This window comes from Halopiger thermotolerans, from assembly GCF_054654555.1.
On record NZ_BAAIEU010000003.1, the window covers coordinates 229713 to 284448 of the forward strand.

Genomic DNA, 54736 nt, shown 5'->3' on the forward strand with positions numbered 1-54736 from the left:
AGCTGCACTCGGTTCGACCGTCCTTCGAGCGGTTCGGCCGGGTCGGCGTCGACGGCGGCGAGCTCGCCGTGGTCGACGACGGGCTCGGCGGGACGGACCGGTGGAGCGACTGGCTGCTCGCCGACGCGGAGGACACCCTCTCGGGACTGGAGGGGAGTCGGTTCGACGACCTCGTGCCGGCGCTTCGCGAGTACGTCCGCGAGACGGTGCCGGAGATCGACGATCCGGACGCTCCCGCGCTCGTCCACTGGGACTACCGCCTCGGAAACCTCCTGCTCGAGCCCGAAACGGGGCGGACGACGGCGGTGCTCGACTGGGTCGACCTGGTCGCGGGCGACCCCGTCTACAACCTCGCGACGGTGGCGGACCACAACATCAACTGGCAGACCCAGGACGTCGTCCGCCGGCGGCGACTGCGAAACGCGTTCTTCACGGCCTATCGCGCGCACGGCGACGACCGTCCCGCGGACTTCCGCGAGCGGAAGCGCGTCTACCACCTCTGCCACCGGCTGAACGCGATGGCGTGTCTCCCGGACTGGTACGCCAACGCCGCCGAGGCGGTCCGCGACGAGCGGGCCGCCGTCCACCGGGCGTTCGTCCGGGAATATCTCGAGTGATCCGTCAGGACAGCGAGATGGGCCCGCGCCGTCGAAGACCGGCCCTCGCGGAGTAACGCTTTACACCGAGCCGCCCCTTCCGCGGATGTGTCCAACGCGCTCATCGTCTCGGACGTCCACGCGAACGCCCCCGCCCTCGAGGCCGTCCTCGACGCGGAACCGGACCGCGACGCGGTCGTCTTCCTCGGCGACGCCGTCGACAACGGGCCGCATCCGGAGGCCGTCTGCGAGCGCCTCTGCGGCCTCGATCTCGCCGCCGCCGTTCGCGGCAATCACGATCGGGACGTCCTCCGCGCGGCCGATCCGGCCGCGCTGCGCGACGATCCGCACGCAGACTGGAAGGAGTGGACCTACGCCCGGCTCTCCGAGGAGAGCCGCGAGTTTCTGACCGACCTCGATCGAACGACGTCGATGGCGTTCGGCGATCGGGCCGTCCGACTGCACCACGGAGATTTCCCGCGACCCGACGACTACGACGGTGTCTGGTCGACCCGGTCGACCCCCGCGGACGACCGCGTCCTGTTCGAGACGGTCGCCGCCACGTTCGACGAGGACGTGATCGTCCACGGTCACTCCCACTATCCGTACGAGGCGACCGTCGCGGGAACGACCTTCGTCAACCCCGGGAGCGTGGGCCTCCAGCGACCGGGCTGGCCGGTGGACCGAGCCCGCTACGCCGTCTTCGAGGACGGCGCGTTCGACCTGCGATCGGTCCCCTACGACCCGACGGCGGTGCGGACGGACCTGCAGCGCCTCGAGAGCCCGTTCTACGAGGTCTGGGACCGGCCCGACGAACTCGACGCGAGCGCGAACGCCGCCTGACCCGCGTCCGTCCGATTCGGCCGGCCTCGCGCGTCGCACTTCCGGGAGCGTCGACCTCCAGCGACCCGAGCGATCGTGCCGTCGGTCCACCGCGTTACTCCGCGGCCACGTCCTCCAACGACCCCCGATCAGCGGACCGACGGCGCTCGAAGACCGGCGCGCCGGCGCTCCCGGTGTCCTCGTAGCCGAGCGCTCGCAGCGCGTAGACGACGTCGGTCCGAGCGACCGACTCGCGGTCGGTGATCGGGTCGCCGTCCTCGGTATGGTCGGCCGTCCGGTCGATCAGGTCGGGGAGTTCGATCGCTTTCGCGGTACCTCCCGTCGCCTCCGAGAGCGCCGCCTCGATCGGGCCCGCGTACTCGGCCGGATCGAACGAGTCAATCCGCTCGTCGACGTGCTCGCGCAGGTCCTCGTAGGTTCGCCGGCCGCAGCGCTCGGGACTGCGCACCTCGCGGACGCGCTCGAGCATGCGGCGGTTCTCGGCGACCGCCTCGTCCCAGTGTTCGACCGCCCACGCCGCGAGGTCACCCAGGTCCTCGAGCGACCCCGCGAGCCGGTAATCCTCCGGGACGCAATCGAACAGCCACGGGCGGTCGCGAGCGATCAGGACCTGGCCGCTCGCGGCCTGCTCGAACCACGTGCGGGCCATCGTCTCGTGGTCGCTCGCACAGACCGTCAGATCGCCCGTCCGCAGCGCGCGCTCGTAGGTCTCCTCGCTGGCCTCGGGATAGGCGTCGACGAACTCCCGCTCTTTGAACCCCTCGACGATCGGATCCATGTTCGTCATCACCGTCCGAATCCCGTACTCGTCGTACAACCGCCGACCGACCTCGAGGACGTCGTCGACGTTCTTCTTCCCCCACCCCGATCCGGCCACGTGAAGCACCGTCGGCGTCTCGGCGTACGTCTCGTCGAACCGCGAGAAGTCGATCGGGCTCCCCGTCTCGACGGCGTCCTCGAGCAACTCGTCCAGAAGGTCCTCCTGAAAGTACTCCCGGCCGTACTCGCGCATCCGATGCGCGTCGACGCCGGCCTTGAACCACAGCCGGTCGGCGAACGACGCGGCACCGATCTCGACCTTCATCGGCGCGTCGTTCGGATACTCTCGGCCGTGTCGTTTGAACGGGAGCCGCAGGTCGTGGACGTTCGCGATCAGTCTCACCGGCCGGACGTCGGCCGCGTCGTACCCGCCGAGCTCCAGCAGCCACTTGTAGAGGTCGTACCGGCCGGTCACGCGCTGGTCGACGACGATGTCGACGTACGCCCCCGCCTCATAGATTCCCTCCTCGATCGCCCGGAACTGCGCCTCGGTGGCGCCCGTCTCGACGAACGAATCGGCGAGGCGGTGGTCGTCCATGAACGTCGGGGCCTCGAGCAGCGTGACCCGTTCGCGGTCCGCCAGCACGTCTGCCGCCTCGTAGTCCGCGTCCCCCCGCGGGGGGAGCAACCAGTAGACGTGCAGCGACGGGTCGGCGGCCAGCCACCGGTCGACGAGCGTTCGGAGGTCGTTGAGCGTTCCGTTCGCCAGCGCGTTGTCGGGCCGGTACAGTTCGGGGAGCAGGAGGACGCGCATCGTTGCCCGTCGTTCGGACCGGCGGAGCATAAGACGGCGGCGTCCATACGAAGGCCGCGACGGAGCCGCGTCGTCAGCGGTCGTCCCGACCGATCCCATTCAGATCGCAGGCGAGGTATCGGTGCGGAGATCGACCGCCTGTGCTGCTGCTGACCCGGACGATAGCGCCGGACGCTGCCGCTACCGGACGAGCACTCGCCCTGCGTGGAGGTGGCGTTCGAGCGCGAGAGCGCCCGCAGTCTCGTACCGCGCTATCGGTGGCGTTCGGCGACCTCGTCGATCGCCTCCACGAACTCTGCGGGGCGTTGCGATCCGACGAGCAGCGAGCGGTCGTCCGAGCGTTCGATCCAGACGCCCCGATCGCCGCTGACGTTGTACGCGATCTTCCCGGGCGCCCAGCGGATTCCCCAGCCGCCGAACTCCCGAATCGGTCCGTACCGTCTGGCTTCGTATCGATCGATCTCCGACCAACTGATTCGACGGAACGACCGGTGCAGCGGCCACATCCTGAGGTAGATCCCGTCGGTTCTGACCTCGGTCTCGAGACGCAGCCCGTAGAGGAGGGCGGCGACGGCTCCGACGACGACGAGGCCACCCCACGCGAGAGGCCCCAACACGAGCATGAGAACCGCGACGCCCCCGAGAACCGTCCAGAGCCAGGGCTGGCGAAACTGCTGTACTTCACGGAACGCTGTCTCGGTCTCCATGCGGGAATCGTCCGAACTTGTCGCTACGCAGTAATGGAAGTATCGGACGGCAGCACATTCCGTCTCTCCACGGAAACGGCAGTGCCCGTTTGCGCATTGGTACTCGCAGTCGACAACTCAGAGTGAAGGGCTGTCGATTCAGCCATCGAGCCCTACCGAACCGTATCATAGACCGGATCCGAGAACGGTCTTGCTCGCCGGTAATCTACCCCTGTCGAAAGGACCTTGCTTTTGCGGATGTTCGAACTATTGACGGCGAGGTAGTGGGATTTGCTGCCGGGGCACGATGGAAAATCACCGCCGCCATCTCTCGTGTCATCACAACCTGCCCCGGCTCTGTTTCCATGAACAGTCGTCTCATACCGCTGTCTGTAACCGCGACAAAGTAGCCGTGGCCCTGCCTTCCAAGGGTAGTTGACTCCAATACGCCGATTCCAGAAGTACGCTGCACCGAGACCACGACACGTACCGAGAACGGCCAGAAGTGTCGCTGTTAGCCGGTCTGATTGCCGGTTTCGTTGCCAGTTTCGTTGCCGGAGGTCTCGTTGGTGGCAGTCTCGTTAGTGGCAGTCTCGTTGCCGGTTTCGTTGCCGGCGGTCTCGTTGCCACCGCCATCGTTAGCTGTGCCTTGAATCTGGATTTCGCCTTGCATCTGCGGATGAGGCTCACAGCGGTAGAGGGTTATCACGTCCTGCGCTTGGAACTCGAAGATCTCGTCGTTCCCCGGGTCCGAGACGGGGTCGCCGGTCGTGTAGTCTTGGACGACTTCACCGTCGTCATTGCGCAGTTGCAGATTGTGGGCGGCACCGTCGCCTTCCGTCCAGCCGATCGAGTAGTTCTCGCCGGCCTCGAGAATGAGCGTCGGGTTCTCCTCGCCCTCGATCGCGGACGGCTGGAGCCCGACCCAACCGCTCGTCACTCCCTCGAATCTGATGTCCTGATCGGGAGAAATTTCGATTCCCTCGGCGCCGCCGGTCTCGCTGCCGCCGGTTTCGTTTCCGTTGCCACCGGTTTCGTTTCCGTCGGCACCGTTTCCATTACCGCCGTTTCCATTACCGCCGTTTCCACCACAACCTGCTACGACTGCCGTCGATGTCGCTGCACCTGTCAACTTGAGCATTCGCCGTCGAGAGACTTGATTATCCCGCGTCATCATGCTCACTTGGGACTCAACACAAATAGTCAGATAGCCGTCTAATGCCGGGTATCAGACACTGTGAAAGAGTCATCAGTCGCTTAGAATTGATTTCTGTTCTGCTCAGCGTGACATAACTCACCCGCCCTCGACCTATTCTGCGATAGTAAGGACGCCGTTTTTGATCGAGATCTCGCTCACGTCGGCGGGAAGATCGAACTCGAGTTGGCGGTCGCCGACGACGACGATTGCCGTGTCTCCGACGGTGTCAATCTCTATGTCGTCGGTCGCGTGACCGAAATCGACCACGATGAGGTGCTCGCCGTCATCGTAGTCGTACGTGCGGACGACAGCTCCGCGTCGATCGGCGGTTCGGAGGAACTCGGTCAGTCTCATGATTGATATAGTCCCGCAGTGCTTGTAAGCTTCGCGCTATCACGTCTCACGATAGGGCGCTCTACTGATCGTTGATCTGCCCTGTAGAGCGGAACCGCTGTGAGACGATCGGACGGCGGATACCCTTTTGCGATCCTCTCTCCTACGTCTCCCATGGACTGGCCACACGATCCCGACGGAGCGGAAGGGAGCGAGGGAATGCGCAAGTACGACATGGCGATCATCGCCAAGAAGGTCGACGAGGACGAGGATTTTCCGCTCGACCGCGACGAGTTCGTCGCGGAGTACGGCGACGACCCGATCCGGATTAACTACGAGCGGGTCGTCCCGCTGCGTGAGATCTTCGAGTACGTCGACCCAGCGGAGTTCGAGACGATGGTCGATATGCACAAAGCCGTCGGGAATGCGATGCGCGCCGGCGACTTCTGGGAGTACCACCCACAGGGCGTCGATCCGGAGAAAAAGCGCGCGTAGCCGTCCGCGGGGCGCCTCGAGGCCCTCGTGGTGCCGAAGCGGTTTGGCGTCCAAGTGGCGGCGACCCGATAGCGGCTGGTTTAGGGTGACGGGAGTCTGCATCTGATCGTTCGTAGATCCCCTGCAAGAGCCCCCGTGACGACCGAGCGGCCAACTCCGCTACGCCTCCTCGAGTCGATCCCAGTTCTCGGAAACGACGCGCAGCGCTGATTTCAGGGCGCCGAGAATCATGGGTCCGAAGAACAGCCCCATGATCCCGAACGCGTACGCGCCGCCGAGGATGCCCAGGAGGATGACGGCGGGGTTGAGTTCGGCGTATCGCTCGACGGCGAACGGGCGGAGATAATCGTCGGTCAGTCCGACCACGATGACGCAGTAGACGAACAGCGCGGCGGCGAGCAACAACTCGTTCGACAGGAACAGATACGCGACAGCGCCGCCCCAGATGGGGATCGCACCGATCAGCGGAACCATCGCAAAGACCATCATGACGACCGTCCAGAACGCCGCGTTGGGGATGCCGGTCGCGAACAACCCGATCCCGGCGACGCCTCCCTGGACGATGGCGACGAAGACGTGCCCGAAGAGAACGCCCCACATCATGTCGCCGATCTCGGCGTAGAGGGATCGCTGAATCTCCGTCGGGAGGGGGACCGTTCGATACAGCCAGTCGAGGAGGTCACCTCCCTTTTTGAGCAAGTAGTAGAGGAGAAAAAGTCCCAGCACGGTACCGATCACGAAATGGGTGATCGAGTTGAACGCCGCCACCGACTGCTCGACGACGATCGTACTCACCTGCTCGCCCGAGGTGACGAGTTCGCCGGCGACGTCGATATCTCGTCCGGTGTATTCCTCGATAGCGGATTCGACCCTCCCGAATTGAAGCGATTCGTTCTCGAGGTCCTGAAGGATACGCGTCGCATCGCCGCTGATGGACGCAACGACCACCACGAACGGTGCGGCGAATCCGCCGACGGTCAGCCCCACCAGAGAGAGCGCCGCGACCATCGGCGACGTGTACTCCTCGAGACGGAGCTGGAGCGGGTACAGCGCGTACGCGATGAGTACGGCACCGAGGACGTACTGGTAAAACGGCGCGACCAGCACCACCGATAACGCGAGGAGGACCCCGACGAGGACCAGCAGGTACCCTTTGCTGAGGTTCATACTCCTCACTCGAGGGTCCGTCTCCTAAACAGGACCGTTCAACGACATTTCGACATTTGTATCGGGTACGAACGACGGATGAGAACCGACGGAGAAACGACGAGGCGATACGCCGATCCGTACCGATACCGATCTAGTATCGCGAGCGGGCGATGGCGCGGAGACGACTGCTCCGGTCCAGTTCCAGTTATCCCCTGTGAACGGGATAGTCGCTCGAGCCCAGTCCGGGCGTCCAGTCGTCGGAGACGGTCTCGACTGCCGGCAACGTGAACGAGAACGTCGTTCCCTCCCCGGGTTCGGAGTCGACCCAGATCTCCCCGCCGTGGCGTTCGATGATCCGCTCGCACAGCGCGAGGCCGATTCCGGTCCCGGGATGCTCCTCGCGGTCGTGGAGTCGCTGGAAGACTTCGAAGATGCGCTCTTGATCGTCCGGATCGATGCCGATGCCGTTGTCGGCGACGGACACCTTCCACCGCTGTCCTCGGCGTTCCGCGGAGATGCGGATCCGCGGCGGCTCGTCGCCGCTGTACTCGATCGCGTTCGAGAGCAGGTTCTGGAACACCTGCCGCAACTGCCCTTCGTCGCCTTCGACGCGCGGGAGCGACTCGGCCGCGATCTCGGCGTCGTATTCCTCGATCTTCACCTGGAGATTCTCGCACACGTCGTCAAGGACGGCCTCCAGTTCGACCGGTTCGAACGGATCGCCCCGCATCTCGACCCGCGAGTACTGCAGTAGCCCGTCGATCATCTCCCGCATCCGGTCGGCGCCGTCGACGGCGAACTCGAGGAACTCCTCGCCGTCCTCGTCGAGTTGGTCACCGTACCGTCGCTCGATCAGCTGAAGGTAACTGGAAACCATCCGCAGGGGCTCTTGGAGGTCGTGGGAGGCGGCGTAGGCGAACTGTTCCAGCCGCTCGTTGGACTCTTCGAGGTCGGCGATCAGCCGTTCGAGCTCCGTTTGATACTGCTGGCGCTCGATCGCTTCGGCGAGGACGTTGGCGACGCTCTGCACGAAGTTGACGTCCTCCTCGGTGAACGTTTTGCGCTCGGTGTCGTGGGTGCCGAGGATGCCCCACGGCTCGTCGATCGGACCGATGATGGTGCTGATACCGCTCCGAACGTCGTGGTTCCGCAGCAAAGCGGGGCCGCTAAACCGCGTCTCCGTCTCGAGATCTTCGACGACGATCGGCTGATCGCTCGCGAGGGTGTACGCGGCCTGCGAGTCCGATTCGACGGCCGACACCGTCGCGTCACCGACGATCCCGTCCTGCCAGCCGACGCCCTGTCGAAGCAGGAGCTCCTCGCTCTCGGTGTCGAGGTCGAGTACCTTGCAGTACTCGTTGTCGAGGACGTCGGCCACCTGGCGGGCCGCTTCGCGCATGAGCTCGTCGAGGTCGTCGGTCTCGAGGGCGAGCTGACCGAGATCCGCGACGACTTGCTGCTGGACGGCCCGGCGCTCGAGTTCGCGTTCGCGCTCCTTGCGCTCGGAGATGTCGCGCCCGATTCCCGCGAGCACCACCTCGCCGTCGGGCGTCTCGAGCGTCGACGCGGCGAACTCGTACGGAATGGCCTCCCCGTCCTTGGTGATCAGGTCCGTTTCGAGCTGGAGGCCCCCCGATTCGAATCCGTCCATGATCGCGTCCGCGATCCGCGCCTGCTCGTCGTCGGCGACGAAGTCGACGGCGTTCATCGACTCGATTTCCGCGTCCGAGTAGCCGGTCACCTCGCAGAGGGTCTCGTTCCACCGTTGAACCGTCCCGTCGTCCTCGAGCACGTAGAAGACGTCGTGGATGGCGTTCAACACCTGCCCCGTGTATTCTCGATAGTGTTCGAGGCGCTCGTTCGACTCCGCGAGCTGGATGTTCGCCTCTTCGAGGCGTTGTACGGTGTCCTCGAGTTCCGACCGTGCGTCCTCGAGGGCCCGGTTTCGGGACTCGAGCTCCCGCGTCCTGGTTTTGGCTTTCGCATCGTGGATGCCGGCGGCGAGACCCGCAACCGTGGCGAGCGCCGTCAGGATGAAAACCGCTAACGGGTCGTCGACGCTCTCGCCCGGTTGGAGACTGTACAGGGCGAGGACTCCGAGCATCACGCCGAATCCACTGAGACACCAGCCGGCAACGGACGCGTAGAATTCGTCGTGGATGTCGAACGTGGGCAGTTGATACCCGCAGTAGATGAGGACGAACCCGGGCCCGGCGATCAACACCGAGTTGATGAGGACGTTCTCCACCGGAACCCCCGCAGTGAGCCGAACGAACGCCCGCCCCGTGGCGAGTGCGACATAGAGCACCCCGAGAGCGATGACTATGCGCCGTCCGCCAACACCGGCGAGAGCACGGTTCCACGTAGACACTATTGTCCCTTAGAAGGCTGCAACCATGAGAATTGTGGAACTCCGACTCGGTCTCGCCCGGCTTCCCGGACGTCGACAACGGTGTCCGTTGCCGTATCGACCGGCGGAATCGAACGCCGCTCGTCTCGGTGCGACGAGCCTCGCTGCCGGTGGTCCGCCGACTGGCCTCCTCCGCCAGACCGCGGGGCGACCCGGAAACGACGTTCGCGTTTGGCGGCGATCCAAACGCGGCGGTAGCGGCGGTTTGTGTGTCCCCTCGGCTACTGATTCTGGCTCTGCGTCACGGATCCCTCCTCGTTGGGCTGGATGACGACGAAGCCCTCGGAGCCGGTAAACTCCATCTGTATCGATTCGCCGGACGTCTGCCCGATTTCGATCATCTTGTTCGTCTCGATGGACGGCGAGAGGTTCGCGCTCCACGCGACGGTCGCGTCCGGATCGGTACGGACCGGCGGCGTCATCACCAGCGGGTCGCCGTGGGTCGTGAGCGCGATCTCTCCCGGGCCGCTGAGGTAGACGTTCGTCAGCCCGCCGGCAGCCATCTCCGAAAGGCTGCTGACGGTGTTGACCTCGTACTCGACGCTCGACTCGAACGCGAGGATATCGTTCCCGTTGACCGAGATCGACTCCCCGTCGTCGAGTTCGAGCACCTGCACTTTCTTCCCGTTCTCGGCGACGTAGAGGTGGCCGTTCCCTTCGGCCTCCATGATTGGCGTCCCCTCGCCGCTCACTGCCTCCTTGACGAAGCCGGTAATGCCGCCCTCCGCGGACGATTTCCCCGTGAAGGTGATGTCGCCGGTGTAGGCGATCATCGAGCCGGCTTTGACCATCACCGTTCCGTCGACCGGGATATCGAGCAGTCGGTTGTTCTCCTTCTGGAATCCGTCTCCGTCGTCGATCGGGGCGTTAGCTTCCGTGAATTCTTGAAGATCCATGGGTCCACGAACGTGTCCGTGTTCTATACTTATTGGTCTATTGGGTAGTTACCGAGACTGCAACAACCCTTCTAGGCGGTCGATACCGCGGCGACGTTGTCGCAGTCTCGAGCGTCGACGAAACCGGTCCGCCGAAGCTCCCTCGAACGCCGTCGAACCGCCTCGAGGCGTGCCCGCGAGACGGTCGGCCGTCGCCGTCCGCGGACCGTTCGGGTCGTTCGTACCCGGCGCTTGACCCGTGTCTTTCTTGGGGGACGACGGTGTGATGAGACCTCGTACGGCCGCGTGGCCGCTCGCAACAGTGACCATGATCGATCAACTGGTTCGGCCAATCGCCCCCGTCCGATCGGTACTCACGCGCAATCGCCTCCGGGCCGCCTTCGCGGCCCTGCTCCTGCTGTCGGCCGCAGTCGTCGCCAGCGCGGCGTCGGGCGGACTTTCGACGGCGTCGGCGGACGCCGTGCCGGAGGCGCCGTCGACGGCGAATCACACGGTCGTCACCGAGTCGGGACGGGTCGGAACGATCACCGCGTACGCCCCCGACGGCGAGGTCGTCTACTACAACAACTCGCGGACGAAATACTTCGACGTCGACCCCGTCGAGGACAAGCAGATGACCGTCGAGTACGCGGCGACGGACACGATCCACACCGAAGGGCCGACCTGCGGCGATCCGCCCTGCGCTCGGAACGTCATCGAACGCGCGAACCTCTCGACCGGCGAGGTCGAGGTGATCTACGAGCGCTACGACTACAGGGAGACCGCCGCCGAGTGGCACGACGCCGACCGGATCAACGAGACCCACGTCCTCGTCGCCGACATCGTCGCCGATCAGGTGTTCATCGTCGACACCGAGACGGAAATCGTCGAGTGGCTCTGGGACGCCCAAAGCGAGTTCTCGCTGGCGAGCGGTCACGCGTTCCCCAACGACTGGACGCACATCAACGACGTCGAGTACATCGAAGAGGGCGTCCACGCGGGCCACGTGATGGTCAGTCTCCGGAATCAGGATCAGGTCGTCTTCATCGACCCCGAGGAGGGACTGCTCGAGGACTGGACGCTCGGCAGCGAAAACGACTACGACGTCCTGCACGAACAGCACAACCCCGATTACATCCCCGAGTCGCGCGGCGGACCCGCGATCCTCGTCGCCGACTCCGAGAACAGTAAGATCAAGGAATTTCAGCGGGCGGACGGGGAGTGGACGCGAACGTGGCAGTGGGCCGACGAGCGGATTCAGTGGCCCCGCGACGCCGACCGCCTGCCGAACGGTAACACGCTGATCACCGACACCCACGGCAACCGCGTGCTGGAAGTCAACGAGTCCGGCGCGATCGTCTGGCAGGTCGAGTCGATGCTCCCCTACGAGGCCGAACGCCTCGAGACCGGCGACGAGAGCACGGGCGGCCACAGCGCGGCCGCACTCGGCCTCGAGTCGCGGACGACGACCGGAAACGCCGCCGAGAACGGCGAGTCCGGCGTCGATCCGTTCACGCTCGTCGGCGGCGTCGTCGAATCGATCCTTCCACACCGGATCTACAACGCGCTGATCTTCGTCGCTCCCGTCTGGGTCGGCAAGGCCGAGGCCGCCGCCATCGCGATCGGACTCCTGTCGGGACTCGCCTGGGCCGGTCTCGAGGTCGCGTGGCGACTCCGCGATGCGGGCGTCTCGTTCCGCCTCCCCGTCACTCGCGAGCAGTAGATCCGCGCGTCGTTCGTCGCCCGTCCCGCGGGCGGTTCGGCCTCGGCGGAGGCGCCGAGAACGGGACCGTCAGACGTCCCCGCGGCCCTCGGTCAGCGATCGAGACCGACTCGGGAACGGGACCCGCGTCCAGACGCCGTGCGCGGCCATCGCGACGAGGACGGTGAGTATCAGGAGCGAACAGAAGTACCACGGCTTCGACTGCACCACCGCGAGCCCTTTCGTCGACGCGGGGACGACCCCGAGCGCGAGCAGGTAGAACCCGGTGAGAAGACCGAGCGACGCCCGCCGGTAGCCGTGCCAGTAGAGAATCCCGACGAGAACCCCCGAGAGCAACCCGAGTTGGCCGGAGTGGAGCTCCGGGATCGTACTGAAAATCGACGACAGGACGGTTTCGACGGTAGCCATACGATCAGCGTTCCGTTCGGATTCCGTAGGGGTTCCCCTGCAATTGGACAGCTACTTTGAGCGCGTCGATCGCCCGCTCGGAACGGGACAAGGAATTTAGCCCGCTGTATGGATCAACGGACATGGAGCGCGACGAGACCGATACCGCGGACGCGACGGGCGTCGCCGGCGTCCTCCTCGCTGCGGGGACGAGCTCGCGGTTCGAGGGCGGAAACAAGCTGCTTGCGACCGTCGACGGGACGCCGATCGTCCGGCGGGCCGCCGCAACGCTCGTCGACGCACCGGTCGATCCGGTCGTCGCCGTCGTCGGCCACGAGGGCGACGCGGTGCGCGACGCGCTCGAGGGACTCGCCGTCGAGGTCGTCGACAATCCGGACTACCGGGCGGGACAGTCGACCTCCGTCCGGCGAGGAATCGACGCGATTTCGGATCAAGCCGCCGCAGCGGTCATCTCGCTCGGCGACATGCCGTCCGTCGATTCGGACTCCGTCGCGGCGCTCGTCGACGCCTACCGCGCGGCCGCCGGCGACGCGCTCGCTGCCGCGTACGACGGCGAACGCGGCAATCCCGTCCTGTTCGACGCGGACTACTTCGGCGATCTCACCGACCTCGAGGGGGATGTCGGCGGCCGGGAGATCCTCCGCTGCGACGGGACGCTCGTCGAGACCGGCGATCCGGGCGTTCGGGCGGACGTGGATCGGCGAACGGATCTCCCGGACCGGTAGCGTCCTCGGTAGAACGCGGCCCGTCCGAAAACCGACTCGTTCCCGGATCTTCCCGGTCTCCCACACTCACACTCGCACTCGTCCTTGCTATCTCCGCACTGCGACGGGATTCGCGACCGTCATCACCCGCCTCGAGTCGTCGGGGTCGACGACGATCAAGGTGCCGTCGGCGCAGCGCTCGGTGGGAACCGCCGGCGCGGTCGGAATGCCGTAGTCCGCGGGTTTCCGGAAGTTTGCAGCGATGGCCCACCTTCGGGCGCCCATCGACCCGGTATCGGACCGGGACGTCGCGTCGTCGGAGTCGTCCGTGCGCCCCATCAGCCCTCCTCGAGGGGCGGTCGGTCGTGGATCGGACCCGCCCGTCGGCTGAGATGTCGCGGCGTTCGGTCGTGAGCGACCGCCAGCAGTTCCGCGACAATGCTGAACCCGATCTGGTAGGGCGTGTCTCCGCCGAGGCTCAGTCCGATCGGCGTGTAGATCCGCTCGAGCTCCGCGTCGGTGATCGGGCGCCCCTCCTCGGCGAAGTCCTCGCGCATCTCCTCGAACCGCTTTTGGGGCCCCATCAGTCCGATGTACTCGAGCGGCGTTTCCAGCAACTGCGCCAGCGCGATGCGGTCGTCGAGGAAGTTGTGGGTCATCACGACGGCGTAGGTGTCCGCGGTCCACTCCCGAAGGGTCGACACGTCCCGCGGCGAGGCCGACATGACCGCGTCCGCTCGAGGGAACCGGTCGTCCTCGGCCTGCCCGCCGCGGAACGAGACGACCGTCACGCGGAAGTCGACGCGGGTCGCCAACTCGACGACCGGCCCCACGTCGTGGCCGGAGCCGAAGACGACGAGTTCGGGGGGCGGTCGCACACCGTCGACGAACGCCTCGACGCGCCCGCCGTCGGTCTCGACGGTCAGCGTCTCGCTCGCCCCGTTCGAAACAAGCGCCGCCGCCGGTTCAGCGAGCTTTTCGGTTATCGGCGTCGGGAGGGCAGTATCGTCGGGAAAGCCGCGGTCCAGCCGATAGTAGCCGCGATCGCCGACGGCAACGTCGACGTCGCCCCCGGTTCGGACGACGGTCGCGACGCCGATCGCGTCGCCGGCGCGTCGGGCGTCGACCGCGGGCCGGTACGATTCGTCGAGCGGTTCCAGCAGGACGGTTATCACGCCGTTACAGCCGATCCCGAGCCCCCAGACGTCGTCGTCGCCGGTCAGGTCCCACTTCTCGACGCGGGGCTCGCCGTCGGCCAGTACGTCGGCGGCCAGCGAGCGAACCTCGTCCTCCAGGCAGCCGGCGGTGATGCTCCCCGCGCCGCCGCCGTCGGGTCGGATGAGCATCTTCGCGCCCGGGCGCCGGTACGCGCTGCCCTCGACCGCGATCACCGTCGCCAGGACGGCCGCCGCGTCGTTCTCGAGCGTCGTTCGTATTCGATCGTAGACCTCCGTTTCGGGGAGACTCCAGTTGCTCGTGCTCATGAGTTACTTGTCTCGGGTGATTTCGATCCGTTCGTTCGAACATCGTACTCGTAGCCGATCCGCCCGCCCGCTCCTCGTCGGCGGAGTTGGCGCGCCAGCTCGGCGACGTCGTCCGGGCCGGCGAACGCGAACAGGCCGTCGAGATACGGCATCGCCGCGGCCATTCCGCGAGCGGTCGGTTCGTACGCCGCTGCCGTCGCCAGCGGATTCAACCACAGCACCCGGTCGGCCCTGCGGTCGATCCACGCGAGCTCGCGCTCGAGGACGTCGATATCGCCCCGCTCGAGGCCGTCGCTGACGACGAACACGACGGTGTGTCGATCCACGGCGGCGGGCGCCGTCGTCCGGAGCTGTTCGAGCGACCGTCCGATCCGCGTTCCGCCGCCCCAGGCGGTTTCCGCGGCCTCGAGCGCCTCGAGCGCGGCCGCCGCGGACGGGGCGTCGACGGCGTCGGTCACCTCCCGGAGCCCCTCGTCGAAGAAGAACGCGCGAGCGTCCCGCCACCGACGGTGGGTCTGCCGGAGAAACTCGATCAGAAAGTCGCGATCGACGGTGTCGAGAACCGATTTACTGACGTCGACCAGCAGGAGCGCGCGGACCGCGGTCCGGCGGCGGTCCCGCTTCGGAACGGTGAGGACGACGCCGCCGGTGTTCGCGCTCGTTCGAAGCGCTCGGCGAACGTCGGCGCGGTCGGTTCCGCGTCTGAACCGCCGCCCCTGCCGGTTGGCGAGCGCGCGAGTCAGTTCGCGACACGAGGCTCCGAGACCGATCGCGTCCCTCGAGCGTCGGCTTCCGACCGTCGTCGCCGATCCCGATGGGCTGTACGCCGCCGTCGCGCCCGACTCGCCGGCGTCGCCCGTGCTGGATTCAGAAATCGCCGACGCGAACGACTCGACGATCGAACGGCCGGTACCGCGGTCGTCGCCCTCGCGCCCGTCCGGCGTCTCGCCGTCGCTCTCGGTCGCGGTCGGATCGTCGAGCGACGAGAGCGGTTCCGCAAGGGCGTCGTCGAGCTGCGCCGTCGGCCGCTCCTCGTCGAGCCCCGCCGTGAGACGCCGCCAGAACGTGTCGAACTGGCGATCGAACGCCGCGAAATCGTCGCTGTCGGTGAGGAGGCTGGCTCGCAGCGCCGTCCGAACACGGCTGCGGTCGTCGAGCCCGATCTCGGCGAGGGCCCGGCCAGCTGTCGTCCCGGCGTTGGCCGGAACCGATGCGCCGCCGCGACGGAGCGCGCGGACGAAGCGGACGAGTTCCGTCCGGACGTGGTCGGCGACGTCGCCGGCGTCCGTGCGGCGGCTCCCGGTCACGAGCCACCCCTCGTCCGCTCGGCGGCCTCGAGCAGCTCGGTCACCAGCTCCTCGTCGACTCGCTCGACGTCTTCGCCTTCCTTCAGGAGGCAGCCGAGCGTGTTTCGGATCGTTTCGCGTTCGAGCGGTTCGTCGCCGTCGTCGCGCAGCGACGCGACCGCTCGAGCCCAGTCGACGGTTTCGGCCGCGCCGGGGGGTTTTCGAAGCGGCTCCTCGCGGAGTCGGGCGGCCATCGCACAGAGGTCCTCGGCGACGACGTCGTTCAATCGGGGCACCCGCCGGCGGAGAATTTCGGTCTCCTTCTCGACGGACGGCGGCTGGACGTACAGGTAGAGGCAGCGTCGCTTGAGCGCGTCGCTCAACGCTCGCGTTCGGTTGGACGTGACGATCACGATCGGCGGCCGATCGGCGGCGATCGTCCCGAGCTCCGGGACCGAGACCTGATAGTCCGAGAGCACTTCCAGCAGCAGCGCTTCGAACTCGTCGTCCGCGCGGTCGATCTCGTCGACGAGCAAGACCGGCGGCCGATCGGCGTCGGTACGAAGCGCCCGCAGCAGGGGCCGTTCCAGCAGGTAATCCTCGGAGAACACCGACGACGACGAGCCGGCGTCGTCCCCGCTCTGGACCGCGAGCAACTGCTTCGTGTAGTTCCACTCGTAGAGAGCGTGTTCGGCGGTCAGGCCCTCGTAACACTGCAGCCGTATCAGTTCGCTCCCGAGCTGCGAGGCCAGGACCTTGGCCAGTTCCGTCTTTCCGGCGCCCGGCTCCCCTTCGACCAGCAGCGGCTTCTCCAGCCGCAACGCCAGGAGGACGGTCGTCACGATCTCGTCCTCGGCGACGTACTCGCCCGCTTCGAAGGCGGCGCGGACGTCCGACTCCGTCACGTCCGCCAGCGTCGTGGTCGATTCGTCGTCCATATGTGACCTGTCGCGTGGGAAGTCGTCGCTTCAGTCCGCGGCTGCGGGTGCGGAGAGCCGATCGACCGCCTTCTCGAGCGCCCGCTCGGTGTACACTTCCAGGAGCTGGGCGCGGAACTCGCCGGACGCCTGCAGGTCGTCCATCAGCAGCGCCGCGTCGACGTCGTCGGTCGCGTGCTCGGCGGCCGCCGCGATCGTCTCCTCGTCGAGCGACTCGCCGGTCAGGGCGTCCTCGACCGGCTCGAGGCGCACGCCGTGGTCCGTCGCCCCGTTCGCGCCGATTCGAGCCGACGTCACGGTTCCGTCGTCGACCATCAGCAGGGCTGCGACGCCGACCATCGCGTATCCCGAGGACGGACTCGGCTTCTTCGCGTAGGTGCCGACGGCGTCGCCCGCCGACGGCACCTCGACTCGGGTGAGAATCTCGGCCGGGCCGAGATCGGTGGCATACATCCCGTAGTAGAACTCGTCGGCGGGGATCGTTCGCTCGCCGTCGGGCCCCTGCGCGACCAGCGTCGCGTCGGAGACCAGCGCTGCGGCGGGCAGATCCGAGGCCGGGTCCGCGTGCGCGAGGTTGCCGCCGATCGTCCCTCGATTCCGCACCTGCCGGTCGCCCACCTGCTCGACCGCCGCGGTCAGCGCCGGCGCGTGCTCGTGGGCAGCGTCGGCGTCGAGGAGGTCGCTGTAGCGGCTCATCGCGCCGACCGTAAGCGTCTCGCCGTCGACGGCGACGCCGTGGAGGGCGTCGACGCCGCCGAGATCGATCAGGACGTCCGGACTCGAGAGGCCGGTCTTCATCGCCGGGAGCAGGCTGTGGCCGCCCGCCAGCAGCTCCGTCTCCTCCATGGCGTGGTCCTCGAGTAGCTCGATCGCCTCCTCGACCGTCGTCGCCTCGTAGTAGTCGAATTCGTCGGGGTACATCAGGAATCACCTCCGTCGCCGTCCGCGGTAGTATCGGGACTGTCGAGCGCGTCGTCGGTCCCGCCGTCCGCGGCGGCGTCCGAATCGTCCGTTCCACCGTCCGCGGCGGCCGGCGTCTCGGTTTCGGGCTCGGGTTCGGCGGCCCCGTCGACGGCGTTCCAGACCCGCTCGGCCGTCATCGGCATCTCGACGTGATCGACCCCGAACGGCTCGAGCGCGTCGACGACGGCGTTGACGATCGCCTGCGGGGCCGCGATCGTGCCCGCCTCGCCAACGCCTTTGACGCCGAGGGGGTTGTGCGGACTCTCGGTGACGGTCGATCCGGTGTCCATCTCCGGGATGTGCATCGCCTTCGGAACGGCGTAGTCCTGCATCGACCCCGTCACGAGCTGTGCGTTCGAGTCGTATTCGGCGCCCTCGTAGAGCGCCTGGCCGACGCCCTGGGCGACGCCGCCGTGGACCTGTCCCTCGACGATCTTGGGGTTGATCTGGTTGCCCACGTCGTCGACGGCCGCGTACTGCTCGAACTCGATCTCGCCCGAATCGGGATCGACCTCGACGACCGCGACGTGGGTCCCGAACGGGAAGACGAAGTTGTCCGGGTCGTAGAACGACGTGGCCTCGAGCCCGGGCTCCATGTCGTCGGGGATGTTGTGAGCGAGGTAGGACTGCTCGGCGACCTCCGTGATGCCGATCGACCGGTCGGGCGCGCCCGAGACCTGAAACTCGCCGCCCTCGAACTCGATGTCGGCGGGATCGGCCTCGAGCTGGTGGGCCGCAATCTCGCGGGCCTTCTCGACGAGTTTTTCGGAACTTTTGACCAGCGAACTCCCGCCGACCGCGGCCGATCGGGAGCCGTAGGTCCCCATCCCGTGGGGGATTTCGTCAGTGTCGCCCTCGACGACCTCGACGTCCTCGTAGGGGATGCCGAGTTCGTTCGCGACGATCTGTGCGTACGTCGTCGAGTGACCCTGTCCGTGCCCCGACGTGCCGCAGTAGGCCGTGACCGTCCCAGAGGGGTGAAACCGGACCAGACTGGACTCCCAGAGACCCGCCTGCGCGCCGAGCTGGCCGGCGAGTTCGGAGGGCGCCAACCCGCAGGCCTCGATGTAACAGGAGAAGCCGATGCCGAGGTATCGGCCGTCCGCGCGCGCTTCCTCTTGCCGTTCGCGGAACGACTCGTAATCGACCATCTCGAGGGCCTTGTCCAGCGTCTTCTCGTAATCGCCGCTGTCGTAGACGACGGCGACCTGCGTCTCGTACGGGAACGCGTCCTCGGGGACGAAGTTCCGGCGGCGGAACTCGGCGGGATCCATCCCCAGTTCCTCGGCGCCGAGTTTCGCCAACCGCTCGATCACGAACGACGCCTCCGGACGGCCGGCGCCCCGGTAGGCGTCCACCGGGGGGACGTTCGTGAACGCGCCGGTCACCGAACAGTGGATGGCCGGAATGTCGTACTGTCCCGAGAGCAACGTCCCGTAGAGGTACGTCGGGACGGCGGGCGCGAACGTCGAGAGGTACGCGCCGAGGTTCGCCTTCGTGTCGACGCGGAGGCCGAGGATGTCGCCGTCCTCGTTCATCGCGAGGTCGGCCGTCGTCACGTGTCCGCGGCCTTGCGCGTCGGTCTTGTACGTCTCCGTGCGGGTGGCGGTCCACTTGACCGGCCGCTCGAGGTGTTTGGCCACCCACGCGACGAGCGCTTCGTCCGCGTAGTGGTGGATCTTGCTCCCGAAGCCGCCGCCGACCTCCGGCGCCTTGATCCGAAGTTTGTGCTCCGGATGACCGATCACCCCCGACATGAGCAGCCGATGCAGATGGGGGTTCTGGGAGGTCATGAACACCTCGAGCTCGTCGGTCCCGGGGTTGTAGTCGGCGACGGCGGCGCGGGGCTCCATCGCGTTCGGGATGAGCAACTGGTTCTCGAGGTCGATGCTCGCGGTGTGCGCGGCCGATTCGAACGCTTCCTCGGTCTTCTCGGCGTCGCCGATCTCCCAGTCGAACGCGACGTTGCCCGCGGCGTCGTCGTGGAGCTCGGGCGCGTCGTCCGCGAGCGCTTCGGCCGGGTCGGTCACGGCGTCGAGCCGCTCGTAGTCGACGGCCACGGCGTCGGCCGCGTCGTGGGCGGTGTACCGGTCCTCGGCGACGACCACGGCGATCGCGTCCCCCTGATACCGGATCCGATCGTCGGCCAGTATCGGATGGTCGACCTGTCGGAGACTGTCAAGCAGCCAGCCGACCGGCAGCGAGTACGACCCGCCGCCGGGCGTGTCCTCGCGGTGGAGGTCGTCGTGGGTGTAGACGCCGACGACGCCGTCCATCGCTTCCGCCGCGCTCGTGTCGACGCCCTCGAGTTTCGCGTGGCCGTGCTGGCTGCGGACGATCGCCACGTGGGCCATATCGGGCAGTTGAATGTCGTCGGTGTACTCGGCGTCGCCGGTGAGAAGCGCGGGGTCCTCCCGCCGTTCGATGGCCGAGCCGAGAATGTCGGCGGCGTCGACCTCCTCCGGATCGATCGAGTCGATGCTCATTCGGCGTCACCTCCATCGTCCGGCCAGCGCACCGCGTGACCGTCGGGGTCGCGATCGGACTCCGATCGGTCCGCGGCACAATCGCGGCCGCAGCCGCCGTCGGCGACGGCGGCGGGACCCATCGCATCGGCCGCGTTCTCGACCGCGTTGACGATGTTCTGGTAGCCGGTACACCGACAGAGGTTCCCCTCGAGCCCCTCGCGGATCTCCTCGCGACTCGGGTCCGGGTTCTCCTCGAGGAGATCGGTCGCCGTCATCATCATCCCGGGCGTACAGTAGCCACACTGGAGTCCGTGTTCCTCCTGAAAGCCGTCCTGAATGGGATGGAACTCACCATCCTCGGCCAACCCTTCGACCGTCTCGATCGCTGCGCCGTCGGCCTGCACGGCCAGAACCGTACAGGATTTGACCGCGTCGCCGTCCAGATGGACCGTGCACGCACCGCACAAACTGCTCTCGCAGCCGACGTTCGTCCCGGTGTATCCGAGTTCGTCCCGGAGCGCGTGAACCAGGAGCGTCCGCGGTTCGACCGTCAGTTCGTGTGCTGTTCCGTTGACCGTCAGCGTGATGTCTCGTTCTGCCATGGCGTTACGAATCGCTCGCGTCGCTTCCCGAACGGCCGAGCACCCTGTCGACCAGTCCTCGGTCGCTCTCGCTCGATTCGGATCCGTTCGCCGTCGCGTCCGCGTCGACGTCAGCGGCGGCGTCGGCGAGCTGTCGCTCGTGGAGCTGCTCCTGCACCGAGGAGAAGAACCGCTTGACGACCCGGTTCGCGACCGGATTGATGACCCGCTGGCCCATCTGGGCGACCTTCCCGAACACGTCGGCTTCGGTTTCCCACTCCACGGCGACGCCGTCCTCGATCTCTGTGAGGGTCATCCCCGACGCCATCTCGAAGGAGCTGTTGCTCGAGGAGCCCTCGCCCACGGCGGACATCTCCGGATACTCGCGGTGATCGATCGTTACCACCGTCTCGAACGTCGGATTCACCGGTCCGACGCTGATCTGCATCAGCGCCGCGTAGTGTCCGCCCTCCTCGAACGCGCGCTGGGCGATGACGTCCGGATCCGCGGTCGGTTCGACCTCCCGATCCGCCGCCTCCTCGCGCAACTCGTCGAAGTCGACGTCGGTCTCGTCGACGCGCAGCAGGAACTGACACCCCGGCAACGACTCCTCGATCAGCGCCGGATCCGACAGGGCGAGCCATACCTCGTCGACGGTCGTATCCTCGAGTTCGAATTCCCCGTTAAATTCCATGGTGGGACTCCCTGGCGTGAGCCAGAGTGTGATGTGGTGTCGCAACACACATAACCATAATACTTTGCATTACAGCGACCGGGGGCCGATTTTGTAACTAACTATGGTTAATACGCCGTCCGTCGAGTAACCTATCGAAGAATGCTCGGTGAGCGTCGCGACAGTACACCGGGTGGAGGAAACGGCCGCCGTGAACCCTCGTTGGGAACCGCGACGATGACTCCCTCTCACGCGACTGAAACCGCGGGTTCTGCTGGCCACGGACCACGGCCGTCACGGACGGGAACCCGCTTGCTCGAGGCTCCAGCAGACGGCACGAGCGGGCGGTCCCTCGAGTTACCGCTCGATATCGCGTGACTTGCCCCCACGGTCCCCGACCTTTATCCTGCTAGACGGCCAACGAACGGTGTGACCCCGAAGATAGAGGTGAGCGACGAACTGCTCGAACAGATCGACGAGCACCTCGCCGAGGGAGAGACTCGGGAAGAGTTCATCCAAGAACTCGTCAACCACTACGAAGCCCAAGGGGCCACCTCGTGGGAGGGTTACGGCGGTCCTCCATAATCGACGGGCGTCCCGGATGCTCGCGGGATTGTTACCGCCGACCTCGAGTCGTCGCCATAGTCGCATCGCCTATCGGTTCCACGAAGCCGACAGCGTAACCGAGCGTTCTCGTCACGGGTCACGGTGCCGGAGAGCGATCGCCGGCGGCTGTGAGGACCGTTCTGCTGAACGGCGGTCGTAGTTAGCACGGTGTGGCTCCGCTCGAACCCCCTCTGATGCGGTGTAGCTGGCTTCGCTACGGTTCGTAGAGCCTGCAACACATTCGAGGCGTTGGAACCACAACGGCCACTACATGCGGACCATCGTCGAGGCTCTTAACCCGGACGTACCCTACCGCATCAGACAGCGACTCGGTCCCTTGATCACCCGACTTGCTCGTACGTTCGGCCAGCCCGAATACCATCTTTACGAGACCGGATACGTCGGCACCGTCGAGCGGCCGCTGGACGAGTTCACCAAGACGCTCCAGAAGCACGGCTTCGATTGGGATCCGCTGGCGTGGTATCACCAACCGCCGGTCGGGTCCGAGCCCAACGGGAGCTGGACGTATCGACCGACCCTGCTGGCCGACAGGCAGCTCCACGTCATCCTCGTCGCCCACTCGACGGACTACATCGACGTGTTCGCCCACGAGGAGTACAACTGGCTCCGACACCCGATCAAGCACCTCAAACAGGTCGGAATCGAACGGAAATCCGGAAGTAGCAAAGTGCGGCGGTGGCTCGAAAGTAACGGCATCGAGGTCGACGTCAAATCGCGTCGCCGACGGCGGGTCGCACACACGATACGAGAGCAAATATCGCAGTACCTCGTTCGGTAGCGTGACCGCGTACAGACGCGGTCACCGGACCAGTATAGGATTTAACATATACACTATACTCGTCTATTTTAGTGTTCCACGTGTGCGTTGACGAACCCCCGACGAAGCACCGTGAGCAGAAGATACGTCTCGTATTTCTGCGTCCGGCAGTGTTCACAGGGCGCCATCTGATCGGCGATTCGCTCGATGTCCGCCCCGTACTCGTCTAACAGTTCCTCGATGAGCGGTTCCAGCCGGGGACTCATCCAGTCGGCCATCTCGGAGACGTCATCCCGAGCCGTCTCGGGGACGGAGTACGAGAGAACGATGGTATTCGCGCGGTAAAATTTCAGCGTTCCTCCGCGGCGTTCCTCCAGTCGTTCGATCTCGAGGAGACCGGCGTCTCGAAGCTCGTTTACGTGGTGGCGAACGGTGTTTACCGTTCTGTCGAATCCACGGTCGCGCAGCGCTTCGTGAACGTCATCGACCGTCATCGCACGCTCCGCGAGCATGTCTAAAATCATCGCTCGAACGGGCTCGTCGACCGCGCTCGATACGTCGGTATCTCGGACGACGATGTCCCGTAGTTCGACGTCGGATTCGAAGGCGCTCATCGGGCTGGTGTTCGTGGCGTATCCTTTAAAGTACGCGCGGTTACCGCGACCGTTCAAACGGATCGTTGAACCGGTCGCAGCGCCGATGCGACTATCGAAACATATCATTTGATCAATACTTATGCGCCGCAGGGGCGTACGTGAGCGTGAGGAGAAACGAAATGACCGAAACCGTCCAGTTTCGCGTGATGGACTTCGACTGTCCGACCTGTGCAAGTACCGTCGAACGCGCGCTGAAGCGAACGAGCGGCGTCGAGATCGTCGACGTCCACTACACCACCGGCCGCGTCGAGATCGAGTACGATCCGACCGTGACCGACCCGTCCGACCTCCGGACCATCATCGAGAACCGGGGCTACTCCCCCCAGCCCGCGTAAGCGGACCGAATTCATGAACGTCAAACAGTACTACCGCAAACACCGCAAGGCCGTCATCGCCGCGACGAGCGGCCTCCTGTACGCCGGCGGCTGGAGTCTCGGGTATGTCACCGCCTATGACGCCGCGAGCGTACTCGTCCTCGCGGCGGTGATCGGCGGATACGACATCGCGAAGAACGCTTACTACGAACTCCAGAGTCGAACGGTCGGCATCAAGACGCTCGTGACGCTGGCTGCCGTCGGCGCCATCGTGATCGGCGAGTACTGGGAGGCAGCCGCGGTCGTCTTCCTGTTCAGCCTCGGCAGTTATCTCGAGGGGCGGACGATGCGCAAGACGCGCACCGCGCTTCAGGAACTGCTCGAGCTGACGCCGAACACGGCGCTGGTTCGCCGCGACGGCGACGAGGTCGAAGTGCCCGCCCGCGAGGTCGAGGAAGGCGAGACCGTCATCGTCAAACCCGGCGCGAAGATTCCCGTCGACGGCGAGGTGATCGCCGGCGAGAGCGCCGTCAATCAGGCGCCGGTCACCGGCGAGAGCGCGCCCGTTCACAAGGCCGCAGGCGACGACGTGTACGCGGGGACCGTCAATCAGGACGGTGCGCTCGACGTCGTGGCGACGAGTACGGGATCGGACACGACGCTCCGGCGGATCATCCGCCGCGTCGAGGAGGCCCAGGAAGCCCAGGCGCCGACCGAGCAGCTCATCGACCGGTTCGCGCGCTACTACACGCCCGCGATCGTCCTGCTCGCCGTCGGTGCCTACGTCGTCACCCGCGACGTGCTGCTGGCGCTGACGCTGCTCGTCATCGGCTGCCCCGGCGCGCTCGTCATCGGACCGCCGGTGAGTATCGTCTCCGCTATTGGCAACGCCGCCCGCAACGGCGTTCTGATGAAAGGCGGCGAACACCTCGAGCGTGCCGGCAAGATCGATCTCGTCGTGTTCGACAAGACGGGGACGCTCACGAAGGGCGAGCCGACCGTCTCGTCGGTCGAGGGGTTCGACTACGACCCCGAGGCGGCGCTCCGCCTGGCCGGTATCGCCGAGAAGAAGAGCGAACATCACCTGGCGGACGCCGTCCTTGAGGCGGCTCGCGACGCCGACGTTTCGGAACGCGTTGCGACCGACGGCGGTGCCGTCGTCGCCGACACCGGCATTCCGGACCCGGACGACTTCGAGGTCGCCGCCGGGAAAGGCGTCGTCGCACGCTACGACGGCCGGGAGATCGTCGTCGGGAACCGAACGCTGCTCGACGAGCGCGGCGTCGCCGTACCGGACGACGTCGAAGCGCACGTCCGCGAGCGCGAGGCGGCCGGCGAGACGGCAGTCTACGTCGTCTTGGCGGACGCAGCGACCGACGGGAGCGAGACCGCCGAACGAGCGAGCGGAGACGGGACGGTGGTTGCCGTGATCTCCCTTCGCGATGAACTGCGGGAAGCCGCTCCCGGCGTCGTCCGGGCGCTGAAGGACGCCGGCGTACGCACCGTGATGCTCACCGGCGACAACGAGCGGACGGCTCAAGCGGTCGCGGCGCAGGTCGGCATCGACGACTACCGCGCGGAACTCCTGCCGGCGGACAAGCAGGCCGTCATCGAGTCGTTCCGCGAGGGGGGCCGCGTCGTCGCGATGGTCGGCGACGGCATCAACGACGCACCGTCGCTGGCGACCGCCGACGTCGGCGTCGCTATGGGCGCGGCGGGAACCGACACCGCCATCGAGACGGCGGACATGGCGCTGATGGCCGACGATCTCGAACGCATCCCCTACGCGGTCGGACTGAGCAAGGGGACGCGCCGGAACGTTCTCCAGAACGTCGCCGTTGCGATCGTCACGGTGATCCTGCTGCTCGCGGGCGTGCTGACAAGCAACGTCCACCTCGCGGGCGGGATGCTCGTCCACGAGGGCAGCGTCCTGCTGGTCATCCTCAACGGGATGCGCCTGCTGCGGTACTGACTATCGACTGCTACACTACAGCCGTCCGACACTCCCACGACAACCCACATTCCACAACGATGAGCGAACATACCCGCGACCGCGACCGAACGAACTGGAACATCGAGTACGAGAACGTCGACCCGATCCGCATCCGCGATCCCGTCGCCGAGGCGCTGGCGGTCCTGAAGCCGGGCGAGCCGTTCGTGATCAGCTACGCCGACGTCGTGACGGAGGCCGGCCACTCCTGCCCGACGGCGTCGGGCGCGTTTCGGATCGCCCAGCTCGGGCTCGGCGAGCTCTACCCGGATCCCGACGAGTACCCCGTGCGCGGCGACGTCGAAGCGACCGCCGGCGGGCCGAAGTCCGACGCGACCTACGGCGTGATGTCCCGAATCGTCTCCTTCGTGACGGGGGCCGCCGAGGAGGACGGTTTCGGCGGGCTCGCTGACGGATACGGCGACCGAAAGCGTCTCCTGCACTTCGGCGACGCCGACGCGACCGACCCCACGTTCACGTTCGAACGGACGGACACCGGCGAGGCCGTTCGGGTCACGTACCACGTCGGGGACGTCCCGGGCCCCGGCCCAGCCGCGCAGTACCTGGAGAAACTGATCGACGGGACCGCGACCGACGAGGAACGGGCGGCGTTCGCCGAGGCCTGGCACGGCCGCGTCCGAACGGTCCTGACCGACGACGACCTCTTTACCGTGGAGCGAGTCGAGGATCGGTAGCTGAGGGCGCCGGCGTTATCCATCGGTAGAAACTGGGGACAGCTCCCCCGCTGCCTTCGGTGTAGTCGACGATACCGATCGATTCGACCCAGTGACGAATTCGCACGGTCCTCCCCCTATTGTATCGCCGGACGACGTCCGGTTCGGTCAGCCGGCCCGCGGGGGCGGATCTGCAGCGACGCCTTCCGTGGCGGTAGCTTTCTCGAGGACGCGCAGGCTCGGCTTCGACGGAGTAGACCCGGTGCCGTTATTAGACGAGCAGCTGGATGTCGGACTCGGCCATGTGTTGCAACGCGGTAGCTGCGCCGACGCCGGTCGTGACGCCGTCGTAGAAGTCGTCCTCGTCGTAGTCCATCAGTTCGATCGTCATCTGACAGGCCTGCAGGTCGACGCCGCTCTCGAGGGAGAGATCGATCAACTCCTCGATGGTGGCGGTTCCGTTCTCGTCGATCTTCTTCCGCATCATCTTCGTGGCTACCGTGTCCATGCCCGGCAGCGCAGCGACGGCGTTCGGGACCGGCATGTTCGGGTTGCCGACGGCGCTCAGCTTGAGGTCCTTCGACTTCTCCTCGTGGAGGATGTCGAGTCCCCAGAACGTGTGGAAGACGACGACGTCCCAGCCGAAGGCGGCCGCCGTGCTCGCGAGGATCAGCGGCGGGTACGCCATGTCGAAGCTGCCCTGCGTGGCGACGATCGTCATCTTCTTTTGTCCGTCGTCGTCCAGGTCGGCGACCGACTCCTCGAGTTCGTCGACGCGCTCGCGCAGCGCCCGTAACTCGGCGGCGTCGATCTCGACGTCCCCGTCGTCGACGGGAGCCGTTTGATTGTCCGTGCTCATTATTCCGTCTTCCTCACGTAGTGGATGTACAGCCCCTCCTCCTCGACCTGTTCGAGGAGTTCGACGCCGTCGGTCCCCTCGGCCCACCCGCGAATGTCGCTCATACTGCCCGCGTCCGTCGCGACGACTTCGAGCACGTCGCCGTCCTCGAGGTCGTCGATCGCCTGCTTCGTCTTCACGATGGGCATCGGGCACGACTGTCCTTTCACGTCCAGCGTTTCGGCGGTTTGGTATTCCGAACTCATAGTTTCTCTTTGTGCTCCGTATTGGAGTCATCGTACAATACCGTTTCGCGGAATAAAAGAGCATCGATTATTGTGCAATATACAAAATACTGATTTTGATCATTCGGCCTAGATAGCGCATTTAGAGTGCATATGGGGTGATACCCTATGTGTCTGGCAGAACTGTATTGCGCATTAGATGGGATACTACACAAACCCTTAAGTGCCAGCAGCCGATACCGAGTACTGTACATCATGGACGACATGGATCTTCCACTGCCGGACGTCGAGGTCGAATCGGTTAGTCCCGACGAGCTAAAGGATAGCATCGATGCGGGTGAAGACATCACGCTCCTCGACACCCGCATGGAGTCGGACTTCGAAACGTGGCACATCGACGGCGAGAACGTCGAGACGATCAACGTCCCGTACTTCGAGTTCCTCGACGATGAGGTCGATGACGACGTTCTTGGACAGATACCCGACGACCGCGAAATAACGGTTCTCTGTGCGAAGGGCGGCTCGAGCGAGTACGTCGCCGCGACGCTGAAAGAGCGCGGCTACGACGTCGACCACCTCGAGGGCGGGATGAACGGCTGGGCGCGCATCTACGAGCGCGTCGAAGTCGAGCGCTACGACGGCGCCGGGACGGTCTACCAGTACCAGCGCCCTTCGAGCGGCTGTCTCGGCTACCTCCTCGTCGACGGCGACGAGGCGGCCGTGATCGACCCGCTACGCGCGTTCACCGACCGCTACCTCGAGGACGCCGCGGAACTCGGCGCCGATCTGACGTACGCGATCGACACGCACATCCACGCGGATCACATTTCGGGCGTCCGTGAACTCGACGCTGAAGGCGTCGAGGGCGTCATTCCAGAAGCGTCGGTCGAACGCGGAGTCACCTACGCCGACGAGATGACGCTGGCCGAAGACGGCGACGAGTTCCAGGTCGGATCGGCCACGATCGAAACGGTCTCCACACCCGGTCACACCTCCGGGATGACCTCGTACCTGATCGACGACTCGCTGCTGGCTACCGGCGACGGCCTGTTCGTCGAGAGCGTCGCCCGCCCCGACCTCGAGGAGGGCGACGACGGCGCACCCGAGGCCGCGAGCCAGCTCTACGAGTCGCTCCAGGAGCGCGTGCTGACGCTGCCCGATGACACCCTCATCGGCGGCGCTCACGTCAGCGACGCCGCCGAGCCAGCCGACGACGGTACCTACACGGCGCCGATCGGCCAGCTCGAGGCGGAGATGGACGCACTGACGATGGACGAGGACGAGTTCGTCGAGCTGATCCTTTCGGACATGCCGCCCCGGCCGGCCAACTACGAGGACATCATTCCGACGAACCTCGGCCAGCAGGACGCCGACGACGAGGAGGCGTTCGAACTCGAGCTCGGCCCGAACAACTGCGCGGCCAGTCAGGAATCGCTGGCTGGTGACTAATCCGAGTGATGGTAGCTGATCCAGTACCGCTTCAGTTGGCCGCAGAGCTGTTCCCCAACGGGATCAGTCGCTACGCCGTCGGCGGACTGCTCGTCGGCCTCGGCACGGTCGTCATCTACGTCGGAACTAGCATCCCAGCCGGAGCGAGCACGTTCCTCGAGTCTACGCTGTCGTACGTCTCGGACCGGCCGCGATTCCAGCGGTACGTCTCGTCCCGCGACTGGCGCATCGTCTTCACGCTCGGGATCATCCTCGGCGCGCTGGCGTTCGCGGCGACGGTCCAGTCCGGCGTGATCACGACGTCGCTCTACCAGTCCGGTTCGACTGGGGACCTGTACGAGGTCGGCGGCGTGACGCTCTGGTCGACGGGCGTCCAGCCGTGGCGGCTGTTCCTGGGCGGCATCCTGGTCGGGATCGGTACCCGGATCGGGAAAGGGTGTACGTCGGGCCACGGCGTCTGCGGCGTCGGCTCGGCGTCGAAGACCTCGCTCGTCGGCGTAGTGACGTTCCTGACGGTCGCGATCGTGACCGCTCAGATCGTCGCGGCACTGGGGGTGAGTCCGTGATGAGCGAGATGCAACCGACGAGCGGATCTCGGAGCCGCGACCGGGGAGGTGACGACCCGTGAGCCGGGACCGACACCCCCTGTTCATGCCGCTGATCCTCGTCGGCGGCCTGATCTTCGGGTTCGGCCTCGGGTTCAGCCAGATGGCGCGACCGGAGGTCGTCCTGGACTTCCTCCAGTTCGAGGACTTCGGGCTGCTGTTCGTGATGTTCGGCGCGGCGATCGTCTCCGGGATCGCCTTTGCGGTGATGCCCCGGATTCGCGATACCGCGCCGCTGACCGGCAACCGGTACGAACGCCGGCTGAAGCCTTTCGACCGGAACGTCCTGGTCGGCGGGGCGATCTTCGGCGTCGGCTGGGGCCTGTCGGGGATCTGTCCCGGCGCGGCCTACGCCAGCCTGGGAGTCGGCAACGTCACCATCCTGTGGGCGCTCGCCGGCATGTTCACCGGCGCCTACCTGCAGGGCGTCTGGCGAAGCAAGCACGCCGCGGCTGACGCTTCCCCGGCGGGTGCCGACTAACACGAGTACAGACGCAGCAGTCGCCGGAGGCGGGCGTTGGTGGTGACAGTCTCGAGCTGACGGTGTGGCTGCGATGAGGGGCTTGGAACACCACACGTTTGCACCGCAACGACTACCCTCGCGGTTCCCGTTTGGGTGGCTATGCTACCGGAGTCGAACGCCGGTCGCGCGTGGCTCGTCGAGCGCGAGTCCGACAGCCGCGACCGTCCGATCCGCACCTGTACGACTCCCGACGGAACTCGAACCGTCCGACGGGATCGTCCTTCCGACGAAGCCTCATGAACGAGCACGGCGAGACAGTCGAGCCGCTCCCCCTCCAGCGTCGAGGGACGATCGACTACATGCGGGTGGCCGGCCGGCGCAGCGTCGTTCACGGACTCGTCGAGGTCGACGTAACCGAGGCCCGACGACGTATCCGCGAACGGAAAGCCGAAACTGGAGAGGGGCTCTCGTTCACCGGGTTTCTCGTGTACTGTCTGGCGCGAGCGATCGACGACCATCCCCACGTTCAGGCGTACCGCGACTGGCGGGGGCGGCTGATCTCGTTCGACGACGTCGACGTGAACGTGATCATCGAAACGGCGGTCGACGGTGAGCGCATCGGCGTCCCTCACGTCGTCCGGGCGGCGAATCGCCGGTCACTGCGGTCGATTCACGACGAGATTCGGACGCGACAGCAGTACCCAGAGGAAAGACCGCAGTCGCCGTGGGCGTCCCTGGCTATGCGGCTTCCTGGGATCGTCCGGCGACAGTTCTGGCGACTTCCGCAGGCGTTTCCGCGACGCTGGAAACGCATCGCGGGCACGGTCGCCGTAACGTCCGTGGGAATGTTCGGCGAGGGCGGCGGCTGGGGAATCAGCCCGACGAACTACACGCTTCAGCTAACTGTCGGCGGGATCGCCACCAAGCCGGGCGTCGTCGACGGGGAGATCGAACCTCGAGAGTACCTCAGTCTCACGGTGACGTTCGACCACGATGTGGTCGACGGGGCGCCCGCTGCGCGCTTCGTCCAGCGGTTGACGGAACTTCTCGAGGCTGCTCATGGGCTTTGAGTACCCTCACATCTTCGGTCGCACAGATCGCTTTCATACCTCTCGTAGGTGTCGCTAGCATAATATTGTTTTGACGGGGCAATACAATTGCGGTGTGTCCGCCGCGGATGAGCTGTCCGACCGATTCGGTGTTCGCGCTGACAACCTGTAATATGAGATACATCTAGGACGGATCCCGCGTCACCCATGTCGACCGCGCCCCAGCGGGTCGAGTGACAGCCGTTCGCCCCCTCGTATCTCCATAACTTATCGAAATATTTCCGTTGGATAGCGGTGAGATAGATTGCAGTAATATTGTGTGCTATTCCCAAAAGCGTTATACACCTCCTCCGGGTAGTCGATACCGAGCAGAAATCCATGATTCGCACACAATCGAACGTCGGAGGTCGATACCGATGATCGACCTCGCAGCGTCTTCGTCAGCAGCACAGGCCGCCGCGCTCGTCGGCGCCGTCCTCCTCGAGGCGATCGTCCTCTACGTGGGATACGGCGCGCTCGAGCGGGTCGCAACGCCGGTCGTCGAACGGATCAAACACGCATAGATGGAGCCCTTCGGAATCGCACTGACGACGCTCGCACTGTTCGTTAGCTTCGGCTTCATGGTCGGCGTCCTGTTCGGCTTCTTCGGCATGGGCGGGTCGTTCCTCGTCACGCCCGCGTTGCTCGTGATGGGGTACGACACCAGCGTCGCCGTCGGGAGCGGTATGGCGTTCGTCTTCGGGACGGCCGTGATCGCGACGCTGAAACACCGCGATCTCGGGCAGGTCGACTACAAACTCGGCGCCCTGATGGTCCTCGGGACGACCGTCGGTATCGAGGTGGGCAGTATCTTGGTATACTACCTCGAGGACCTCGGTCTCGCGGGGAGCGTCATCGGCGTCACGTACGTCTTCCTGCTGGGTGCGATCGGGCTGTTCGTCACCTACAACGCACTCACGGCCGAGGGATCGGATGACAGCGGTGGCGGCCACCACGGAGCCGCCGACCGGGAGATCGATCCGGACGACATCCCGGACGTCGCCAAGAAAATTCAGTCCTACCGGGTGCCACCGATGATGACCCTCTCCGGGGGCATTCAGGTCTCGCTGTGGATGATCCTCGGGGTCGCGTTCGCCACGGGACTCCTCTCGGGCTTCCTCGGCGTCGGCGGCGGCTTCATCCGCATGCCCGCGCTGTTCTACCTGATCGGCGTCCCGGTGCCCATCGCGGTCGGAACCGACCTGTTCGAGATCGTCATCTCGGGCGGGGTCGGCTCCTACATCTATGGGATGGAAGGCGGCGTCAACCTCTCGATCGTCGCGCCCCTGCTGGCCGGCAGCGCGCTCGGCGCCCGCATCGGCTCGGCGGCGACCAGCATCGTCGACGAGGGCGACATCAAGGTCTACTTCGGACTGATGCTCCTCGGCGGCTCGGTCGCGGTGGCCTTCCGGCAGGCCGCCGGCCCCCTCGGAATGCCCGTGCTGGAGACGGTCGCCTTCGTGCTGATCATGCTCTCGGCGCTGCTGGTCAGCGGCGCCGTGATCTACGGCACGATCGCGACGATGCGAAAGCGGTCGAACGCGGCTGCGACCTCCGCAGACTGACGACGTCGACGCCGTTCCCCCGGCCGATGTCGGCTCACCGAGATTGCACAATACCCACACAACCCTTATACCGGTGCGGTCCCTACCGTGAGATAGTAAAATGGCTAACTCGATGGTAGAACTACTACAGCAGGATATGGAGTGCGAAGGGTTGCTGGAGTGTATCCACGGGCTCAAGCAACTCGACAAGGAGTGCTTTCGCGTGCTCGTCGAGAGCGAGCAAGCGCTGACGATCGACGAGGTCGCCGAGCAGGTCGACCGCGAGCGCTCGACCGCGTACCGCTCGATTCAACGACTGCTCCAGAGCGGCTTCATCCAGAAGGAGCAGATCAACTACGATCAGGGCGGCTACTACCACGTCTACTACCCCACGGATCCCACCGAGATCGCGAACGATATGCAGCGAAAGCTGAACGACTGGTACGCGAAGATGGGCCAGCTCATCCAGGAGTTCGAGGACAAGTACGAACACGCCGAGGCCGACACCGAAATTCCGGCCCAGTAACCGATCGGACGGCGACGCTCTGGCCTCCAGCTCGACGTTTTCGCCCTTCAGTGCTACGCTACCGAATATTCTCCCGATAGCCTTCTCGAGCAGTGCCAGTCGGAGGTCGAAAAGAGAAATACCGACCTCAGTCCGATCCCGGTGTCGAGCATTCGAACTCGGTTCGAACACCTGTGTCCAGAACCACTCGCACGGACCTCGACACCGACGATGGAATCTGCCGATCGCGACTCTTTAGGTTAACCAAAATCTATTTCACACTTCGGAAGATTACTTTACCTTCTCTCCCAAACATTATGTATGGCATTCGCGGAAAACCTCGTCATCGTGTTCGTCGCGGGCCTCGTTACCGCACTCGCGACGGGACTCGGGGCGATTCCGTTTTTCTTCGTTGACGAGTTCAGCGATCGGTGGAACGTCGGTCTATGGGGCGTCGCGTCGGGGATCATGGTGACGGTGTCCGTGTTCGGTCTCGCCGACGAGGGACTCGCATACGCCTCGAGCGGATTTCCGACGCTCCTGGTCGGCGGAGTGCTCGCGGGCGTCGTACTGGTCGAAGTCTCCGATCGGATTCTCGACAGCGTCGATCTCGGTAGCGGTGATCGCCACCGCGAAGACGAGCACGACCGTGAGGTGTCCGAATCCGCAGAGATACAGGCGAACGGCGTCGGTCGTAACGACCCGCCGCTCGAGGCGACGGCGTTCGCCGCGGCCGACCTGAAGAAACTCGTGCTCATTCTCGGCATCCTCACGGTTCACAGCTTTCCCGAAGGCGTCGCAGTCGGTGTCTCGTTCGCCGAGCTGGGTCTCGAAGCGGGGATTTCGGTATTCGGGGTTTCGATCCCGCTGCTGGCGGTGTTCATGACGGTCGCCATCTCGATCCACAACGTTCCGGAGGGGACCGCCATCGCCATTCCGATGCGAGCGATGGGACTGTCCAACTGGCGGATGGTCGGCGCGGCGGTCTTCTCGAGTCTCCCCCAGCCGATCGGCGCCGTCATCGCGTTCGCGTTCGTCTCCTGGGCCGAGGCGTTCCTGCCCTTCGGCTTCGGTTTCGCGGCCGGTGCGATGGTCTATCTGGTCGCGACGGAGTTCGTCCCCGAGGCGCTGGAAACCGGCGCGGATTTGCCGAACCACGGTCGATACGAACTCCTCGTCGGGTTCGTTGCCGGCGCCGTGGCGATGTTCCCCGTCCTGTTCGCGTGATCGGGGGTCACCGACCCGGTCGTCGGTGTGAGGTTACACCTCGAGTTCGACTGGTAGCTCCGGCCACGAAGCGGTTTGAAGGTTTAAGAGACGGAGAGAAGCAGTCCGACGTTCGACCGGTCGCGCTCGTCGCTGAACGCCGCCGCGAGAGCTCCTTTGACCCGTCGATCGTATTCGTTCGCCGCGTCTCACTCGAGCGTCGCGATCAGCAGGAAGGTCTCCGGGCGGACGGCCCGGTGTTCGATCGCGAATCCGGCATTGCGAAGCGCGTCAGTTGCCTCGTCGGGGCTGTAGCGCTCGTCGACCGGCGGGCCGTGGTCGCCGGACCCGGTCGCCGACCAGTCGACGACGACGAAGCGGCCGCCGGGTGCGAGGATCCGCCGAACCTCCGCGAGCGCGTCGTCGCTGGCGAACTCGTGGTAGGTCATCGTCGAAAACGCGGCGTCGACGCCGTCGTCCTCGAGGGGGAGGTCGCTCACGTCGCTGGTCACGAGCTCGACGTTCTCCGGAACGCCCTTCTCGCGGTAGTACTCGTGCATCTCCTCCTGAACGTCGACCGCGTAGACCTCGCCGACGTGCGGCGCGACGTCGTCGGTGAAGAACCCGGTCCCGCTGCCGAGGTCGGCGACGGTGGCCTCCGGCGTGGGCGAGAGCGCCCACAGCAGTTCCTCGGCCGAGACGAACCGGTATCGCCGTCCGGCCTCCTCCAGCTTGTCCGCTTGCTCGGCGTCGAAGGTGTGGTAGCCCATGGTTACAGTTCCTCGAATGCTTCATCGACGAGTCCGCCGGTCTCGGCGACGATATCGGCCATTTCGTCGTCGTCCGGTGCCATTCCCACGAGTCGCGCGATCCGCATGATCGAGACGTGGTAGACGCGCTGTCGACCCGGCGCTTCCTCCCAGATGACGACGTTACACGGGAACAGCGCGCCGAGTTTCCCGTCGGTGGCCTCGAGCGCCCGGTCGGCCACGTCGGGGTTGCACGCGCCGAGGACGTAGTAGGGATCGCGGTCGGCGTCGACCTTCTCGTTGAGCAACTCGGAGGGGGAGAACTCGACGGGGACGCCGAACCCGGCGTCGGTGAACACCTCGCGAACGCGGTCGATCGCCGCCTCGTGGTCCATCTCGAGGGTCGTCTGTTTCGCACCAATGTCGTCCGGGTCAATTCGGGTCGGGTCGATAGCCAGCGTCATCATGTATAATATTGGGCCCATCACGAAAGGCACTTCCGGATTCTGCCGCCGCAAGGTATCGGCGAGTCGGTGTCGGTCGTTCACGAGTGTCGGCTGGCGGGAAGCGGTCGCGACGCCGACAGGACCGTCCCGCGCGGGCCATTACGAGTGGCCGCTCGACGCGTCCGGCGAGGACCGCGGGGACTCGCTGGTCATCACTCCGCCGACGTACTCCTGATACGCCGGGACGATCCGAGGTCGAGGGACTACCGATGAACGCATCACGTATCATCGTTCCGTCTCCCTCGTTACACTGCACCGAGCGGGGACGCAAATCGATACCCGGCGGTCGTCCCGCGCTCGAGTCGCTCTCCGGCGCTGCGCGAAGCGAGGGACGCCCGTTCGAATCCCGCGCGAAGCGAGGGTGCCAATGCAGGGATGAAGACTATCTTCACCGTCGCACCACCTAGTATTGTGGGGTAATTCCAATGGTGAACCAAATTTCGCCCGAGCGGCTCGCGGAGATGATCGACGCGAACGAGTCGTTCACGCTCGTCGATACGCGTCCCGAAGATAGCTACGAGGGCTGGCGGATCCATGACGCGGCGAACGTCCCGTTCGGTCCCGGCGAGGAACTGAGCGACGAGCAACTCGAGCAACTCGACGACGTCCGGGGCGGCGACTCGATCGTCGCCATCTGCGGGAAAGGGCTCACGTCGACGGCGTTCAGCTTCGAACTCGAGGAACGCGGCTACGACGACGTATCCGTCGTCAAAGGCGGCATGGAAGACTGGAGCAAGGTCTACGAGGTCGTTCCGGCCGAAACCGATACCGACGACCTCGTCGTCTTGCAACTGCAGCGGCGGGCGAAGGGCTGTCTCGGCTACGTCGTCGGCTCGAGGGCGGCGAAGTCGGCCGTGGTCGCCGATCCGACTCGACAGACGGACCAGTTCAAGATCGTCGCCGAGGAGGCGGGGCTGACGATCGAGGGCGTCCTCGACACTCACGTCCACGCCGACCACATCTCGGGCGGCCCGACGCTGGCGGCCGAACTCGAGGTCCCCTACCACCTCGGAGAACGCGCGAGCGAGCGGGACGTCGAGTACGATTACGAACCGCTCGCCGACGGTGAGACGATCGAACTCGGCGGGATCGAGATCGAAGCGCTGCACACGCCGGGACACACGACCGAGATGGTCAACTACCTCGTCGGCGGCGAGGCGCTGCTGACCGGCGACACGCTGTTCGTCGAATCCGTCGGCCGAACGGAACTGCAATTTGGCGACGAAGACGCGGCGAGGGGCGCCGAGCTACTCTACGAATCGCTTTACGAGACGATCCTCGAGCTCCCGGACGAGACGCAAATTCTCCCGGGCCACGTGTCGGTCACGGCGGACAACCGATACGAGGTCGGCTCGCCCGGCGAACTGATCGGCGCTCGGCTGGGGGACCTCCGCGACGAACTCGGCCTGCTGGGGCTGGACGAGGACGAGTTCGTGGACCGATTGGTCGAGAACGCGCCCGAGAAGCCGCCGAACTACGAGCGCGTGATCGAGATCAACACGGGTTCGGAGCCGCCCGAGGACGACTCGGAGGCGACGGAACTCGAGCTCGGGCCGAACAACTGCGCGGCCTGACATCCGTGCTTTCGACCGCGATCGAATACTGGTGACTACGATGAACCGAGAATCGACGACGGACGACGACCCGACCGACGACGAGTACAGCGAGATCGGCCGCGGATTGCTCGAGGCGGAGATGGGGCCGAGTTCGAGCCTGGCGCACCTGTATCGCGGCGAGATCCACCGGATGAAGTTCTGGCGCGAACGGCTCGACCAGACGACCTACTGGGCGATCGTCGTGATGAGCGCGGTCCTGACGTGGGCGTTCTCGAGTCGGAACAACCCCCACTACGTCGTGTTGCTCGGCGGGGCCGCGGTGACCGCGTTCCTGATCATCGAGGCCCGTCGCTACCGAGGCTACGACGTCTGGCGGGGACGCGTCCGGACGCTTCAGCGGAACGTCTTCGCGTACGGACTCGACCCGTCGGCCGGCCTCGAGGATCCGTCGTGGCACGAGAAACTGAGTCGGGACTACCGACGTCCGACGATCAAAATCTCCACCGAGGAGGCGATCGCTCACCGCCTCCGACGGATCTACCTGCTTCTGTACACGATCATCCTCAGTGCGTGGATCACCCGCGTCGCCGCGTTCGCCGGCCAGCCGTGGCCCGAAAGCGCCGCCGTGGGCGAGATTCCCGGTCTCGTCGTCACCGCGACGGTCGCCGCGGGCTACGTCCTCGCCGTAGTCGTCGCGGCCCGACCGCGAACGTGGCAAGCCGAGGACGAACTCCACGAATCGGACCTCGGTCGGCGGCGTTGATCTGGGACGCGGCCGCGAGCCCAAACGTCTCGAGGACGAACGGGTCGGCGGTCGCGGTCGACGGTATCGACGACGCAATCGCGGTGGCCGGGACGCTGCAGGCCGTGGGCATCTGATCGGAGACGGTCGAGCACTTCCGACCGCGAACGAGACAGGAGGGGACCCAAACGTCGAATCGATCTGCGACGACGCACGTGTCGGGACGTGAGCCGGGTACTTCGCGCATTTCGGCACGGGTGTCACGGAGCGGTCTACCGACCCGCCGAATGGAGTTGTTACTTCTCGCACAAAACTAACTGGGTGGTGTTGATCGCTGAATCAGCGTCAGGCTGTTCTTAAGGATCGAAATGGGGCATAGTGGCGCTCTGTGCGCGATTTAGTCCAGTATGGCATATTCGACCCGGTGACTCCCCTCGGATATGGTGCCACTGTATTGTACAGTATGTACAAAACCTTTAAACAGTGTCGTTCCGTACGTGGGAGTGATGGCAACTGATGCACGCGACGACGTTTCGGCGGAATCGCTCGACGAACCGGTCTACATCGACGGGAAGAGTCACCTCGAGGACGTCACGGCGGCGCACGACGTCGTCCTCGTGGATTTCTACGCCGACTGGTGTGGCCCCTGTCAGATGCTCAATCCCGTCCTCGAGCAGTTGGCGGGCACGACCGAGGCCGTGATCGCGAAGGTCGACGTCGACGAGCACCAGCAACTCGCGGGGTCGTTCGGCGTTCGCGGCGTGCCCACGCTGGTCCTGTTCGCGAACGGCGAACAGGTCGAACAGCAGTCCGGCGCGCTGCCGGAAGCCAGACTCCGGACCCTGATCGAGAGGTACACCGAATGAACGAGGAAACTAACACGACCGCAGACGTTCGCGACGTGGTGATCGTCGGATCGGGCGTCGCCGGCCTCTCGGCGGCCGTCTACGCGGCGCGAGCCGACCTCGAGCCGCTGGTGCTCGAGGGGCCCGAACCGGGCGGCCAACTGACGCTGACGACCGACGTCGAGAACTACCTCGGCTTCCCCGAGGGCGTCGGCGGGATGGAGCTGATCCAAAACGGCAAGGACCAGGCCGAGCGCTTCGGCGCCGAGTTCACTCACGGCACCGTCGAAAACGCGACGCTCGAGGAGCGGCCGTTCGAACTCGAACTCTCGAACGGCGACCGGCTGCGAACGCGGGCGCTGATCGTCGCGAGCGGCGCGAGCGCTCGCTGGGTCGGCGCCGAGAACGAGGACGAGCTGATGGGCTACGGCCTCTCGACGTGTGCGACCTGCGACGGCGCGTTCCACCGCGGCGACGACGTCCTCGTGATCGGCGGCGGCGATTCGGCGATGGAAGAAGCGCTCTTCCTCGCGAAGTTCGCCGACAGCGTGACGGTCGTCCACCGCCGCGAGGAACTGCGCGCCTCCGAGATCATGGCCGACCGCGCCCGCGACAACGACAGCATCGAGTTCCGCTGGAACACCGAACTCGAGGCGCTCCACGGCTCGCGAGAGGAGGGTGTCACCGGCGCGACGCTCGTCTCCCATCCCGACGGCTACCCAAGCGAGAAAGCCGCGAACGGCGTCGACGTGGACCGAGAGACCGTCGAGGTCGGCGGCGTGTTCTACGCCATCGGGCACACGCCGAACACGGAGTTCCTCGAGGGAACCGCCGTCGAACGCGACGAGCACGGCTACCTCTACACTCGAACCGACGACGCCGGCCGCGCGACGACTGAGACGGCGGTCGCGGGCGTCTTCGCCGCCGGCGACGTCGCCGATCCGCACTACCAACAGGCGATCACCGCTGCCGGAACCGGTAGCATGGCGGCGCTCGACGCCGAAGCGTTCCTCGAGACTCTCGAGCGGATGGAAGAAACCGCGCTCGAGGCCTCTCCGTAGTCGCACATCGCTACCACGAATCGTCCCGTTGCTGACCGCTCGGTAGTCGGTTCCCACCTCGAAAAATAGCGTTCATCGACTCCCCGACGAGGACCGCGTCGTACTCGTGGCGTTCGAGATCCGCCGGACGGGTATCGACGTCGATCGTCGTCGCATCGTGGCCGCGGTCTTCGAAAACGGTACCGATGCGCTCGGCGACGGTCGCCGTCTGTCCTTCGCCGGTCGCGTATATCACGAGGATCGAAACCATAGACGAGCGCGTCCGACCTCGAGCAGGCGCTTAAATCACGTCCGTCGAACAGCGGCGTCCAATCGCGAAGGCCGTACGTGTCAAAACGGCTAGTGGTGGGCTCCTTTGTCTCCCTTCCCGTTGGAACTTTCCGGGAGCTGACCACCAGTTATCTGACGACGACGACGGGCGTCGGCGATCGTCGGACGACCTTCTCCGCGACGCTTCCGAGCAGGATTCGAGAGATGCCTTCTCGACCGTGGCTTCCGATAACGATCGTGTCGTACGCCTCGTCTTCCGCTCGGCTGACGATCGTCTGCTCTGGCTTACCCGTCTCGACGTCCGTCTCGAGTTCGCGGTCGTGTTCCCGTGCGATCGCCGTCGCTGCCTCGAGGATCTCCGCGCCGTGCTCGCGGCCCGCTTTCATGTCGATTTCCTCGGCTGCGCCGAAGGCGCGCCAGTACCCTTCGGGGACCGGGACGACGTACAGCGCCGTGACAGCCGCGTCGGGAAACGTCTCAAACGCATACTCGAGCGCCGCTTCTGCCGGCTCAGAACCGTCGAACGGCACCAGAATTCGTTCGGTCATATTTGAGCAGTTGTCGAGAACGAATATAATGGCTGGTGGTGGTTCCCACACGAGTGCAGCCAACGCCGCTGTTCAAGTGGCTCGGCATCGAATTAGAGGGGACGCGTCGCCGTCTGCTCGCGACGATACGGAACCGAGCGCGAGACTGCTCCGCCCGTATTTTCCCGGTAATTATATCGTGCTTGACTGTTTCGACTGCTTCGGTGCAGTGGATCGATGAACCCGGCATACGTCGGGTCTTATTTATACTATATTACGGACGTATGTATGTAAATCCCCGATCGGAAACAAGCGGTTGTCAACTACGTACTCTCGAGCGGGGAGAAGTACCGCTCCTCGAGCGTATCGACCGCGTAGCAGGCGGCCGTTCGCGGATCGTCGTTGCTGCCGACCGCCCCGTGGAGTTATTAAGACGGGCGTGAAGACACCGGCTACGACGTTCGTCGTCTCCTTTGACGGATCAGAACTCACGGAAGCCGCCCTCGTCGGAGCCGTTGCGTACGGTCGCATCCTCGAGGAAGCCGTTGCGGCGGTGACGGTCGTCCCGGAACGAAAGCGCTACGCCCGCGACAAGGGACGGATCGACGAGGACGAGGCCTACGACATCTTCGTCGTTCGTCGGGCCGCACCGCCGCGGCTCGAGGAGATCGAACCCTACGACGACTTCTACCGGTCGGACGACGCGGCTGATGACCAATCGATCAGCATCGGCGGGAAGACGGTTCCCGATTAGTACGGTGGCCGCGGCCGATCGTCACCGCGTCGGAGATCCACCGGCCCCCACCGGAGCAGGACGACGATCACGAGCCCGACCGTGACGATCGTCTGGTACCGATCCGCCGCCGGCGAGAGCTCGAGCAGTTGTCCCGTGGCGTTGCCGACGAAGTGAAACAGGATCGCTGCGAGAACGCTTCGGTCGGTATTGTTGTACAGCCACGTGTAGAGCACCGATCCCAGAACGATGTTGAACGCGAACCAGATCGGATCCGGCGAGAAGTCCCAGCTGCTGAAGTAGCCGACCATCAGGAACAGCGGCGCGTGCCAGGACGCCCATCCGACGCCGAGGACGAGACTGGCCGTCGCCGCGGACCACCGCAACTGGAGCCGATCGAGCCAGTAACCCCGCCAGCCGATCTCCTCGTGGAACGGCCCGAGCAGGAAAATCGCCGCGAGCGTCCCGGCGAGCGCGACCGGCTCGGCGAGTAGTTCCAGCAGCGGTGCCGCGCTCAACGGCTGCGTCGCGCCGTCGACGACGATTGCAGCGCCGGCGCCGGCCACTGCGAGCGCCGGAAAGAGGGCGATCACGACCAGAAACCAGCGCAGTGAGAGCCGTCGCACGTCGACGAGTCGCCGCCACAGATCCGCGAGTCCTGCCCGCCCGCCGACGTGCCAGGTCATGACGACGCCGCCGATCGTGACGCCGAGTCCGCCGACGATCAAGAAGACGAGTCCCGGGAATCGGAAGACGTGCCACTCCGCGAGGATCGGCACGCTCCACCAGCCCCACGTCCAGCCGTGGGAGAACAGGAGGAATCCCCAGCGGTCGAATCCTCGACCGTCCTCGAGGCGAGTTTCGCCGATCGTCGGTCGACGGCCATCGTCGGTCGTCGGGTGGCGGGTATTGTCGGTCATCGGTTCGGTCGTTCCGCGGCGAACTCTATGATGCTGTCGTCACGGGCGCGAATACAGTCCAACACGGTTATCACGATTCCCCAAGAGGCGCCCGCGGATCAAAACCGCTCGTCCGACGAGCCTCACTGTTCGCCTCCCAAATCCGGGGGTTATGACGGCGTTCGAACCGTCATCAGGGGTACGGGGGCCGTCCGAACGAGCTTTTCGGCGACGCTCCCGAGCAGGTAGCGAGGGATGCCGCTTCGGCCGTGCGTTCCCATGACCACGAGATCGACGTCGTGCTCCCGGACGTAGGCGAGGATTTCCTCGTAGGGACTCCCGAACGTGATCTCCGTGACGACATCGGTGACTGACGCCTCCGAGGCGTTCGTTTCGACGGTCTCGAGGGCCGTCCGAGCCGCTTCGTCCGGTCCCTCGTCGCTCCCTTTCGGGGCCGTCTCGAGGCCGAGCGCGTTCGTCTCGATGACCGACAGCGAGTGCAGCGTGGCGTCGTACGTCGATGCGAGGTCGATCGCCGGCTCGTACGCCGCCGCCGCCCCCTCGCTCCCGTCCGTCGGAACGAGGACGTCGTCGTAGGGACACGAAACGCCGCCCTCCTCGTGGTTCCGAACGGTAAGGACGGGGACGTCCGATCGCCTGAGGACGCGCTCAGTGACGCTCCCGAGGAGATAGCGATCGACGCCGGTCCGCCCGTGCGTTCCCATGACGATCAGATCGGCGCCGTACTCCTCAGCGACCATCAACACCCCCTGATACGGTTTCGACGTTCGAACGACGCTGGTGGTCGCTACCCCGCTCGCCTCGAGCCGATTCGCCACCGAGTCGACGAGGGCGTTCGCCTCCGATCGCAGGTTGTCGTACTGCGGCGCGGCCGAGACGAAGCGGACGTCGATCACGGTTGCGACGTACACGGTCGCGTCGTACCGTCTCGCGAGGTCCGCGGCATAATCGACGGCGACGTCCGCGCACTCGCTTCCGTCGACCGGAACGAGAATGGTATCGAACATACCGCGGTCTTCGCCGCCGGCACTCATCAAACGCCGGTGCGGTCGAACGACAGTTCGAACCCGTCGCGTTCTGGCGCGAGTTCTTGTCGGCCTTGGCGGACTGTACGTGTCTCTCCGACCGGGTACTCAGCCCGACCGACGGCAGTACTCGCGCCGACGGGCGGCGACTACCGCGCTCGAGCGAGCGATGCGATAGACCGACCCGGGATTCTATGTGTATTGTCCGTGTACCACATGTCAGGGATGACGATCGACGAACTCGCCGACTACGGCATGGAACGGATGACGGACGAGGAAATCGAGCGGTTTCTCAAGACCCAGAGCCTCGGGATTCTCGGCTTACCAACTGGGGAGACGCCCTACTTGCTCCCGATGTCGTACGGCTACGACGGGGGGTCGACGCTGTACTTCGTCTACGTCGTCGGGGCTGAGAGTCGCAAAGCGACCCTCTCCGACCGGGCCGATACCGCCAGTTTCCTCGTGTACAGCGCCGAGACGATGTTTCACTGGCGAAGCGTCCTCGCGACGGGTTCGTTACGCCGGCTTTCGACGGACGAGCAGTCGGCGCTCTCAGACGCAGAGACACCGATCTGGCGGCCGGAACTCCTCGAGACGGCGAGCGAGACGGAGCAAACTCGCGTCTACGAACTGGCGGTCGACGAGTGGACGGGGATTCGACACGCGATCGCTCCCCCGACGTTCGCCCAGCGTTCGAGTCGGGACGGGTCGGAGTAAGTGCCTGTGTCGGTCGTCGGGTCGCCGCGACGTTCCCACCGCCGGGCTCGTGCCACTGTCGCTATCGAACGCAGTCGCTCACTCGACGACCAACACCGGGACCGACGCCGCCTCGGAGACGCGCTTCGACACGCTCCCGCGAACGAGGTGGTCGAGTTCGCGATGTCGACCGATGACGATGAGATCGATGTCGTTCTCCTGGGCGTACGTCAGAATCGCGCGGTGCCGGAGGCCGTGCGTAACGGTCCCGTCGACGCGCTCGACTCCGGCACTCGTCGCGCGATCGCGGACGTGCTCGACCGCCTTCCGACCGATCTCCTCGAGGTCGCTGAACTCGATTCCAGGGGCGATCGCGGACGAATTGATCACGTACAGCGTGTGGAGCGTCGCGTCGTGCTCGTCGGCGAGGGCGATCGCTTCGTCGATCGCTCGGTTCGTGCTCTCGCGTCCGTCGGTCGGGACGAGAATGTGATCGTACATACCGCGACGTTCGTCGACGTGACCTATAACCACCGGGCCTCGCGGGGAACCGCCGCCGACGTCGAAGACGACCGCCCCGCCGACGTTCAGCTCGCGCTCGAGTCGGCTGCTAGGTGAGTCGGGGGTGGACGCGACCGTCACGAGCGAGAACGACCGGCAGATGAAACCGGTCTCAACAGATCGAGCCGCAGTCCGATATCACTATGTCGTCCGCCTAACCACTACGAAGTAGACGATGAAAACAGCGATCGTACGCGCGGCGGAACGCGGAATCCGATACGCGTTGCTCGCGGTGTTCGTGGAGGGGATCCGTCGACGCGATCCGGGCGCAGTCGTCAATGCCATCGTCGCGGCGATGGGGACGTACCTCCCGGACCTCGTCGAACGGGCGTACGGCGTCGAGCTTCGGCCCTGGCAGCGCGCGTACGTGCAGAGTGCGATGATCACCCACGCCGTCGGCATGCTCGGCCCGTACGACGACGTCTGGTGGTGGGATCACCTCACGCACGCGCACTCGTCGTCGATCCTCGGCGGGGCCGTCTTCGCGATCAGCCGGCGTCGCGGTCGCGATCCCGGGCCGCGCGTCGTCGCCGCCGTCGTCTGTCTCGGCCTCCTCTGGGAGCTCGTCGAGTACGCCGTTCACGCCGCGGGGGATCGCCTCGGAATCGACCCGGTACTCGTCTCGTACGGAAAGAAAGATACCGCTCTCGACGTCGTTTTTGATCTCGTCGGGGCGGCGCTCGTCCTCGCGTTCGGCGATTGCGTCCTCGACGATCCCGCGGCGGACGCGCGCTGACCGTTTCCGACCGTGGTGACGGCTTCCCTCGATCGTTCGGGCGAAAGCGGGGAATCGGGTCTCGGTCACGCCGACACTGCTCCGACGGCGGTGACGTGGCGATTCGCGCACTTCCGAGTTCGGACAGCGTTCTATCACGACGAGCGCGTCACGATCAGGACGGGTACGTCGACCGTTCGGAGGAGGGACGTGGTGACGCTGCCGAGGACCTGGCGACCCAGATTCGACCGACCGCGTGCTCCCATGACGACGAGGTCGATATCGGCGTCGTCGACGTAGTCGCGGATGCCGGCGGCGACACCGTCGAACGACGACGTCCGAACGACGGCGGTCGTGACGGCAGGAACGTCGTCTTCGATCTCCGTCGCTAGGCCCTCGACGATCCGGTCGCCGCTCGCTTCGAGTCGGTCGACGAATTCGCGCTCGAGGCCGCCCGCATTGAACGCGCCGCCCGCGGCCTGCAGATCGACGACGTTGAGCAGGTGAACCGTCGAATCGTATCCGCGTGCGATCGCGGCGCCGTGGCGGGCGGCGTCGGCGGCGAGTTCGCTCCCGTCCGTCGGAACGAGCAGGTCGGAGTAGTCGGCCGTCGCGTCCGGGGCGTCTTTCGGAACGACGAAGACGGGGACGTCGCTTCGGCGGAGAAGTCGTTCCGTGACGCCGCCGAGGAGTCGTTTTCCGAACCCCGTTAGCCCCTGCCTTCCGACGACGATCAGTCCTGCGTCTCGGTCGGCTGCGTACTCGGCGATCCGGACCGACGGCGTTCCCTCCATCAGCTCCGTCGTTACGGACCGGTTGCTATCGGACGCGAGGGCCGCTGTTCGTTTGAGAACGCTTTCACCGCGTTCCCGAAGCCGTGTCGTTTCGTCGGCGGACCTCGCGAGTCGGAGCCGCTTTCGCTCGACGACGTGAACGACGTCGACGGCCGCGTCGAAGACGCGAGCGACCTCGAGGCCGCGTTTCGCCGCTCGGTTGGCCTCCTCACTTCCGTCGACCGCGATTACGATTCGATCGTACATGCTCCAACCGTCGACGCCCACGCTCTTCGTTCTTCGCCGGTGGCCGAGACGGTGCTACTGTTCGGGCATTCTCCGTGACGTGACTCGGTGTGTTGATCGCGGAGCTGCTGGATCGACCGCGGAGCCTGCGTTCGAACGAGATAACTGTGTCCCCGCTGCGGACTCGCCCATCGGTGGAACCGCCGTCGGGGCGACGGCACTGACGGTGCGGACGGCGCTGGCGGGGAATTCGATCCGGAGGACGGGGCCAAGCCGAGCGAGAGCGCGTCGCGGGCCACTATTTAAACCCTCCAAGGGGCTCGCTGAAACCGCGCGAAAGTTCCGTCTGTGAGGCCGCCGTCTAGTTTCGCACCTCCACTGGTGTGTATCTGCTTCGTGATTATTTTGTCGTTGTGGGGTTATAGTAATGTATATTATATACATTATCGTCTGGTCGACTGTCGACTATCTACTATGAATTGAGAACCGCGCATCTCGAGTTCACAAACTCCGTATTGATCGGTTTCAATCGACAGAGGCGGGCTAACTGCTCAACCCTGATCGAGAACGGACAGTCAGCTAACCGTTGCGATCGACGAAAAACGTAGCATCGAGGAGATCGCGTCCCTCGGCCAATTTATGCAGAAAAACGACGGTTGGGCTGGTTTTCCGCCGTCGAAGACTGCGACGTCAAGAATCGGCCGCAAATCCAGTAGTATTGTAATTTCCTACCACTACAATACCTGGTTTGTAATGATGGATGTTTTAGTGATAGTGGAAACCACGCTTTCGCCGTCCGCATGAAGCGTTTTAGTGGACCGTACGAGAACGGTCCCCTCGTGAACGTCGGCGGGTCCCCACGCTACAGGGCCCAATAGTTACGGGGGGAGGGAGCACGTTGCGGCCAGAACTGCAACGGGGTTACCACACCGGTAAGCATTGTGTCGGTCGACGAACGAAGGTCACCGGGCGTCGAAGTGGGCGTATGACGGTTGCCATTCGAACGCTCGACGATGGCGCGTGGATCAGCGTCAACGACTCCCGACAGGTAAGCGTAAGCGACGTCTGGATGCTCTCTCGCGGCGCGTTTTGCGAGTGTGAACCCGCACCGGTCCTCCTCGAGACGTTCGTCGACGCGAACGCCGACGGTCCGATCGTCACCGCGGATGCGGTCGGCCAGTGTCTCGAGTGCGGAACGCGCGATTTGATCGACGGATTACCGGTCGGTAGAATCGTCGACGGCGAATTTCGCCCGTACGATCCCGAGGGCGTCCAGTCGATTCTCGAGCCGGATTCGTGATCTCGATATTGATGGTACAGATACAATAAATACAGGTAACAATGGCCGGTAGCCCCGAGATGGGGGAAGAACTGACGCGGGAAGGAGAGCCTTATAAACGTCCGCCGTAATGGGGACTCAATGCCAACCGACGTCGAGCAGTGGAAGGACGAACTCTACGGGACTGATATTCGCGCGGAAATAGAGCGCTTCGCCGACGAAGGGTGGGAGGCGATTCCCGACGACGAACAGGACGCGTGGTTCGAACGGTTCAAGTGGTACGGCCTGTACCACCAGCGGGCCGGTCAGGAGTCGTACTTCATGATGCGGATCGGACCGCCGAGCGGCGTCCTCGAGCCGGGCCAGTTCCGTCGGATCGTCGAGATCGCGGACGAGTTTTCCCGCGGTCCCGTCGCAAATCCGGAATTCGGTAACGGCTGGCTCGACGTAACGACGCGGCAGGCAATTCAACTGCACTGGATCCGCCTCGAGGACGTTCCCGAGATCTTCGACCGTCTCGAGGACGTTGGGTTGTCGACGGTCCAGGCCTGCGGCGACTCGTGGCGCAACATCGTCGGCTGTCCGGTCGCCGGCAAGGACAAACACGAACACGTCGACGCCGGCGCACTCGCGAACGAACTCAACGACACGTTCAAGCAGAACGAGGCGCACTCGAACCTCCCGCGCAAGTGGAAGGTTTCGGTGACGGGGTGTGACGAAGGCTGCGGACAGGGGGACATCAACGACCTCTCGTTCGAACCCGCCGAAAAGGAGATCGACGGCGAGACGGTGACGGGATACAACGTCCGCGTCGGCGGCGGCCTCTCGCGCAACGAGCCCCGATTCGCGCGCGATATCGACGTCTTCGTCACGCCCGAGCAGGCCGTCGACGTCGCCGGCGGCATCTCGGCGCTGTTCCGCGACCACGGCGACCGCGAGGACCGCTACAACGCGCGCATGAAGTTCCTCGTCGACGAACTGGGGCCCGACACGATCCGCGAGATGCTCCAGGAGGAGTACGTCGACTTCGAACTCGAGACGGCGGGCGAGGACCTCCGCGACTCCTACTCGTACAACGCGGGCGACGCCGACGGCAAGCACGATCACGTCGGCGTTCACGAACAGGTCGACGGGAACTACTACGTCGGACTGAACGTCCTCGTCGGACGGATCGGCGTCGACGACGCCTACGAACTCGCCGACGCGGCCGAGACGTACGGCTCGGGCGAGGTCCGGCTCACCCAACGTCAGAACGTCATCCTGACGGACGTCCCGGAGGAACAACTGGACGAACTCCTCGACGAACCGGTCCTCGAGGAGTACAGCCCCGACCCCCACCCCTTCCAGCGCGGGTCGATCGCCTGCACCGGCACCGAGTTCTGCTCGCTGTCGATCGTCGAGACGAAGAACCGTCAGGTGCGGTTCGCGCGCTGGCTGAAGGAGAATGTCGACCTGCCGGACGGCGTCGACGACTTCCACATCCACCTTTCGGGCTGTACGGCGTCCTGCGCGCAGCCCCAGATCGCCGACGTCTCCCTGCGCGGCATGAAGACCCGCAAGAACGGCGAACCGGTCGAAGCGCTCGACATCGGACTCGGCGGCGGACTCGGGGAGAACCCGCAGTTCGCTTCCTGGGTCGCCGAACGCGTCCCCGCCGACGAGGTTCCGGGCGCGATCGCGAACCTGATCGAGAACTTCGCCGCCGCTCGAGAGGAGACCGAGAGCTTCCGGGAGTTCGTTCTCGCCCGCGATGACGACGAACTCGCCGAACTGATCGAACCCGAGGAGACGGACTACGAGGATCCGTACATGCACAACACGAAGCGAACCTGGTACCCGTACGCCGAAGACGACGACCTCGACGCGAGCCCGGCACCCGCGCGGGCCGACGGCACGCCGATCACGTCGGACGACTGACGGTTCGATCGGGTCGCTTCGTCCGCGTTCCGCCCGCGACCGCGGATACCTAAGTACCTTCGTCGATTCTAGATCGATACGATGACCGACCGCCTGATGAAAGTGAACGCGTACACGACGCTCGACCTCGTCGACGCGGTCGTGGCGGGACACGAGTTCGAAGCGGAATCGCTCGCCGTCGTGAACGCGACGACGGACAAGGACGCACCCGACTGCGTCCGGCTGCAGTTCGAACTCGACAACATGACCGAAACCCACCTTCCCGCGCACATGGAGGAGCTCCAGTTGACGCCCGACCAGGCCCGAACGCTCGCAGCCGAGCTCGAGAACCACGCGAGTCGCGTCGAGGAGGAGACCGGAGACGACGCGTCCGCTCACGAGGCGTAAGGCTCGCACTCATCGAACGGGTCTCAAACCGTCAGTCGGAGTTCCCCGCGGTTCCGCGTCCAGATCGGCGTCCCGTCGAGTGCGACTCGGCATCGCCGCTCCTTTCGCATCCGACTCGTTTCAGTCTTCGATCCGGGACAACGCCAGTTCCTTCGCGGTGTCGGCCCCCGTAAACGGCGCTTCGCCGACCCGAATCTCGGATACCCACTTGATGCTCTCCCAGCAGTCGCGGTCGGTATCGAGCGGAACCAACCGGGCCGGACCGCCGTGCTCGACCGGAAGCGGCTCGCCGTCGAGTTCGAGCGCGAGGATCGACTCGCAGAGCCGATCCAGCGGAAACGAACAGGCGTACTCGCCGTCCATCGCGCGGACGAGGGCATGTCCGCTCGCTGCTGTCGGCTCGGCGCGCTCGAGCAGCGTCTCGACGCGCACGCCGCGCCACGAGAGCCCCTTTGCGACCCAGCCTTCGACGCACCTGAAGTCGTCTGCCGCCGCCTCGAGCGGGTACGACGCGAGGTCGTCCGGACCGAGTCTGAGCGGCCGATCGACCGTTCCGCTGACGCGAAGCGCCCATCCGTCCGGATCGACGTCGTCGGGAACGTCGTGCGGTTCGAGCCCGTCCATACCCCGTGTTACGACGATCGGACGTAAACCGTTGTTCCGAACGTCGTTCGGGCCGGTTCGGCGGTCCCGCTCGAGATCGGGTTCCGTCGTTCGCGACTCGAACTACCGCCGCGTTCTTCGCGGTCGTCGGAGCGCGTTCGATGGTCGTCGAGGCCGATGCGTCAGACGACCGCGGTAACGCCGCCGAAGAAGCCGACCGTGACGAGGAGTCGCCCGAGGCTTCCGAGGAACGTCGCGACCGCGAATCTCGTATAGTTCTGCTCGAGAACGGCGAACGCGTAGATGGAGATCGTATCGGGAAAGAACGGGACGGACAGCGCCATCGCGAGTCCGGCGTAGCCGTACTGCTGTGCGAGCCGGACGGCTCGCGTCTCCGACCACTCGAGGACGTCCCATCTCGACTGTCGCAGCCGGCGAACGATCGGACCGGAGTGCGTGATCTCGCGGCCGATGTAGAACGCGAAGACGCTTCCCGCGGCCTTCCCGGTCGCACTGACTAGCATGATGCTCGGGAGGTGCGCCCACGAGGGCAGTCCGAGATCGAGCGGAGCAACCAGCACGATCTCGCTCGGTCCGGGAAGCGCGAACGCGATCAGAAACGAGTACGCGAAGACGATACCCATCCCCGGCCACCCCGTCGCCGATTCGACGAGGGCTTCGAAGGTCGCACTACCGGTGATCAGCGGCGTCTCAAACATTCGCGGCAAGCGTACTAACGACCCGGTCCGGAGTAAGCTTTCGGTACGACTGCGGCTCGTGAGTACTCGCCGGTCGACCGACGGGTATCGAACGCCGCTGTTAGCTCCGCCGGGCGTCGGCGCTCGTTCCTGCTGATCGTTCCGCGTCCGCGCGTTGTAACGACCGACAAACCGATCGAAGGGGCGGTTAGAAGACCCAGAGGACGAGGAACGCGTAGAACGCCGCGAGCGAGATGATGGCGAGCCGGATGAGGATGTTCACGCTGAAGACGAGGCCGCTGTAGTCGAGTTTGAGCAACCGCAGTCGGTCCGTCTGCTCGTTCGTCAGTCCGATCCGTGCGTCGGAGACGCCGTCAACCGCCCGCTCGACCGTGTTCGCTACCGTCTCCGTGTCGAAGCCGTCCATGTTCGCCAGATCGTGAACCGACGCATGGGTGTCCGTCGAAAACAGGATCGCCTCGTCGAACTCGCGCTCGAATCGGTCCCGTTGCGCCCGCAGATCGTCCGTGACGCCGTTCGTATCGACGCCGAAGATGAGCGTTCGTTGGCCGTCGACCTCCTCGACCAGCGCCATCAGCGGATGCTCATCGCAATCGACGGCGAACCCGGCCCTGTAGGGGTAGGTTTCGGCGCCCTCGAGGCGCTCGAGGAAGTCGTCGAAACACCGCTTGAGGCGTGCCGCGTCTTCGGTGCCGTACTGGATCTCCCTGTCCAGTTCCGCGTGGATGTGGTGGTTGTGCATGTCCACCAGGAGGACGTCGTCCTTCGAGACGTCCCGCATGAAGACGCCCGGATGGTAGTCGTCGATCCCGTCGGCTTCGAAGAAGACGATTTTCTTCCCGTCGATAGTCCGGCCGTAGAACTGGAGATCGTCGTACTCCGCAGCGTGGAGCCGCGACGCTTCCGAAGCCGTCTCGGGGTCGCCGACCGCGTCGACGATTTTGCTGACGTCCGCCGGATCCGCGAGATCCTCCTTGTGGGTACACGGGACGTGCAGGAAGAATCCGGTGCCGGCGTCGTTTAGCCTGTCGATGACCTCGCTGCTGAGCTCGCCGCCCCCGAATCCGCCGAGCGGACCCGGATGGACCCACGGCGCCGCGAGGGTGAGCGACCGGCCGTTGTCGATCGTCAGCGTTTGCACGTCCGGTCTGGCCGGGTAGCCGAGATCGAGCGCCGACCGTTCGCCTTTCAACAGCCCCGACGTGAGTTCGAACGCGGAGACGTTCGCGTTGCTGCCGATCAGGTAGTCGAACAGTTTCAGGAAGGCCACGAGGACCGCGACGACCACCAGGAGTACGCCGAAGTTGACGAGGATCGACGCCTCGGAGATGCCGACGTTCCGCCCGATGAAGAACTGGAACACCCCGATCAGGAGGAGCGGTTGCACGAGCGACAACGGCACGATCCGCCGCAGTCGCTCGGGCCCGACGGAGACGGTCAGGACCAACACGTTGGTGAGACTCACGGTAATCAACGCGAGCCAGATGATCCGCCACGCGTTCGTCCCCGTGTCCGCACCGGACAGGATGAGCGCGTAGATAAACAGGAACAGTTGCGTCGTGAGCGAGAGGAAATAGCTCCAGTGGCGCGGGTAGTCGGGGAGCGCGTGATAGAACAGTTCGGCGGCGACGACAAACGGGCCGAGGAAGATCACGAGCGCGCCCACCGGAATGATCCAGGGCTGGAGTTCGACCGGTGCGAATTCGTTGAGCGCCGCGTACGTGAACGCGGCGTATATCGGGCTTAAAACTACCAGTGCGGCTATTTGCGCCCGAAGCGACGGCAGACGAAAGACGATGTGTTTGAATATATCGACGTTGTCAGCACCCATCGTTAGTCACCGTTCCGTACCTCGCGCCTTTCGTGAGTTTTCATTAGTCGTGGTCGTCGCTCTACCGGCGTATCTTTTTTCGTTCGATGCCGTGCGAAGTGAATTCGTAACACGGCCCGTCGTGGCCGCGCATCCGGTATCACACGCGCGTTCCGACCGATCTCGAGACAATCGGCGTGCAGTGACGACAGCCGTCGTCGCCCTATCAATAGCCGCAATAGCTCCAATCTCTATAATAGGTAGCTATTCTTGAACCGTACTGTCGCGTTTCGGGGTCTGATGAGCGGCATCGTTTCTGAACGGAAACCGCCCGCGGCGTTCGCGATCGAGCGGGCTATTCTATCACTCTACAACTTTACCATATCCGGTGTCTATCGGAACTTCTACATACAGATCGAAGCTATCGAACTAGCTATAAGCGTTTGGATTAGCTTATACTATACCTAACTATGTCCTTTCCTGCCATATTTCTCCCGACAAGGCCATTATTCCTGGACGGTGTATTAGAATATAAGTATAGTCGTTGTTCTCCTGTAGCTGGTGTTCCAACACTACTAGATAGATAGTATACTCGTATCTTAGATACGAATCGTTTGTTCCGCTCAGATCGGTCAGAGATGCCAGTCGGTGACCGTCGAAAGATGACTGCGGAGTGCGCGTCCAGTCGCACTCAGTTACTCCGACTGCGGGTCGTCGTTCTTTCCGCGCTCGTTATCGTGACCGTTTCGCCTGCCGGGCGTGCTGCTATTCTCGATCGGAACGTTTTCCTCACCGTCGAGGCCGTGCCAAACGCCGTTGTCGCCGATGATATCGGCGCGGCCCCGATCGTTGTCGACGAACAGCCGGACGATCGACGCCGGCTGGAGCTCGAGGGTGACCGTCCCGTCGCCGTCGACGTCCTCGATCGTGTGCTCGACGGTGTGGTTCGTCGGTTCGTCCCACGAGGTCGGGACGTCGTGGGGGAGCGGCCGTTCGTCGGCGGCCGGCTGCAGCTGGACGATCTCGACCGACTTGTCGGCGTACCACTCGCCCAGTTCGACCGTCACCTCGCTTCGTGCGCGGAGGTTACGGTTGGTCAGGAACACGGCTAGTTCCTTCCCCTGCCGGTTCTGCATCGCGGCGGCGTCGACGTACGGGACGTCTTCCACTGGATTGATTCGTTCGCCGGTGTCGGGGAGGTCGCGACCGGCGCCGCCCGTCGCGACGTCGACCGCGTGCCACTCGGCGTCGTACTCGAACACGGCCGAGTACAGCCCCGTCACGGAGCCGTCGGGGCGAAGCGGATTCGGATCCGGCGGGTAGTCGGTCGTCTTCACCGGCACCCACGACTTGATCGGGACCCACGTCTGGGCGGCCCACTCGACGGTATCGTTCTCGCGAATGCACGCGTTGAGAACGCCCGCGACATAGGAGGCGCCGGGCATCGTCTCCGGGCCCGGATACGGCGCCCCGTCGGCGACGGTCGGGAAGATCCCGATTTCGCTCAAATTGACGTAGAAGTCCTCGTAGCCGTGTTCCTCGGCCAGATCGCCCAGTTCGCCGAGCTGCTCGCCGAGCTGGGTCGCGGCCATCACGATCACCTCGTTGTAGTCCCAGTCGTCGGCGTCGTGTTCGTCTTTCCACGTCTCGACGGCGTCGGCGTCCTCCAGTCCCCACTGGTAGCGGTGGATGTTCAGCCCGTCGAGCTGGTCCGGGGAGAGCTCGTCCAGCAGCGTTTCGTTCCACGGA

Annotated in this window: 60 protein-coding genes (2 of these 60 only partly in view); 29 read left to right on the forward strand and 31 right to left on the reverse strand. The window is 65.1% G+C overall.

Annotation, left to right across the window (positions count from 1 at the left end):
* On the forward strand, nt 1-617 hold the 3' portion of the coding sequence (locus tag ACYQ26_RS06320; RefSeq protein ID WP_459808014.1) for a phosphotransferase family protein. 406 nt of this gene lie to the left of the window's left edge; the window shows 617 of its 1023 coding nt (coding positions 407-1023); its start codon lies off the left edge, out of view; the stop codon is at nt 615-617.
* Nucleotides 618-704: 87 nt separating this feature from the next.
* Complete coding sequence (locus tag ACYQ26_RS06325; protein ID WP_459808015.1) at nt 705-1439, forward strand: metallophosphoesterase family protein; 735 nt, start codon at nt 705-707, stop codon at nt 1437-1439.
* A 94-nt stretch (nt 1440-1533) separates the two neighbouring features.
* On the opposite strand, the gene ACYQ26_RS06330 is transcribed toward ACYQ26_RS06325, so the two are convergent.
* The 4 genes from ACYQ26_RS06330 to ACYQ26_RS06345 all read right to left on the reverse strand — a co-directional run bounded on the left by ACYQ26_RS06330 (nt 1534) and on the right by ACYQ26_RS06345 (nt 5250).
* Nucleotides 1534-3012 carry a glycosyltransferase family 1 protein gene (locus ACYQ26_RS06330; RefSeq protein ID WP_459808016.1) on the reverse strand — a complete coding sequence of 493 codons (1479 nt, stop codon included), beginning with the start codon at nt 3010-3012 and terminating at the stop codon, nt 1534-1536.
* Nucleotides 3013-3263: 251 nt separating this feature from the next.
* On the reverse strand, nt 3264-3719 hold the full coding sequence (locus ACYQ26_RS06335) for a DUF6141 family protein (RefSeq protein WP_459808017.1): 456 nt from the start codon (nt 3717-3719) through the stop codon (nt 3264-3266).
* A gap of 493 nt (nt 3720-4212) precedes the next feature.
* The gene (locus ACYQ26_RS06340) at nt 4213-4839 is read right to left on the reverse strand and encodes a plastocyanin/azurin family copper-binding protein (RefSeq protein ID WP_459808018.1); all 627 of its coding nucleotides are present in this window, start codon (nt 4837-4839) and stop codon (nt 4213-4215) included.
* 168 nt (nt 4840-5007) lie between these two features.
* Nucleotides 5008-5250, reverse strand: a complete 243-nt coding sequence (locus tag ACYQ26_RS06345) for a DUF7127 family protein (RefSeq protein ID WP_459808019.1) — start codon at nt 5248-5250, stop codon at nt 5008-5010.
* A gap of 153 nt (nt 5251-5403) precedes the next feature.
* On the opposite strand from ACYQ26_RS06345, the gene ACYQ26_RS06350 reads away from it, so the two are divergent.
* A complete protein-coding gene (locus ACYQ26_RS06350) occupies nt 5404-5724 on the forward strand; it encodes a DUF5785 family protein (RefSeq protein WP_459808020.1) in 321 nt (106 codons plus the stop codon).
* Between the two features lie 159 nt (nt 5725-5883).
* Here the strand turns inward: ACYQ26_RS06350 and ACYQ26_RS06355 are convergent, their stop codons facing one another.
* From ACYQ26_RS06355 to ACYQ26_RS06365, 3 genes are all read right to left on the reverse strand, one after another.
* Nucleotides 5884-6891, reverse strand: coding sequence for an AI-2E family transporter (locus tag ACYQ26_RS06355; protein ID WP_459808021.1), 1008 nt, complete (start codon nt 6889-6891; stop codon nt 5884-5886).
* Nucleotides 6892-7078: 187 nt separating this feature from the next.
* Complete coding sequence (locus ACYQ26_RS06360) at nt 7079-9244, reverse strand: ATP-binding protein (RefSeq protein ID WP_459808022.1); 2166 nt, start codon at nt 9242-9244, stop codon at nt 7079-7081.
* Nucleotides 9245-9504: 260 nt separating this feature from the next.
* Entirely contained in the window at nt 9505-10179 is a 675-nt protein-coding gene (locus tag ACYQ26_RS06365; RefSeq protein ID WP_459808023.1) for an AIM24 family protein, read from the reverse strand.
* Nucleotides 10180-10486: 307 nt separating this feature from the next.
* Here ACYQ26_RS06365 and ACYQ26_RS06370 point away from each other — a divergent pair, with 307 nt between their 5' ends.
* A complete protein-coding gene (locus ACYQ26_RS06370; protein WP_459808024.1) occupies nt 10487-11881 on the forward strand; it encodes an arylsulfotransferase family protein in 1395 nt (464 codons plus the stop codon).
* Between the two features lie 69 nt (nt 11882-11950).
* On the opposite strand, the gene ACYQ26_RS06375 is transcribed toward ACYQ26_RS06370, so the two are convergent.
* The gene (locus tag ACYQ26_RS06375) at nt 11951-12289 is read right to left on the reverse strand and encodes a hypothetical protein (protein WP_459808025.1); all 339 of its coding nucleotides are present in this window, start codon (nt 12287-12289) and stop codon (nt 11951-11953) included.
* 122 nt (nt 12290-12411) lie between these two features.
* On the opposite strand from ACYQ26_RS06375, the gene ACYQ26_RS06380 reads away from it, so the two are divergent.
* On the forward strand, nt 12412-13014 hold the full coding sequence (locus ACYQ26_RS06380) for a nucleotidyltransferase family protein (protein ID WP_459808026.1): 603 nt from the start codon (nt 12412-12414) through the stop codon (nt 13012-13014).
* Between the two features lie 87 nt (nt 13015-13101).
* On the opposite strand, the gene ACYQ26_RS06385 is transcribed toward ACYQ26_RS06380, so the two are convergent.
* Genes ACYQ26_RS06385 through ACYQ26_RS06420 form a run of 8 tightly spaced genes read right to left on the reverse strand, consistent with a single transcriptional unit; the run spans nt 13102 to nt 21407 of the window.
* Nucleotides 13102-13332 carry a hypothetical protein gene (locus ACYQ26_RS06385; protein ID WP_459808027.1) on the reverse strand — a complete coding sequence of 77 codons (231 nt, stop codon included), beginning with the start codon at nt 13330-13332 and terminating at the stop codon, nt 13102-13104.
* Nucleotides 13332-14477 (reverse strand): XdhC family protein, encoded by a 1146-nt coding sequence (locus ACYQ26_RS06390; protein WP_459808028.1) that lies wholly within the window; start codon nt 14475-14477, stop codon nt 13332-13334. The genes ACYQ26_RS06385 and ACYQ26_RS06390 overlap by 1 nt, the downstream gene beginning before the upstream one ends.
* Entirely contained in the window at nt 14474-15784 is a 1311-nt protein-coding gene (locus ACYQ26_RS06395; RefSeq protein ID WP_459808029.1) for a VWA domain-containing protein, read from the reverse strand. Before ACYQ26_RS06395 ends, ACYQ26_RS06390 begins: the two co-directional genes overlap by 4 nt.
* Nucleotides 15781-16701 (reverse strand): AAA family ATPase, encoded by a 921-nt coding sequence (locus ACYQ26_RS06400; RefSeq protein ID WP_459808030.1) that lies wholly within the window; start codon nt 16699-16701, stop codon nt 15781-15783. The genes ACYQ26_RS06395 and ACYQ26_RS06400 overlap by 4 nt, the downstream gene beginning before the upstream one ends.
* A gap of 30 nt (nt 16702-16731) precedes the next feature.
* Nucleotides 16732-17622, reverse strand: coding sequence for an FAD binding domain-containing protein (locus tag ACYQ26_RS06405; protein WP_459808031.1), 891 nt, complete (start codon nt 17620-17622; stop codon nt 16732-16734).
* Nucleotides 17622-20150 (reverse strand): xanthine dehydrogenase family protein molybdopterin-binding subunit, encoded by a 2529-nt coding sequence (locus tag ACYQ26_RS06410; RefSeq protein WP_459808032.1) that lies wholly within the window; start codon nt 20148-20150, stop codon nt 17622-17624. The genes ACYQ26_RS06405 and ACYQ26_RS06410 overlap by 1 nt, the downstream gene beginning before the upstream one ends.
* Complete coding sequence (locus ACYQ26_RS06415; protein ID WP_459808033.1) at nt 20147-20734, reverse strand: (2Fe-2S)-binding protein; 588 nt, start codon at nt 20732-20734, stop codon at nt 20147-20149. The genes ACYQ26_RS06410 and ACYQ26_RS06415 overlap by 4 nt, the downstream gene beginning before the upstream one ends.
* A 4-nt stretch (nt 20735-20738) precedes the next feature.
* Nucleotides 20739-21407: an SRPBCC family protein gene (locus ACYQ26_RS06420; protein ID WP_459808035.1), complete on the reverse strand. Its 669-nt coding sequence runs from the start codon at nt 21405-21407 to the stop codon at nt 20739-20741.
* Between the two features lie 408 nt (nt 21408-21815).
* Here ACYQ26_RS06420 and ACYQ26_RS06425 point away from each other — a divergent pair, with 408 nt between their 5' ends.
* The gene (locus ACYQ26_RS06425; protein WP_459808036.1) at nt 21816-21971 is read left to right on the forward strand and encodes a DUF7557 family protein; all 156 of its coding nucleotides are present in this window, start codon (nt 21816-21818) and stop codon (nt 21969-21971) included.
* A 292-nt stretch (nt 21972-22263) separates the two neighbouring features.
* Nucleotides 22264-22791: a hypothetical protein gene (locus ACYQ26_RS06430; protein ID WP_459808037.1), complete on the forward strand. Its 528-nt coding sequence runs from the start codon at nt 22264-22266 to the stop codon at nt 22789-22791.
* 68 nt (nt 22792-22859) lie between these two features.
* Here ACYQ26_RS06430 and ACYQ26_RS06435 read toward each other — a convergent pair whose 3' ends face one another.
* Nucleotides 22860-23384, reverse strand: coding sequence for a helix-turn-helix domain-containing protein (locus tag ACYQ26_RS06435; RefSeq protein WP_459808039.1), 525 nt, complete (start codon nt 23382-23384; stop codon nt 22860-22862).
* A 161-nt stretch (nt 23385-23545) separates the two neighbouring features.
* Here ACYQ26_RS06435 and ACYQ26_RS06440 point away from each other — a divergent pair, with 161 nt between their 5' ends.
* The 3 genes from ACYQ26_RS06440 to ACYQ26_RS06450 are packed head-to-tail and all read left to right on the forward strand — an operon-like array spanning nt 23546 to nt 26425.
* Entirely contained in the window at nt 23546-23761 is a 216-nt protein-coding gene (locus ACYQ26_RS06440) for a heavy-metal-associated domain-containing protein (RefSeq protein ID WP_459808040.1), read from the forward strand.
* A gap of 13 nt (nt 23762-23774) precedes the next feature.
* A complete protein-coding gene (locus ACYQ26_RS06445) occupies nt 23775-25712 on the forward strand; it encodes a heavy metal translocating P-type ATPase (protein WP_459808042.1) in 1938 nt (645 codons plus the stop codon).
* Nucleotides 25713-25771: 59 nt separating this feature from the next.
* A complete protein-coding gene (locus tag ACYQ26_RS06450) occupies nt 25772-26425 on the forward strand; it encodes a hypothetical protein (protein WP_459808043.1) in 654 nt (217 codons plus the stop codon).
* A gap of 250 nt (nt 26426-26675) precedes the next feature.
* Here the strand turns inward: ACYQ26_RS06450 and ACYQ26_RS06455 are convergent, their stop codons facing one another.
* On the reverse strand, nt 26676-27263 hold the full coding sequence (locus ACYQ26_RS06455; RefSeq protein ID WP_459808044.1) for a DsrE/DsrF/DrsH-like family protein: 588 nt from the start codon (nt 27261-27263) through the stop codon (nt 26676-26678).
* Nucleotides 27263-27508 (reverse strand): sulfurtransferase TusA family protein, encoded by a 246-nt coding sequence (locus ACYQ26_RS06460; protein ID WP_459808045.1) that lies wholly within the window; start codon nt 27506-27508, stop codon nt 27263-27265. Before ACYQ26_RS06460 ends, ACYQ26_RS06455 begins: the two co-directional genes overlap by 1 nt.
* A gap of 234 nt (nt 27509-27742) precedes the next feature.
* Between ACYQ26_RS06460 and ACYQ26_RS06465 the strand changes: the two genes are divergently transcribed.
* The 8 genes from ACYQ26_RS06465 to ACYQ26_RS06500 all read left to right on the forward strand — a co-directional run bounded on the left by ACYQ26_RS06465 (nt 27743) and on the right by ACYQ26_RS06500 (nt 34368).
* The gene (locus tag ACYQ26_RS06465) at nt 27743-28936 is read left to right on the forward strand and encodes an MBL fold metallo-hydrolase (protein WP_459808046.1); all 1194 of its coding nucleotides are present in this window, start codon (nt 27743-27745) and stop codon (nt 28934-28936) included.
* An 8-nt stretch (nt 28937-28944) separates the two neighbouring features.
* Entirely contained in the window at nt 28945-29502 is a 558-nt protein-coding gene (locus ACYQ26_RS06470) for a YeeE/YedE family protein (RefSeq protein ID WP_459808047.1), read from the forward strand.
* A 58-nt stretch (nt 29503-29560) separates the two neighbouring features.
* Nucleotides 29561-30022 carry a YeeE/YedE family protein gene (locus ACYQ26_RS06475; protein ID WP_459808048.1) on the forward strand — a complete coding sequence of 154 codons (462 nt, stop codon included), beginning with the start codon at nt 29561-29563 and terminating at the stop codon, nt 30020-30022.
* A 278-nt stretch (nt 30023-30300) separates the two neighbouring features.
* The gene (locus tag ACYQ26_RS06480) at nt 30301-31074 is read left to right on the forward strand and encodes a 2-oxo acid dehydrogenase subunit E2 (RefSeq protein WP_459808049.1); all 774 of its coding nucleotides are present in this window, start codon (nt 30301-30303) and stop codon (nt 31072-31074) included.
* Nucleotides 31075-31469: 395 nt separating this feature from the next.
* Nucleotides 31470-31616, forward strand: a complete 147-nt coding sequence (locus ACYQ26_RS06485) for a DUF7512 family protein (RefSeq protein WP_459808050.1) — start codon at nt 31470-31472, stop codon at nt 31614-31616.
* Nucleotides 31617-32657, forward strand: coding sequence for a sulfite exporter TauE/SafE family protein (locus tag ACYQ26_RS06490; protein WP_459808051.1), 1041 nt, complete (start codon nt 31617-31619; stop codon nt 32655-32657). It abuts the gene before it with no gap.
* Nucleotides 32658-32757: 100 nt separating this feature from the next.
* Nucleotides 32758-33162: a helix-turn-helix domain-containing protein gene (locus tag ACYQ26_RS06495; protein WP_459808052.1), complete on the forward strand. Its 405-nt coding sequence runs from the start codon at nt 32758-32760 to the stop codon at nt 33160-33162.
* A 300-nt stretch (nt 33163-33462) separates the two neighbouring features.
* The gene (locus ACYQ26_RS06500) at nt 33463-34368 is read left to right on the forward strand and encodes a ZIP family metal transporter (protein WP_459808053.1); all 906 of its coding nucleotides are present in this window, start codon (nt 33463-33465) and stop codon (nt 34366-34368) included.
* Between the two features lie 188 nt (nt 34369-34556).
* Here ACYQ26_RS06500 and ACYQ26_RS06505 read toward each other — a convergent pair whose 3' ends face one another.
* Together ACYQ26_RS06505 and ACYQ26_RS06510 are read right to left on the reverse strand one after the other, a co-directional pair.
* Nucleotides 34557-35117, reverse strand: coding sequence for a class I SAM-dependent methyltransferase (locus tag ACYQ26_RS06505; protein ID WP_459808054.1), 561 nt, complete (start codon nt 35115-35117; stop codon nt 34557-34559).
* A gap of 2 nt (nt 35118-35119) precedes the next feature.
* Nucleotides 35120-35560 carry a DUF302 domain-containing protein gene (locus ACYQ26_RS06510; RefSeq protein WP_459808055.1) on the reverse strand — a complete coding sequence of 147 codons (441 nt, stop codon included), beginning with the start codon at nt 35558-35560 and terminating at the stop codon, nt 35120-35122.
* Nucleotides 35561-36027: 467 nt separating this feature from the next.
* Here ACYQ26_RS06510 and ACYQ26_RS06515 point away from each other — a divergent pair, with 467 nt between their 5' ends.
* The 4 genes from ACYQ26_RS06515 to ACYQ26_RS06530 all read left to right on the forward strand — a co-directional run bounded on the left by ACYQ26_RS06515 (nt 36028) and on the right by ACYQ26_RS06530 (nt 39806).
* Complete coding sequence (locus tag ACYQ26_RS06515) at nt 36028-37176, forward strand: MBL fold metallo-hydrolase (protein WP_459808056.1); 1149 nt, start codon at nt 36028-36030, stop codon at nt 37174-37176.
* A 40-nt stretch (nt 37177-37216) separates the two neighbouring features.
* Nucleotides 37217-37921, forward strand: a complete 705-nt coding sequence (locus ACYQ26_RS06520; RefSeq protein WP_459808057.1) for a DUF2270 domain-containing protein — start codon at nt 37217-37219, stop codon at nt 37919-37921.
* 485 nt (nt 37922-38406) lie between these two features.
* On the forward strand, nt 38407-38766 hold the full coding sequence (gene trxA / locus ACYQ26_RS06525; RefSeq protein WP_459808058.1) for a thioredoxin: 360 nt from the start codon (nt 38407-38409) through the stop codon (nt 38764-38766).
* Nucleotides 38763-39806, forward strand: coding sequence for an NAD(P)/FAD-dependent oxidoreductase (locus ACYQ26_RS06530; RefSeq protein ID WP_459808059.1), 1044 nt, complete (start codon nt 38763-38765; stop codon nt 39804-39806). The genes trxA and ACYQ26_RS06530 overlap by 4 nt, the downstream gene beginning before the upstream one ends.
* A gap of 10 nt (nt 39807-39816) precedes the next feature.
* Here the strand turns inward: ACYQ26_RS06530 and ACYQ26_RS06535 are convergent, their stop codons facing one another.
* Together ACYQ26_RS06535 and ACYQ26_RS06540 are read right to left on the reverse strand one after the other, a co-directional pair.
* Entirely contained in the window at nt 39817-40056 is a 240-nt protein-coding gene (locus ACYQ26_RS06535) for a flavodoxin domain-containing protein (protein ID WP_459808060.1), read from the reverse strand.
* Nucleotides 40057-40204: 148 nt separating this feature from the next.
* Nucleotides 40205-40624, reverse strand: coding sequence for a universal stress protein (locus ACYQ26_RS06540; RefSeq protein ID WP_459808061.1), 420 nt, complete (start codon nt 40622-40624; stop codon nt 40205-40207).
* 418 nt (nt 40625-41042) lie between these two features.
* Here ACYQ26_RS06540 and ACYQ26_RS06545 point away from each other — a divergent pair, with 418 nt between their 5' ends.
* Nucleotides 41043-41357, forward strand: a complete 315-nt coding sequence (locus ACYQ26_RS06545) for a hypothetical protein (protein WP_459808062.1) — start codon at nt 41043-41045, stop codon at nt 41355-41357.
* Here ACYQ26_RS06545 and ACYQ26_RS06550 read toward each other — a convergent pair.
* Nucleotides 41354-42256, reverse strand: a complete 903-nt coding sequence (locus ACYQ26_RS06550; protein ID WP_459808063.1) for a CPBP family intramembrane glutamic endopeptidase — start codon at nt 42254-42256, stop codon at nt 41354-41356. The two genes, ACYQ26_RS06545 and ACYQ26_RS06550, sit on opposite strands and share 4 nt — an antisense overlap.
* 149 nt (nt 42257-42405) lie before the next feature.
* The gene (locus ACYQ26_RS06555) at nt 42406-43263 is read right to left on the reverse strand and encodes a universal stress protein (RefSeq protein WP_459808064.1); all 858 of its coding nucleotides are present in this window, start codon (nt 43261-43263) and stop codon (nt 42406-42408) included.
* 234 nt (nt 43264-43497) lie between these two features.
* Here ACYQ26_RS06555 and ACYQ26_RS06560 point away from each other — a divergent pair, with 234 nt between their 5' ends.
* Nucleotides 43498-43998: a pyridoxamine 5'-phosphate oxidase family protein gene (locus ACYQ26_RS06560; protein WP_459808066.1), complete on the forward strand. Its 501-nt coding sequence runs from the start codon at nt 43498-43500 to the stop codon at nt 43996-43998.
* 78 nt (nt 43999-44076) lie between these two features.
* Here ACYQ26_RS06560 and ACYQ26_RS06565 read toward each other — a convergent pair whose 3' ends face one another.
* Nucleotides 44077-44478: a universal stress protein gene (locus tag ACYQ26_RS06565; protein WP_459808067.1), complete on the reverse strand. Its 402-nt coding sequence runs from the start codon at nt 44476-44478 to the stop codon at nt 44077-44079.
* Between ACYQ26_RS06565 and ACYQ26_RS06570 the strand changes: the two genes are divergently transcribed.
* Nucleotides 44467-44595, forward strand: coding sequence for a hypothetical protein (locus ACYQ26_RS06570; protein ID WP_459808068.1), 129 nt, complete (start codon nt 44467-44469; stop codon nt 44593-44595). The genes ACYQ26_RS06565 and ACYQ26_RS06570 overlap by 12 nt on opposite strands.
* A 118-nt stretch (nt 44596-44713) precedes the next feature.
* On the forward strand, nt 44714-45274 hold the full coding sequence (locus tag ACYQ26_RS06575) for a DUF2238 domain-containing protein (RefSeq protein WP_459808069.1): 561 nt from the start codon (nt 44714-44716) through the stop codon (nt 45272-45274).
* Nucleotides 45275-45408: 134 nt separating this feature from the next.
* On the opposite strand, the gene ACYQ26_RS06580 is transcribed toward ACYQ26_RS06575, so the two are convergent.
* A complete protein-coding gene (locus tag ACYQ26_RS06580) occupies nt 45409-46293 on the reverse strand; it encodes a universal stress protein (protein ID WP_459808070.1) in 885 nt (294 codons plus the stop codon).
* A 964-nt stretch (nt 46294-47257) separates the two neighbouring features.
* On the opposite strand from ACYQ26_RS06580, the gene ACYQ26_RS06585 reads away from it, so the two are divergent.
* The 3 genes from ACYQ26_RS06585 to ACYQ26_RS06595 all read left to right on the forward strand — a co-directional run bounded on the left by ACYQ26_RS06585 (nt 47258) and on the right by ACYQ26_RS06595 (nt 49855).
* Nucleotides 47258-47572 (forward strand): DUF8134 family protein, encoded by a 315-nt coding sequence (locus ACYQ26_RS06585; RefSeq protein ID WP_459808071.1) that lies wholly within the window; start codon nt 47258-47260, stop codon nt 47570-47572.
* Between the two features lie 120 nt (nt 47573-47692).
* Nucleotides 47693-49468, forward strand: coding sequence for a nitrite/sulfite reductase (locus ACYQ26_RS06590; protein WP_459808072.1), 1776 nt, complete (start codon nt 47693-47695; stop codon nt 49466-49468).
* A gap of 81 nt (nt 49469-49549) precedes the next feature.
* Nucleotides 49550-49855, forward strand: coding sequence for a DUF6360 family protein (locus ACYQ26_RS06595; protein ID WP_459808073.1), 306 nt, complete (start codon nt 49550-49552; stop codon nt 49853-49855).
* A gap of 120 nt (nt 49856-49975) precedes the next feature.
* On the opposite strand, the gene ACYQ26_RS06600 is transcribed toward ACYQ26_RS06595, so the two are convergent.
* From ACYQ26_RS06600 to ACYQ26_RS06615, 4 genes are all read right to left on the reverse strand, one after another.
* Nucleotides 49976-50479 (reverse strand): molybdopterin-dependent oxidoreductase, encoded by a 504-nt coding sequence (locus ACYQ26_RS06600; protein WP_459808074.1) that lies wholly within the window; start codon nt 50477-50479, stop codon nt 49976-49978.
* Between the two features lie 161 nt (nt 50480-50640).
* Nucleotides 50641-51177: a YqaA family protein gene (locus ACYQ26_RS06605; protein WP_459808290.1), complete on the reverse strand. Its 537-nt coding sequence runs from the start codon at nt 51175-51177 to the stop codon at nt 50641-50643.
* Nucleotides 51178-51364: 187 nt separating this feature from the next.
* A complete protein-coding gene (locus ACYQ26_RS06610; protein WP_459808075.1) occupies nt 51365-53008 on the reverse strand; it encodes a DUF2070 family protein in 1644 nt (547 codons plus the stop codon).
* A 674-nt stretch (nt 53009-53682) separates the two neighbouring features.
* Nucleotides 53683-54736, reverse strand: the 3' end of a protein-coding gene (locus tag ACYQ26_RS06615) for an alpha-L-arabinofuranosidase (protein WP_459808076.1). Its footprint extends 1331 nt past the window's final position; the window shows 1054 of its 2385 coding nt (coding positions 1332-2385); its start codon lies beyond the right edge, outside the window; its stop codon occupies nt 53683-53685.

Excerpts from the sequence above, each read along its gene's own strand:
- ACYQ26_RS06590 (WP_459808072.1), top strand. The coding sequence starts at position 47,693 with ATGCCAACCGACGTCGAGCAGTGGAAGGACGAACTCTACGGGACTGAT.
- ACYQ26_RS06415 (WP_459808033.1), bottom strand. The coding sequence starts at position 20,734 with ATGGCAGAACGAGACATCACGCTGACGGTCAACGGAACAGCACACGAA.
- ACYQ26_RS06370 (WP_459808024.1), top strand. The coding sequence starts at position 10,487 with ATGATCGATCAACTGGTTCGGCCAATCGCCCCCGTCCGATCGGTACTC.
- ACYQ26_RS06505 (WP_459808054.1), bottom strand. The coding sequence starts at position 35,117 with ATGGGCTACCACACCTTCGACGCCGAGCAAGCGGACAAGCTGGAGGAG.
- ACYQ26_RS06435 (WP_459808039.1), bottom strand. The coding sequence starts at position 23,384 with ATGAGCGCCTTCGAATCCGACGTCGAACTACGGGACATCGTCGTCCGA.
- ACYQ26_RS06350 (WP_459808020.1), top strand. The coding sequence starts at position 5,404 with ATGGACTGGCCACACGATCCCGACGGAGCGGAAGGGAGCGAGGGAATG.
- ACYQ26_RS06500 (WP_459808053.1), top strand. The coding sequence starts at position 33,463 with ATGGCATTCGCGGAAAACCTCGTCATCGTGTTCGTCGCGGGCCTCGTT.
- ACYQ26_RS06535 (WP_459808060.1), bottom strand. The coding sequence starts at position 40,056 with ATGGTTTCGATCCTCGTGATATACGCGACCGGCGAAGGACAGACGGCG.
- ACYQ26_RS06330 (WP_459808016.1), bottom strand. The coding sequence starts at position 3,012 with ATGCGCGTCCTCCTGCTCCCCGAACTGTACCGGCCCGACAACGCGCTG.
- ACYQ26_RS06465 (WP_459808046.1), top strand. The coding sequence starts at position 27,743 with ATGGACGACATGGATCTTCCACTGCCGGACGTCGAGGTCGAATCGGTT.
- ACYQ26_RS06405 (WP_459808031.1), bottom strand. The coding sequence starts at position 17,622 with ATGTACCCCGACGAATTCGACTACTACGAGGCGACGACGGTCGAGGAG.
- ACYQ26_RS06410 (WP_459808032.1), bottom strand. The coding sequence starts at position 20,150 with ATGAGCATCGACTCGATCGATCCGGAGGAGGTCGACGCCGCCGACATT.
- ACYQ26_RS06455 (WP_459808044.1), bottom strand. The coding sequence starts at position 27,263 with ATGAGCACGGACAATCAAACGGCTCCCGTCGACGACGGGGACGTCGAG.
- ACYQ26_RS06460 (WP_459808045.1), bottom strand. The coding sequence starts at position 27,508 with ATGAGTTCGGAATACCAAACCGCCGAAACGCTGGACGTGAAAGGACAG.
- ACYQ26_RS06565 (WP_459808067.1), bottom strand. The coding sequence starts at position 44,478 with ATGTACGATCACATTCTCGTCCCGACCGACGGACGCGAGAGCACGAAC.
- ACYQ26_RS06550 (WP_459808063.1), bottom strand. The coding sequence starts at position 42,256 with ATGACCGACAATACCCGCCACCCGACGACCGACGATGGCCGTCGACCG.
- ACYQ26_RS06555 (WP_459808064.1), bottom strand. The coding sequence starts at position 43,263 with ATGTTCGATACCATTCTCGTTCCGGTCGACGGAAGCGAGTGCGCGGAC.
- ACYQ26_RS06585 (WP_459808071.1), top strand. The coding sequence starts at position 47,258 with ATGACGGTTGCCATTCGAACGCTCGACGATGGCGCGTGGATCAGCGTC.
- ACYQ26_RS06530 (WP_459808059.1), top strand. The coding sequence starts at position 38,763 with ATGAACGAGGAAACTAACACGACCGCAGACGTTCGCGACGTGGTGATC.
- ACYQ26_RS06610 (WP_459808075.1), bottom strand. The coding sequence starts at position 53,008 with ATGGGTGCTGACAACGTCGATATATTCAAACACATCGTCTTTCGTCTG.
- ACYQ26_RS06510 (WP_459808055.1), bottom strand. The coding sequence starts at position 35,560 with ATGACGCTGGCTATCGACCCGACCCGAATTGACCCGGACGACATTGGT.
- ACYQ26_RS06485 (WP_459808050.1), top strand. The coding sequence starts at position 31,470 with ATGATCGACCTCGCAGCGTCTTCGTCAGCAGCACAGGCCGCCGCGCTC.
- ACYQ26_RS06515 (WP_459808056.1), top strand. The coding sequence starts at position 36,028 with ATGGTGAACCAAATTTCGCCCGAGCGGCTCGCGGAGATGATCGACGCG.
- ACYQ26_RS06365 (WP_459808023.1), bottom strand. The coding sequence starts at position 10,179 with ATGGATCTTCAAGAATTCACGGAAGCTAACGCCCCGATCGACGACGGA.
- ACYQ26_RS06490 (WP_459808051.1), top strand. The coding sequence starts at position 31,617 with ATGGAGCCCTTCGGAATCGCACTGACGACGCTCGCACTGTTCGTTAGC.
- ACYQ26_RS06345 (WP_459808019.1), bottom strand. The coding sequence starts at position 5,250 with ATGAGACTGACCGAGTTCCTCCGAACCGCCGATCGACGCGGAGCTGTC.
- ACYQ26_RS06600 (WP_459808074.1), bottom strand. The coding sequence starts at position 50,479 with ATGGACGGGCTCGAACCGCACGACGTTCCCGACGACGTCGATCCGGAC.
- ACYQ26_RS06580 (WP_459808070.1), bottom strand. The coding sequence starts at position 46,293 with ATGTACGATCGAATCGTAATCGCGGTCGACGGAAGTGAGGAGGCCAAC.
- ACYQ26_RS06355 (WP_459808021.1), bottom strand. The coding sequence starts at position 6,891 with ATGAACCTCAGCAAAGGGTACCTGCTGGTCCTCGTCGGGGTCCTCCTC.
- ACYQ26_RS06385 (WP_459808027.1), bottom strand. The coding sequence starts at position 13,332 with ATGGGGCGCACGGACGACTCCGACGACGCGACGTCCCGGTCCGATACC.
- ACYQ26_RS06605 (WP_459808290.1), bottom strand. The coding sequence starts at position 51,177 with ATGTTTGAGACGCCGCTGATCACCGGTAGTGCGACCTTCGAAGCCCTC.
- ACYQ26_RS06375 (WP_459808025.1), bottom strand. The coding sequence starts at position 12,289 with ATGGCTACCGTCGAAACCGTCCTGTCGTCGATTTTCAGTACGATCCCG.
- ACYQ26_RS06495 (WP_459808052.1), top strand. The coding sequence starts at position 32,758 with ATGGCTAACTCGATGGTAGAACTACTACAGCAGGATATGGAGTGCGAA.
- trxA (WP_459808058.1), top strand. The coding sequence starts at position 38,407 with ATGGCAACTGATGCACGCGACGACGTTTCGGCGGAATCGCTCGACGAA.
- ACYQ26_RS06470 (WP_459808047.1), top strand. The coding sequence starts at position 28,945 with ATGGTAGCTGATCCAGTACCGCTTCAGTTGGCCGCAGAGCTGTTCCCC.
- ACYQ26_RS06520 (WP_459808057.1), top strand. The coding sequence starts at position 37,217 with ATGAACCGAGAATCGACGACGGACGACGACCCGACCGACGACGAGTAC.
- ACYQ26_RS06560 (WP_459808066.1), top strand. The coding sequence starts at position 43,498 with ATGTCAGGGATGACGATCGACGAACTCGCCGACTACGGCATGGAACGG.
- ACYQ26_RS06380 (WP_459808026.1), top strand. The coding sequence starts at position 12,412 with ATGGAGCGCGACGAGACCGATACCGCGGACGCGACGGGCGTCGCCGGC.
- ACYQ26_RS06595 (WP_459808073.1), top strand. The coding sequence starts at position 49,550 with ATGACCGACCGCCTGATGAAAGTGAACGCGTACACGACGCTCGACCTC.
- ACYQ26_RS06340 (WP_459808018.1), bottom strand. The coding sequence starts at position 4,839 with ATGCTCAAGTTGACAGGTGCAGCGACATCGACGGCAGTCGTAGCAGGT.
- ACYQ26_RS06480 (WP_459808049.1), top strand. The coding sequence starts at position 30,301 with ATGAACGAGCACGGCGAGACAGTCGAGCCGCTCCCCCTCCAGCGTCGA.
- ACYQ26_RS06430 (WP_459808037.1), top strand. The coding sequence starts at position 22,264 with ATGCGGACCATCGTCGAGGCTCTTAACCCGGACGTACCCTACCGCATC.
- ACYQ26_RS06450 (WP_459808043.1), top strand. The coding sequence starts at position 25,772 with ATGAGCGAACATACCCGCGACCGCGACCGAACGAACTGGAACATCGAG.
- ACYQ26_RS06540 (WP_459808061.1), bottom strand. The coding sequence starts at position 40,624 with ATGACCGAACGAATTCTGGTGCCGTTCGACGGTTCTGAGCCGGCAGAA.
- ACYQ26_RS06335 (WP_459808017.1), bottom strand. The coding sequence starts at position 3,719 with ATGGAGACCGAGACAGCGTTCCGTGAAGTACAGCAGTTTCGCCAGCCC.
- ACYQ26_RS06420 (WP_459808035.1), bottom strand. The coding sequence starts at position 21,407 with ATGGAATTTAACGGGGAATTCGAACTCGAGGATACGACCGTCGACGAG.
- ACYQ26_RS06445 (WP_459808042.1), top strand. The coding sequence starts at position 23,775 with ATGAACGTCAAACAGTACTACCGCAAACACCGCAAGGCCGTCATCGCC.
- ACYQ26_RS06400 (WP_459808030.1), bottom strand. The coding sequence starts at position 16,701 with ATGGACGACGAATCGACCACGACGCTGGCGGACGTGACGGAGTCGGAC.
- ACYQ26_RS06390 (WP_459808028.1), bottom strand. The coding sequence starts at position 14,477 with ATGAGCACGAGCAACTGGAGTCTCCCCGAAACGGAGGTCTACGATCGA.
- ACYQ26_RS06440 (WP_459808040.1), top strand. The coding sequence starts at position 23,546 with ATGACCGAAACCGTCCAGTTTCGCGTGATGGACTTCGACTGTCCGACC.
- ACYQ26_RS06575 (WP_459808069.1), top strand. The coding sequence starts at position 44,714 with ATGAAAACAGCGATCGTACGCGCGGCGGAACGCGGAATCCGATACGCG.